Origin of the sequence: Pseudalkalibacillus decolorationis (assembly GCF_024609785.1) — a bacterium.
GTDB classification, from domain to species: domain Bacteria; phylum Bacillota; class Bacilli; order Bacillales; family Fictibacillaceae; genus Pseudalkalibacillus; species Pseudalkalibacillus decolorationis.
In genome coordinates, this window is the sequence record NZ_JANHJQ010000006.1 from 1 (window position 1) to 57,671 (window position 57,671).

The 57,671-nt window shown below is 42.3% G+C and carries 58 protein-coding genes (1 of these 58 running past the window's edge); 54 read left to right on the top strand and 4 right to left on the bottom strand.

The features are described from left to right. The first annotated feature begins 200 nt into the window (after window positions 1–200). From spoIIR to NON16_RS07005, 3 genes are all read left to right on the top strand, one after another. Window positions 201–857 (top strand): stage II sporulation protein R, encoded by a 657-nt coding sequence (gene spoIIR / locus NON16_RS06995; RefSeq protein WP_257348074.1) that lies wholly within the window; start codon window positions 201–203, stop codon window positions 855–857. Between the two features lie 393 nt (window positions 858–1,250). After that, complete coding sequence (locus tag NON16_RS07000; protein ID WP_257348075.1) at window positions 1,251–1,694, top strand: GNAT family N-acetyltransferase; 444 nt, start codon at window positions 1,251–1,253, stop codon at window positions 1,692–1,694. Window positions 1,695–1,795: 101 nt separating this feature from the next. Continuing rightward, the gene (locus NON16_RS07005) at window positions 1,796–2,845 is read left to right on the top strand and encodes an L-threonylcarbamoyladenylate synthase (protein ID WP_372508764.1); all 1,050 of its coding nucleotides are present in this window, start codon (window positions 1,796–1,798) and stop codon (window positions 2,843–2,845) included. Window positions 2,846–3,531: 686 nt separating this feature from the next. On the opposite strand, the gene NON16_RS07010 is transcribed toward NON16_RS07005, so the two are convergent. Beyond that, window positions 3,532–5,769: a PAS domain S-box protein gene (locus tag NON16_RS07010; protein WP_257348077.1), complete on the bottom strand. Its 2,238-nt coding sequence runs from the start codon at window positions 5,767–5,769 to the stop codon at window positions 3,532–3,534. A 330-nt stretch (window positions 5,770–6,099) separates the two neighbouring features. Here NON16_RS07010 and NON16_RS07015 point away from each other — a divergent pair, with 330 nt between their 5' ends. From NON16_RS07015 to NON16_RS07230, 44 genes are all read left to right on the top strand, one after another. Next, the gene (locus NON16_RS07015; protein ID WP_257348078.1) at window positions 6,100–6,651 is read left to right on the top strand and encodes a manganese efflux pump MntP; all 552 of its coding nucleotides are present in this window, start codon (window positions 6,100–6,102) and stop codon (window positions 6,649–6,651) included. Between the two features lie 203 nt (window positions 6,652–6,854). Continuing rightward, window positions 6,855–7,334, top strand: coding sequence for a low molecular weight protein arginine phosphatase (locus tag NON16_RS07020; protein WP_257348079.1), 480 nt, complete (start codon window positions 6,855–6,857; stop codon window positions 7,332–7,334). A 116-nt stretch (window positions 7,335–7,450) separates the two neighbouring features. Next, window positions 7,451–7,894 carry a ribose 5-phosphate isomerase B gene (gene rpiB / locus NON16_RS07025; protein ID WP_257348080.1) on the top strand — a complete coding sequence of 148 codons (444 nt, stop codon included), beginning with the start codon at window positions 7,451–7,453 and terminating at the stop codon, window positions 7,892–7,894. Window positions 7,895–7,969: 75 nt separating this feature from the next. Beyond that, complete coding sequence (locus NON16_RS07030; RefSeq protein WP_257348082.1) at window positions 7,970–8,542, top strand: TIGR01440 family protein; 573 nt, start codon at window positions 7,970–7,972, stop codon at window positions 8,540–8,542. Window positions 8,543–8,673: 131 nt separating this feature from the next. Further along, on the top strand, window positions 8,674–9,909 hold the full coding sequence (gene glyA, locus NON16_RS07035; protein ID WP_257348083.1) for a serine hydroxymethyltransferase: 1,236 nt from the start codon (window positions 8,674–8,676) through the stop codon (window positions 9,907–9,909). 538 nt (window positions 9,910–10,447) lie between these two features. Then, on the top strand, window positions 10,448–11,077 hold the full coding sequence (upp, locus tag NON16_RS07040; protein WP_257348084.1) for a uracil phosphoribosyltransferase: 630 nt from the start codon (window positions 10,448–10,450) through the stop codon (window positions 11,075–11,077). A 323-nt stretch (window positions 11,078–11,400) separates the two neighbouring features. Then, window positions 11,401–11,628 (top strand): AtpZ/AtpI family protein, encoded by a 228-nt coding sequence (locus NON16_RS07045; RefSeq protein WP_257348085.1) that lies wholly within the window; start codon window positions 11,401–11,403, stop codon window positions 11,626–11,628. Further along, complete coding sequence (locus NON16_RS07050; protein WP_257348087.1) at window positions 11,625–11,999, top strand: ATP synthase subunit I; 375 nt, start codon at window positions 11,625–11,627, stop codon at window positions 11,997–11,999. Before NON16_RS07045 ends, NON16_RS07050 begins: the two co-directional genes overlap by 4 nt. A gap of 25 nt (window positions 12,000–12,024) precedes the next feature. Next, window positions 12,025–12,735 carry a F0F1 ATP synthase subunit A gene (gene atpB, locus NON16_RS07055; RefSeq protein ID WP_257348296.1) on the top strand — a complete coding sequence of 237 codons (711 nt, stop codon included), beginning with the start codon at window positions 12,025–12,027 and terminating at the stop codon, window positions 12,733–12,735. 219 nt (window positions 12,736–12,954) lie between these two features. After that, a complete protein-coding gene (gene atpE / locus NON16_RS07060) occupies window positions 12,955–13,167 on the top strand; it encodes a F0F1 ATP synthase subunit C (RefSeq protein WP_308216592.1) in 213 nt (70 codons plus the stop codon). 196 nt (window positions 13,168–13,363) lie between these two features. Next, entirely contained in the window at window positions 13,364–13,828 is a 465-nt protein-coding gene (gene atpF, locus NON16_RS07065; RefSeq protein WP_257348299.1) for a F0F1 ATP synthase subunit B, read from the top strand. Then, the gene (locus NON16_RS07070; RefSeq protein WP_257348088.1) at window positions 13,825–14,373 is read left to right on the top strand and encodes a F0F1 ATP synthase subunit delta; all 549 of its coding nucleotides are present in this window, start codon (window positions 13,825–13,827) and stop codon (window positions 14,371–14,373) included. Before atpF ends, NON16_RS07070 begins: the two co-directional genes overlap by 4 nt. A 25-nt stretch (window positions 14,374–14,398) precedes the next feature. After that, complete coding sequence (atpA, locus tag NON16_RS07075) at window positions 14,399–15,907, top strand: F0F1 ATP synthase subunit alpha (protein ID WP_257348089.1); 1,509 nt, start codon at window positions 14,399–14,401, stop codon at window positions 15,905–15,907. Window positions 15,908–16,046: 139 nt separating this feature from the next. Further along, window positions 16,047–16,904, top strand: a complete 858-nt coding sequence (gene atpG / locus NON16_RS07080; protein WP_257348091.1) for an ATP synthase F1 subunit gamma — start codon at window positions 16,047–16,049, stop codon at window positions 16,902–16,904. A gap of 61 nt (window positions 16,905–16,965) precedes the next feature. Then, the gene (atpD, locus tag NON16_RS07085; protein WP_257348093.1) at window positions 16,966–18,369 is read left to right on the top strand and encodes a F0F1 ATP synthase subunit beta; all 1,404 of its coding nucleotides are present in this window, start codon (window positions 16,966–16,968) and stop codon (window positions 18,367–18,369) included. A 287-nt stretch (window positions 18,370–18,656) separates the two neighbouring features. Beyond that, the gene (locus tag NON16_RS07090; RefSeq protein ID WP_257348094.1) at window positions 18,657–19,061 is read left to right on the top strand and encodes a F0F1 ATP synthase subunit epsilon; all 405 of its coding nucleotides are present in this window, start codon (window positions 18,657–18,659) and stop codon (window positions 19,059–19,061) included. Between the two features lie 488 nt (window positions 19,062–19,549). Next, a complete protein-coding gene (locus NON16_RS07095) occupies window positions 19,550–20,479 on the top strand; it encodes a nuclease-related domain-containing protein (protein ID WP_257348095.1) in 930 nt (309 codons plus the stop codon). A 145-nt stretch (window positions 20,480–20,624) separates the two neighbouring features. Further along, complete coding sequence (locus NON16_RS07100) at window positions 20,625–21,074, top strand: Lrp/AsnC family transcriptional regulator (RefSeq protein ID WP_257348096.1); 450 nt, start codon at window positions 20,625–20,627, stop codon at window positions 21,072–21,074. A 408-nt stretch (window positions 21,075–21,482) separates the two neighbouring features. Further along, entirely contained in the window at window positions 21,483–22,424 is a 942-nt protein-coding gene (nikB, locus tag NON16_RS07105) for a nickel ABC transporter permease (protein WP_257348097.1), read from the top strand. 21 nt (window positions 22,425–22,445) lie between these two features. Beyond that, window positions 22,446–23,348 (top strand): ABC transporter permease, encoded by a 903-nt coding sequence (locus NON16_RS07110; protein ID WP_257348099.1) that lies wholly within the window; start codon window positions 22,446–22,448, stop codon window positions 23,346–23,348. Window positions 23,349–23,500: 152 nt separating this feature from the next. Continuing rightward, window positions 23,501–25,045, top strand: a complete 1,545-nt coding sequence (locus NON16_RS07115; RefSeq protein ID WP_257348100.1) for a glutathione ABC transporter substrate-binding protein — start codon at window positions 23,501–23,503, stop codon at window positions 25,043–25,045. A gap of 7 nt (window positions 25,046–25,052) precedes the next feature. After that, window positions 25,053–26,063, top strand: a complete 1,011-nt coding sequence (locus NON16_RS07120; protein WP_257348101.1) for an ABC transporter ATP-binding protein — start codon at window positions 25,053–25,055, stop codon at window positions 26,061–26,063. Then, entirely contained in the window at window positions 26,026–27,000 is a 975-nt protein-coding gene (locus NON16_RS07125) for an ABC transporter ATP-binding protein (RefSeq protein ID WP_257348103.1), read from the top strand. Before NON16_RS07120 ends, NON16_RS07125 begins: the two co-directional genes overlap by 38 nt. Before the next feature lie 30 nt (window positions 27,001–27,030). Continuing rightward, the gene (locus tag NON16_RS07130; RefSeq protein ID WP_257348104.1) at window positions 27,031–28,641 is read left to right on the top strand and encodes a gamma-glutamyltransferase family protein; all 1,611 of its coding nucleotides are present in this window, start codon (window positions 27,031–27,033) and stop codon (window positions 28,639–28,641) included. A 59-nt stretch (window positions 28,642–28,700) separates the two neighbouring features. Beyond that, entirely contained in the window at window positions 28,701–29,270 is a 570-nt protein-coding gene (locus tag NON16_RS07135; protein ID WP_257348300.1) for a chromate transporter, read from the top strand. After that, window positions 29,267–29,794 carry a chromate transporter gene (locus NON16_RS07140; protein ID WP_257348106.1) on the top strand — a complete coding sequence of 176 codons (528 nt, stop codon included), beginning with the start codon at window positions 29,267–29,269 and terminating at the stop codon, window positions 29,792–29,794. The genes NON16_RS07135 and NON16_RS07140 overlap by 4 nt, the downstream gene beginning before the upstream one ends. A gap of 528 nt (window positions 29,795–30,322) precedes the next feature. Further along, window positions 30,323–30,697 carry an NADH-quinone oxidoreductase subunit A gene (locus NON16_RS07145; RefSeq protein ID WP_257348107.1) on the top strand — a complete coding sequence of 125 codons (375 nt, stop codon included), beginning with the start codon at window positions 30,323–30,325 and terminating at the stop codon, window positions 30,695–30,697. After that, the gene (locus NON16_RS07150; protein WP_257348108.1) at window positions 30,688–31,206 is read left to right on the top strand and encodes a NuoB/complex I 20 kDa subunit family protein; all 519 of its coding nucleotides are present in this window, start codon (window positions 30,688–30,690) and stop codon (window positions 31,204–31,206) included. Before NON16_RS07145 ends, NON16_RS07150 begins: the two co-directional genes overlap by 10 nt. Further along, complete coding sequence (locus NON16_RS07155; protein ID WP_257348110.1) at window positions 31,203–32,414, top strand: NADH-quinone oxidoreductase subunit C; 1,212 nt, start codon at window positions 31,203–31,205, stop codon at window positions 32,412–32,414. Before NON16_RS07150 ends, NON16_RS07155 begins: the two co-directional genes overlap by 4 nt. 3 nt (window positions 32,415–32,417) lie before the next feature. Beyond that, the gene (locus tag NON16_RS07160) at window positions 32,418–33,518 is read left to right on the top strand and encodes an NADH-quinone oxidoreductase subunit D (RefSeq protein ID WP_257348112.1); all 1,101 of its coding nucleotides are present in this window, start codon (window positions 32,418–32,420) and stop codon (window positions 33,516–33,518) included. Then, window positions 33,518–34,519 carry an NADH-quinone oxidoreductase subunit NuoH gene (gene nuoH / locus NON16_RS07165; protein ID WP_257348113.1) on the top strand — a complete coding sequence of 334 codons (1,002 nt, stop codon included), beginning with the start codon at window positions 33,518–33,520 and terminating at the stop codon, window positions 34,517–34,519. The genes NON16_RS07160 and nuoH overlap by 1 nt, the downstream gene beginning before the upstream one ends. Before the next feature lie 16 nt (window positions 34,520–34,535). Further along, a complete protein-coding gene (nuoI, locus tag NON16_RS07170) occupies window positions 34,536–34,955 on the top strand; it encodes an NADH-quinone oxidoreductase subunit NuoI (protein ID WP_257348114.1) in 420 nt (139 codons plus the stop codon). Beyond that, complete coding sequence (locus NON16_RS07175) at window positions 34,952–35,470, top strand: NADH-quinone oxidoreductase subunit J (protein ID WP_257348115.1); 519 nt, start codon at window positions 34,952–34,954, stop codon at window positions 35,468–35,470. The genes nuoI and NON16_RS07175 overlap by 4 nt, the downstream gene beginning before the upstream one ends. Further along, window positions 35,463–35,777, top strand: a complete 315-nt coding sequence (nuoK, locus tag NON16_RS07180) for an NADH-quinone oxidoreductase subunit NuoK (protein WP_257348116.1) — start codon at window positions 35,463–35,465, stop codon at window positions 35,775–35,777. The genes NON16_RS07175 and nuoK overlap by 8 nt, the downstream gene beginning before the upstream one ends. Before the next feature lie 17 nt (window positions 35,778–35,794). Beyond that, complete coding sequence (gene nuoL, locus NON16_RS07185; protein ID WP_257348117.1) at window positions 35,795–37,651, top strand: NADH-quinone oxidoreductase subunit L; 1,857 nt, start codon at window positions 35,795–35,797, stop codon at window positions 37,649–37,651. Continuing rightward, a complete protein-coding gene (locus tag NON16_RS07190) occupies window positions 37,651–39,177 on the top strand; it encodes a complex I subunit 4 family protein (RefSeq protein ID WP_257348118.1) in 1,527 nt (508 codons plus the stop codon). Before nuoL ends, NON16_RS07190 begins: the two co-directional genes overlap by 1 nt. After that, the gene (gene nuoN, locus NON16_RS07195) at window positions 39,174–40,673 is read left to right on the top strand and encodes an NADH-quinone oxidoreductase subunit NuoN (RefSeq protein WP_257348120.1); all 1,500 of its coding nucleotides are present in this window, start codon (window positions 39,174–39,176) and stop codon (window positions 40,671–40,673) included. The genes NON16_RS07190 and nuoN overlap by 4 nt, the downstream gene beginning before the upstream one ends. 611 nt (window positions 40,674–41,284) lie before the next feature. Beyond that, a complete protein-coding gene (locus NON16_RS07200; protein ID WP_257348121.1) occupies window positions 41,285–41,515 on the top strand; it encodes a DUF1146 family protein in 231 nt (76 codons plus the stop codon). Window positions 41,516–41,623: 108 nt separating this feature from the next. Next, window positions 41,624–42,373 carry a YwmB family TATA-box binding protein gene (locus tag NON16_RS07205; RefSeq protein WP_257348122.1) on the top strand — a complete coding sequence of 250 codons (750 nt, stop codon included), beginning with the start codon at window positions 41,624–41,626 and terminating at the stop codon, window positions 42,371–42,373. A 30-nt stretch (window positions 42,374–42,403) separates the two neighbouring features. Beyond that, window positions 42,404–43,726, top strand: a complete 1,323-nt coding sequence (murA, locus tag NON16_RS07210) for a UDP-N-acetylglucosamine 1-carboxyvinyltransferase (protein WP_257348123.1) — start codon at window positions 42,404–42,406, stop codon at window positions 43,724–43,726. Between the two features lie 145 nt (window positions 43,727–43,871). Beyond that, window positions 43,872–44,891: a stage II sporulation protein D gene (spoIID, locus tag NON16_RS07215; RefSeq protein WP_257348124.1), complete on the top strand. Its 1,020-nt coding sequence runs from the start codon at window positions 43,872–43,874 to the stop codon at window positions 44,889–44,891. 281 nt (window positions 44,892–45,172) lie between these two features. After that, window positions 45,173–46,177 (top strand): stage II sporulation protein SpoIIQ, encoded by a 1,005-nt coding sequence (spoIIQ, locus tag NON16_RS07220; RefSeq protein ID WP_257348125.1) that lies wholly within the window; start codon window positions 45,173–45,175, stop codon window positions 46,175–46,177. A gap of 378 nt (window positions 46,178–46,555) precedes the next feature. Beyond that, window positions 46,556–47,437, top strand: coding sequence for a DUF1028 domain-containing protein (locus tag NON16_RS07225; RefSeq protein WP_257348126.1), 882 nt, complete (start codon window positions 46,556–46,558; stop codon window positions 47,435–47,437). A gap of 97 nt (window positions 47,438–47,534) precedes the next feature. After that, on the top strand, window positions 47,535–48,149 hold the full coding sequence (locus tag NON16_RS07230) for a PH domain-containing protein (protein WP_257348127.1): 615 nt from the start codon (window positions 47,535–47,537) through the stop codon (window positions 48,147–48,149). A gap of 143 nt (window positions 48,150–48,292) precedes the next feature. Here the strand turns inward: NON16_RS07230 and NON16_RS07235 are convergent, their stop codons facing one another. Genes NON16_RS07235 through NON16_RS07245 form a run of 3 tightly spaced genes read right to left on the bottom strand, consistent with a single transcriptional unit; the run spans window position 48,293 to window position 51,552 of the window. Then, entirely contained in the window at window positions 48,293–49,165 is an 873-nt protein-coding gene (locus NON16_RS07235; protein WP_257348128.1) for a transglutaminase family protein, read from the bottom strand. Beyond that, complete coding sequence (locus tag NON16_RS07240) at window positions 49,162–50,103, bottom strand: alpha-E domain-containing protein (RefSeq protein ID WP_257348129.1); 942 nt, start codon at window positions 50,101–50,103, stop codon at window positions 49,162–49,164. The genes NON16_RS07235 and NON16_RS07240 overlap by 4 nt, the downstream gene beginning before the upstream one ends. 18 nt (window positions 50,104–50,121) lie before the next feature. Beyond that, window positions 50,122–51,552, bottom strand: coding sequence for a circularly permuted type 2 ATP-grasp protein (locus NON16_RS07245; protein ID WP_257348130.1), 1,431 nt, complete (start codon window positions 51,550–51,552; stop codon window positions 50,122–50,124). A gap of 1,272 nt (window positions 51,553–52,824) precedes the next feature. Here NON16_RS07245 and spoIIID point away from each other — a divergent pair. The 7 genes from spoIIID to kynB form a co-directional block, all read left to right on the top strand. Beyond that, window positions 52,825–53,088, top strand: coding sequence for a sporulation transcriptional regulator SpoIIID (gene spoIIID / locus NON16_RS07250; RefSeq protein WP_257348131.1), 264 nt, complete (start codon window positions 52,825–52,827; stop codon window positions 53,086–53,088). Between the two features lie 150 nt (window positions 53,089–53,238). After that, the gene (mreB, locus tag NON16_RS07255; RefSeq protein WP_257348132.1) at window positions 53,239–54,240 is read left to right on the top strand and encodes a rod shape-determining protein; all 1,002 of its coding nucleotides are present in this window, start codon (window positions 53,239–53,241) and stop codon (window positions 54,238–54,240) included. Between the two features lie 72 nt (window positions 54,241–54,312). Next, a complete protein-coding gene (locus NON16_RS07260; protein ID WP_257348133.1) occupies window positions 54,313–55,134 on the top strand; it encodes a flagellar hook-basal body protein in 822 nt (273 codons plus the stop codon). A 509-nt stretch (window positions 55,135–55,643) separates the two neighbouring features. Further along, entirely contained in the window at window positions 55,644–56,471 is an 828-nt protein-coding gene (locus NON16_RS07265) for a flagellar hook-basal body protein (RefSeq protein WP_257348134.1), read from the top strand. A 20-nt stretch (window positions 56,472–56,491) separates the two neighbouring features. Further along, window positions 56,492–56,842 (top strand): DNA-directed RNA polymerase subunit beta, encoded by a 351-nt coding sequence (locus tag NON16_RS07270; protein WP_257348135.1) that lies wholly within the window; start codon window positions 56,492–56,494, stop codon window positions 56,840–56,842. Window positions 56,843–56,982: 140 nt separating this feature from the next. Beyond that, window positions 56,983–57,417 (top strand): 3-hydroxyacyl-ACP dehydratase FabZ, encoded by a 435-nt coding sequence (gene fabZ / locus NON16_RS07275; protein WP_257348136.1) that lies wholly within the window; start codon window positions 56,983–56,985, stop codon window positions 57,415–57,417. Between the two features lie 21 nt (window positions 57,418–57,438). Next, window positions 57,439–57,671, top strand: the start of a protein-coding gene (kynB, locus tag NON16_RS07280) for an arylformamidase (protein WP_257348137.1). Its footprint extends 391 nt past the window's final position; only the first 233 of its 624 coding nucleotides appear in the window; its start codon is at window positions 57,439–57,441; the stop codon falls past the right edge of the window.

The window sequence follows — 57,671 nt, forward strand, 5'->3', positions numbered from 1 at the left end:
TAGAAGTGATGTCTAGCTCCAGCGCCCAGCCACTTGGATCACTTCAGTCCTCCTGCGGCGGCAACAGCCTCCTCGTCGGTCTTCCAGTGACCTTCGTGGCTAAGCAGGGCGCTTGCGCTTTTCTTATAAAAAGATAGATTGATAGTATAGATTATTCGTTTCCCGTCCACACTGTTTACCAGGAAGGGTGTGGAGGAAAAATGAAACGAAATGGACTTATCTTATTTTTATTAACATTGATTGTAATGGTTGTATTCTATGAAACTCAAATTAAAGTAGCGAATGCTTCTTTCAATAATATCCCAGCTACAGAGCAGAAAATTCCTGAAGACTCGATTCGCTTACGAATTCTTGCCAACAGTGATTCTAACGAGGATCAAAAAGTGAAAAGGTTGATCCGTGATAAGGTAAATAAACAGATTACCGAATGGGTATATGGTATTGAATCGCTTGAGGAAGCAAGGGCAATCATTAAACGTGAGCTACCACAGATCAAAACGATTGTTGATTCTTCTTTAATAGAGCTTGGCTTACATGAAACGTTTGAGGTTGACTTTGGACCAGTTGCATTTCCAACAAAGATGTACGGAGAATATGTGTACCCTGCTGGGGAGTATGAAGCCGTACTTATTACGCTAGGAGAGGGAACTGGGGAAAATTGGTGGTGTGTACTATTTCCACCGCTCTGCTTCTTAGACTTTGAAAATGGCGATGCGGTCCAAACCGACGATGAAAAAGTTCCTCAAGATGGAACGCAACAAAATAAAGTAACAGATAAAGAAGAACCTGAAGTGAAATTCTTTGTCTTCGAATTCTTTCAATCACTTCTGGATAACGTAGGGAATCTATTTACATAATACTAGATTCCCTTTTTAACACGTTAAGAAAGTATATAAATTGGGCTGCATCGATGCAATGTCTAGCTGCAGCGCCTAGGTGCTCGAGGTCCGAAGAAAAAGATGTAATTGTTTTTTCGAGGAACTTAGGCAATCGCCTTCGCAAAGCTTGGCACTGACCTAGTTTTCTTTATCGCACCTAAGCAGGGCGCTTCCGCTTTTCTTACACGTTAAGAAAGTATAAAAATACTTTCTATAGTATAAGTGCAACTACGGCGATCACCTGCGCTAAGGCTTGGCGCTAGCCAAGTTTTCTTTATGGCTAGGTTATAACTATAGAATTCTAGAAAAATGGGATATTCTCTTCTTTCCGCTCATAGAATAGAGTAGAATTGCTAGAAAGGAGAGGATGAGATGCTGTCGTTTCGTGTAGCCGAACCGACCGATGCGCCGTCCATTAAACAGTTCGTAACACAAGCGGGATTATCTAGTGAAGGTATTGATGAATGCATTCGTTCCTTTGTCATTCTCGAAACTGACAAAAAGAAGATGGCAGGGACAGTAGGGTTAGAGCGCTATGGGAAAAATGGCTTAATTCGCTCACTCGTATTGGATAAAGATTATTCATCGGAAGAATTATTGCTACGTTTATTGACCTCTGTGCTTCGGCATGCGGAACAGCAAGGAATCGAGAAGGCTTACTTACTGACAAGAGTTACTACGATTTTTCATACATTAGGATTTACCGAAACCGCACATGAACATGTTCCGCAAATCCTATTAGCGAGCCCGCATATCCAACAATACGATAAGGATCAGATTGCAATAATGAAACGAAGCTTAGTACCTGCTCCTTAGCTATCCACAAAGTTATCCACATTTTTCTTTGAATTGTGGGTAAATAGTGGAAATAGTGCAATAATACGCAATAAAAAGGAGTCTTTACCCACATGGAACAGTTGATAACTCGAAAATGGAATGTACACAATGTGGATAACTTAACAGGGCATCAGGATATAGTAGAAGCTGCTATGTGGATAAAAGACGGTGAAGTCGTCGCATTTCCGACAGAAACGGTGTATGGCCTTGGGGCTAATGCGTGTTCGAACGAGGCGATTGAGAAAATTTTTGAGGCGAAAGGCCGACCGAGTGATAATCCGTTGATTGTTCACATTTCCAGTCGTGAACAATTACCGTTAGCTGCTTCCGATTGGAACGAGATCGCTGAGAAATTGATGGATGCTTTCTGGCCTGGTCCGTTAACGATTGTATTACCGAAAAGTAAGTATATTGCTGAAAAAACGACAGCGGGACTAGATACGGTTGGGGTACGGATGCCTGATCACCCAGTTGCCCTCGCATTAATTGAGTTAGCCGGGACACCGTTGGCTGCTCCAAGTGCAAATCGATCAGGAAAGCCAAGCCCGACAAATGCTGAGCACGTTTTTTACGATTTGAACGGCCGAATAAAAGGCATCATTGACGGAGGGGCAACAGGTGTCGGTTTGGAATCGACCGTTGTTGAAGCATCTGGTGGGAAGGTGACGATCTTAAGACCTGGGGGAATAACAAAGTCACAGCTGGAAACCGTTGTGGAGAATGTGGAGTTGGACCGGGCTTTGCTTGAAGAGAATCTTGTACCGAAATCGCCAGGGATGAAGTACACTCACTATGCACCAAATGCACCGCTTTATTTAATCAATGGTGACCGGACCTTTTTTCAGGATAAAATTAATCAGTATCAAAACGATGGGCAAACCGTCGGGATTCTTGTAAGTGATGAACTAGCTGGTCAACTAACGGCTGATGAAGTGCGCATGGTCGGTCCAAGTGACCAGATCGAGAAGGTCGCGCAACAGCTTTATAACCAATTACGATCGTTTGATGATTCATCAGTCGGAGTCATATTGGCAGAAATGTACCCTGTTGAAGGAATTGGGGAGGCATTGATGAACCGTTTGCTTAAAGCAGCCGGAAATAAGGTGCTCTCAAAGAATCGGCAAGAATAATTAAGGATATGGAGCATGACGATTTTCAGGAGCGGGACAGCAATAAGTGTCTCGCTTTTTTTACAAGTAAAGAAAGTATAAACATACTTTCTTTAGTATAAGCGCAACTAAGGCGATCGCCAGCGCCAAGGCTTGGTGCTAGCCAAGTTTTCTTTATTGGTTTGGAAACTATAAAATTTTTAAGCTGTGGATAACTTTTGATTCAAAATGGCCTTTAGCTTAGCGATGGTACATGTCAGAGATCTATCTGAAGCTAATTTCGCGTTAAAAATAGCAATAATTCTTCTTCAAAAGTACAAGAAGATCATATTTAATGAAAAAATGCAGAAATAAGAGCTGTATTCAGAATAATTCATCCGGAAAATCAGGAATTCATCCGAACTGAGAATTATTCATCCAGAAAAGCTGGAATTGGTCCGAACTGGGGATAATTCATCCGGAAAATCTGGAATTCATCCGAACTGGGGGATTATTCATCCAGAGAATCCAGAATTCATCCGAACTGGGAATAATTCAACTAAATGGATCCGGGACACCAGGATAATAGGCAAAATGTAGTTTTTTTATTATTAATGGGAAGATAGAAGGAACTACAGTATTTTGTTCTTTGGGATTGCCGCGTAAAAACCATTTTTTTCGCGGCAAAACACTAAGCATTTTTGAGTCATAATGGTTAATACCCGGTTTTAACTTACATACCCCTTTTGCACTGGCAGCAGGATGGTTACAGTTGTACCCTCATTGAGCGTACTTTTGACTTCAATTTTGCCTCTATGGTTTTCAACAATCTTATAACAGATCATCATACCGAGTCCTGTTCCTTTTTCTTTAGTCGTATAAAAGGGTTCTCCAATCTGGGTGAGCATTTCTTCAGAAATCCCACATCCTTCATCACGAAAATGAATAGATATCCATTCGTCAGTTCGTTTGGTTTCGACTGAAAGTGTTCCTCCTGCTTCTTCCATTGACTCGATTGCATTTTTCATCACATTAATGAACACTTGCTTCAGCTGATCAGATTCACATTGCAGAGTTGGCAATGGGACGGAATCGAACGCAATCTGCACACTATGAAGATTTGCCTGAGCCATAAGCAATGCAACAACCTCAGCGAGTAGCTGATTGACATCGTTTAATTTCACATCTCTAGGCTGCGGTTTTGCTAGCATCATAAATTCACCGACGATCGTATTAATTCGATCCAGCTCTGACAGCATAATTTCATAGTATTCAATGTCTTCCTCCTCTGCCTTTGCCCTTAGGATATGGGTGAATCCTTTTAGGGAGGTGAGTGGATTTCGGATCTCATGAGCGATCCCTGCTGCAAGCTGACCAAGAACCGTTAGCTTTTCAGATTTTCGTAAAAAGTCCTCCGTCTGTCTTCGGTCGGTAATATCACGTGAAATCGTTACGAAGGACTCGACCTCCCCTTCACTGTTTAATACAGGCATTCCATGACACTCTAAATAAACCCAATGACCATCAGCGTGTCGAAACATGTAATCTTTCTTGAAGGAATCTTTTGATTCGAGCATTTTTTGAAACATTTCAAACATAGAATTACTATCATCTGGGTGAATGATTTTTTTAATATCTGACTTTGTGTAAGGCTGAACCTCATATCCAAGAATCGTTTTCAGTGACGGTGAGGCATAGAGCAGGGCTCCATCACAGTCGAATACATTAATCAAATCAAGTGTATTTTCAGTTATAATGCGATAATGTTCATTGCTTTCATGGAGAGCTTCTTGGGCACGTTTTTGGGCAGTAATGTCACGTATAACCGTTGAATAGCCGCAAATTGTTCCGTTTTCGTCTTTGAGAGGAGACATCGTAACATTTACATAAAAGCGTGAACCATCCTTTTTGATTCGAACAGTTTCGATTCCCGAATATTTCATCCCTTTTTTAACATTTTCGACCATGCTGTAATAGGATTCTTTCAGTTCGGCTGGAATGTGGCGAACGAAAAATCCGATCAACTCTCTTCTTTTCCATCCATAAATGTTTTCGTAAGTCGGATTGGCATCTATTAAACGATCATTCATGTCAAAGATGGCAATCGCATCCGCTGAATGTTGAATCATGCCAGATAGCCGATCCTTTACAAAATTTAATTCCTTTTCGTATTCTTTGCTTTGGGTCAAATCCTTTACAATGCCGTAGATACTATGTACTTTCCCATCGATTGTAATCGGGATATTGGTTACTTCAACTGGAACCTTCATTCCATTTTTATGGTATATTTTGATCTCGTACTTTAAGACATGGCCTTCGCGTGCTCTATGAAAATAGATTTTTGCATTTTCCCTCTCTTCAGGAACAATTAGTGGAAAAGACTGTTTGCCCACAAGTTCGTGGCTTTCATATCCAGCTATTAATGCCCCGGCTGGATTTACATATAAAAACTGCCCGTCTGTATCAAGCGTATAAACCCCATCTGGATGATATTTAACCAATGTTCGGAAATATTGTTCTCTTTCCTTAAGCCTTTGTTCAGATTGCTTCCATGAACTGATATCGACACAAAATCCCTGTAGCTGCTGAACATGACCTTCACTATTATAAACTGGAGAGACTGCACCGAGGTAAGGGATCCCATTTATTTCATCCTCATATGCTACAGAATTTCCTTCCCATGCTTGCATGAAGGACCCAGCTCTGCGTTTGGCAAATTCAAACGTATAGCATTCTTCTAAGGTTTTTCCTTCTAATTCATCTCTAGTAAAACCAAACTTCTCCAATAAACTGCCCTGACAGCTAACATATTTAAAGAACGATTCGCACTTTTCGATTAAAAACATAAGGCTATCTTGAACATGATCCGCCTGTACGTGTGAGTCATTCTTAACGGTTTTTGATAATTCATTATTATCAGCTGTTAGGACGGAAAATAACGAAGAAGTATTTTCGTTAACATTCATATTAACCCTCCGACTCATAAAGGAAACTTGGCAAATGCCACCGGTCGCCTTGGTTGAACTTATACTTTAGAAAAGTATTTTATATTACGTGAAAAAATTTCCTATCTGAATTAAATTCACTACAATCTCGGGATTTCCTTTTATGTGTAACTACTTTCTTTTTAAAATGCTACGAAATGTCCAATTTAGGTTCATAAAGTAGACCAATTTCACTGCCTTTGTCAAAAAGACGAACTTCCTGTTAACACGGCTGTTTGTGCACAACTTCTAAAGTCTAAACCGGAGGAGACATGCATAGGTTGTATTATCGGTTAAAAAGGGAGGCGCGCGATGGACACAGCTATGCTTGGGGAATTTGTCACGCTTATGATTATGGCAATCGCGTTAGGTATGGATGCATTTTCGATGGGTCTAGGAATGGGGATGATCTCACTCCGTTTGCGGCAGATTTTAAAAGTCGGTATTTTAATTGGGTTGTTCCATATGATTATGCCTCTACTTGGTATGGCAATAGGACAACAACTTTCTATACATTTCGGAAATATAGCGACATGGATTGGCGGAGGATTACTCATTGTACTAGGAATTCAAATGATTATTTCTTCGTTTCGATCCGGCGAGGAACCGTTTATTACGCCTAAGGGGATAGGCGTATGGCTTTTTTCGATTAGTGTTAGCCTAGACAGCTTTTCTGTTGGGCTTAGCCTTGGAATATTTGGTGCAAAAGTGATTGTGACAGTTCTTTTGTTTGGCGTATTCAGTGCGGTATTAACATGGGCTGGTTTAATAATTGGACGAAAAGCACAAAACTGGTTCGGTTCCTATAGCGAAGCATTTGGAGGATGTATACTTTTATCCTTTGGTTTAAAACTATTAGCGTAATGGAGTGGAGTATCGTTAGCAAACGATCACGCTCCTTTTTTCGCACGTTAAGAAAGTATAAAAATACTTTCTATAGTATAAGTTCAACTACGGCTCTGACTTCGCCTAAAGGCTCGGCAATCGCCGAGTTTTCTTTATTTGTAAAATAATTTAGGCCCATATATGGTAAAATTATAAGATGTAGACGTATAGGAGGAGTACCCATGTCTCGAATCTTATTTGTTTGTACTGGAAATACTTGCCGGAGTCCGATGGCAGAGGCGATATTGAATCATCGTTCAAAAGGAACATTTGAAGCAAAGTCAGCTGGTTTATTTGCTGCACCAGGTAATCCTGCAAGCGAACAAACCGTTGAAGTTTTGTATCAAGAAGGGATTCCTATTGATCATACTTCTAAACCGCTAACAAAGGATTTAATTGATTGGTCCGATTTTATTTTAACGATGACAGAACAGCATAAGCAGTCAATTGTCATGCAAGCACCAGGTCTTGGCAAACGCGTTTATACTGTAAAAGAATTCGTAGAACGAGAAACAACCAATGAAACGGTCTCTGAAAATAACGGATTGTCACTTGATGTTTCCGATCCATATGGAGGTCACGCAGACATCTACCGCCAAACATTCAAAGAATTAGACGCACTCATTTCTAAACTAGTGAAGGAAACAAAAAAACATAGTTGAAAAAACGAACAAATATAAAATAAAGAAATAGAGCAGTTGATTAGACCGTTTAAAACGATTTACAATAAAGATAAATACTCGATACTTATTTTTAACTCAAATTGGAGGAATTATAGATGAAAGTCGCAATTGGCAGTGACCATGCTGGTTACAAAATTAAAGATGATATTAAAGAGGTTATGGATGAGCTAAATATTCAATATGAAGATGTGGGTTGTAATTGCTCTGATTCAGTCGATTATCCGGACTACGCGTTGCCTGTTGCGGAAAAGGTGGCCAATGGCGAAGTAGACCGGGGGATATTGATTTGTGGTACAGGCATTGGAATGTCTATTACAGCAAACAAGGTCCAAGGCGTACGGTGCGCACTTGTTCATGATTTATTTACTGCAAAAGTAACGAGACTTCATAATGATTCCAACGTTCTAGCGATGGGTGAGCGCATCATTGGACCAGGACTCGCAAAAGAAATCGCAAAGGTTTGGCTCGAAACGGAATTTGAAGGCGGGCGTCATGAACGTCGAGTCGGCAAAATCAAGGAGTATGAAAGTAAAGCTTAACTGAGTAACAGAACACCACACGTTACAGGTGAACTTCCTAATCTAAAAAGGCGAAAATGAAAGGAAGAAATGGATATGGACGACTCACTACAACAAATCCAGAACCAGGTTTTACAAGTACTCGAGGACCTGGATAGTGCAATGCCTTTATCCTCCAATCATTTACTTGTTGTAGGAGCTAGTACAAGTGAAGTATTGGGTGAGGCAATTGGAACATCTGGGACAATGGATGTCGCACATCAGATTTTTGAAGGAATCCAACAATTTCAAGTAAAGACAGAAGTATGTGTTGCCTTTCAATGTTGTGAGCATCTGAACCGCGCTCTAGTAATGGAGCGTGATGTCGCCCTTGAGCGTGGATTCGAAATTGTTTCTGTAGTGCCTGTTCGGTCAGCAGGTGGAGCGATGTCGACCTATGTTTACCATCACATGAAGAATCCTGTCGTGGTTGAGTTTATAAAAGCAGATGCCGGAATCGATATCGGGGATACATTTATTGGGATGCATCTAAAGCATGTTGCGGTTCCGGTTCGAAGTGAAGTGAAGTCAATTGGAGACGCGCATGTGACGCTCGCTAGGACACGCCCGAAACTAATCGGTGGAGAGCGGGCGGTATATCCGACCAAAGAAGAATATACGTGCACCTAAAGGGGACCACCCGAATGCTACTTTTTAAATTATATACCGGTTTAGCATTACGTTAGCTTAACAATAATGATAAAATATAAACATTGTTGAGAGACTACGATAATAGATAGATACGGAAGAGGAGTGGAACCATGCATAACGTTCAGAATCAAGATCCAGAATTGTACGAGTCGATTCAAAATGAACTACAGCGTCAACGAGAAAAGATTGAATTAATCGCTTCTGAAAATTTTGTCAGTGAAGCGGTAATGGAGGCACAAGGATCCGTTTTAACGAACAAATACGCAGAAGGCTACCCAGGACGACGATATTACGGGGGCTGCGAGCATGTCGATGTAGTTGAAAACCTTGCTCGTGACCGTGCCAAAAAACTATTTGGTGCTGAACACGTAAACGTTCAAGCCCATTCCGGCGCACAGGCTAACATGGGTGTTTATTTTACAGTGTTAGAGCATGGTGATACGGTCCTCGGGATGAACCTGTCGCATGGTGGACACCTAACACACGGAAGTCCTGTAAACTTTAGTGGCGTCCAATATAACTTCGTAGAGTACGGGGTCGACAAAGAGGATCACACCATTCAATATGACGATGTACTTGAAAAGGCAAAGGAACATAAGCCAAAGATGATCGTTGCAGGTGCAAGTGCATATCCACGTACAATTGACTTCAAGAGGTTCCGTGAAATTGCCGATGAGGTCGGTGCTTATTTGATGGTAGATATGGCTCACATCGCAGGTCTGGTTGCAGCTGGACTACACCCAAATCCAGTGCCGTATGCAGATTTCGTTACTTCAACTACTCATAAAACGTTAAGAGGACCACGCGGAGGTTTGATTATATGTAAAGAAGAGTTTGCGAAGAAAATCGACAAATCGATTTTCCCTGGGATTCAGGGTGGACCATTAATGCATGTAATCGCTGCAAAGGCCGTTGCATTTGGTGAAGCATTAGATGAAGGCTTTAAGGAATACTCAGAGAACGTGATCAGTAATGCAAAAGCACTTGGTGAAGCATTGATATCAGAAGGCTTGTCCCTCGTTTCAGGCGGTACCGACAATCATCTATTGCTAGTGGATGTTCGAAACATGAACATTACAGGGAAAGTGGCTGAACATGCCCTTGATGAAATTGGAATTACTGTAAATAAAAACACAATTCCATTCGATCCAGAAAGTCCGTTTGTAACGAGTGGTGTCCGTATTGGAACAGCCGCTGTTACAACAAGGGGATTCGGTCATGAGGAAATGAAAGAAATTGCTTCGATCATGGCTCTAGTACTTGGAAACCCAGAAGATGAGAAGACAAAGGAAGAAGCAGGCAAGCGAGTAACCGCATTGACCGCGCGATTTCCTCTATATAAGTAGTTCCAATTGTTAAAAAGGTAAGTACAGATGTTGAACATTAGCTGAACAGTTCACCTAATGAGAAAAAGTGATTTAAACGGGGGCAAACTCCTCAGTTTAACAACATTTTAGAACGAAATGTTGTTGTAGAGGCTGTTTGCCCTTTAAATTTGCCATAAAAACGATTCATTGTAGGAATGATGGAGGTGGATTTGGGCTAATCTGTCCAGAATCGAAATAATCTGTCCACAATGACCAACAATTGATCCGAAATCAAGGTAATCTGTCCAGAATGACCACCAATTCATCCAAAATGGTGATAATCTGTCCACTCGAAACAATAATCAGGCCAGAATGCAAATTTCGACACTTGAACCCGGTTATGAACCTATTTTATGTGATTAGAACTTTCCAGTTTTATCGTGTTGAACTTACCTCTGTTTTTCTGTACAATTTTCGAGAGGTTAACACAATTAATCAGATCATAAACAGATTTGTTAAAACCCGTATTTAGACAACCAACTATCTTCATAAAAATAATAAAGAGGAGAGATGATGAATGAGTAAGGTACACGTACTGGACCACCCATTAATCCAACACAAAATCACATACATTCGTGATGTGTCTACAGGAACAAAGGAGTTTCGCGAGCTTGTCGATGAGGTTGCTGCTCTAATGGCCTTCGAGATCACTCGTGAATTACCCTTGCAGGAGGTAACTGTGAAAACGCCTGTTGCGGAAGCAAAAGCATACACCATTGCTGGGAAAAAACTCGGGCTCGTTCCTATACTTCGTGCAGGGCTTGGAATGGTTGATGGAATCTTGAAGCTTATTCCTACAGCAAAGGTTGGTCATGTCGGCTTGTACCGCGATCCTGAAACATTGAAGCCGATCGAATATTACGTGAAGCTTCCGACGGATGTTGAGGAACGGGAACTCATCGTTATCGATCCGATGCTTGCTACGGGTGGTTCTGCGATTGCGGCAATTACTTCACTTAAAAACCGCGGTGCCAAAAACATTAAGCTAATGTGCCTGATTGCAGCTCCTGAAGGAGTAGCAACTGTGCAAGAAGAACATCCTGATGTCGATATTTACCTAGGAGCACTTGACGAAATGCTTAATGAAAAGGGATACATCGTCCCAGGATTAGGCGATGCAGGTGACAGACTTTACGGTACAAAATGAACATATTCTCCACTTCATTTTAATGTTCAAAAAGTTTTCAAAACTTACCAAAGATTTTGCCTTGAACGCAATTGACATGGGTAGGTCGCTATAGTATTCTTACAAAGGATGTATGAGAAGGTTTTCATGCCCATTAAATAAACAATCTAGCAAATTTGAAGACCCCGTTTTTTACTACCGTATTTACGTCGGAAAATAACCCTTTATAATAAGGAAGGTTTTCCGTTTTGTATGAAAAGACCGATGGTTACTAATAGTGAATGAAAGACAAAGATATGTCTCAGGCAACTTTGTCAAGATTCACCCAAAAGGAGTGCGATAGCATGCGCACTGGAAAACGTTCTCCCTTCCATTCGATGGCCTTAATGTCTGGCATTCTCTCACAGCTTGTCGGTTCAATATTAGTAGGCATTTTCGGCGGAATGTGGTTGGATCGTACAATTGGAACAGCTCCACTTTTTCTCATTATCGGACTGTTTATCGGACTTGCTGCGGGTGTATACGGGATGATCAAGTTAATCCAGCGCTATTTTGGAGAAGAGGAACAATGACCGAACACCTCTCAGACTATAAAAATGCGTTTCGACGGTACATAAAATACGGACTTTACCTTTTAGCGATCAGTGTTGCCGGCTGGGGATTCACAGAGTATCAAGCGGTATTTCTAGGATTGTGTCTAGGAATTGCTGTCAGCCTACTGAACGTTTGGTCAATGCACCGTAAAGTGGGCCGTTTAGGACAAGCTGTTGTCGAAGGGAGAAAGGTCAAAACCTTAGGTTCTCTGACAAGGTTAATGACCGCAGGACTCGCTGTCCTTGTAGCGGTGCGTTACCCAGAAATGCTGAACTTGATTGCAGTCGTTGTTGGTTTACTCATGATGTACTTTATCATGTTGATAGATTTTTATTTTGCTTCTAAATGAACTACGGGGAAGAGAGGTGAAAGATTTGGAACATGGAGCAGTAACCGCGGAGTTTTTGGGGTTGTCTTTCAACCTATCTAATATCTTAATGATAACAATTGCTTCTTTGATTGTGTTCTTACTTGCAATAGCAGGGTCACGTAGTTTGCAAATGCGTCCCGGTGGAGTACAGAATTTCATGGAGTGGGTCATCGATTTTGTTAAAGGCATTATTAACAGCACGATGGACTGGAAGACTGGAGGGCGTTTTCTGACGCTTGGGCTAACGCTGATTATGTACATTTTTGTAGCGAACATGCTCGGCATTCCGCTTGCAGTCGTCATTGATCACAATCTTTGGTGGAAATCACCGACTGCTGATCCGGCTATCACAATGACTTTGGCCATGATGGTTCTGGTATTAACACATTTTTATGCAATTAAGCTAAAAGGTGCCAAGGAATACGGTGGAGACTTTTTAAAACCAATGAAGTTTTTGTTTCCGCTGAAGATTATCGAGGAGTTTGCAAACACCTTGACACTCGGTCTCCGACTTTACGGAAACATTTATGCGGGTGAAGTACTCTTGACATTACTTGCAGGAGCTGGAACCGCAGGTATCTTTGCAGGGGTTCTATCCTTTATCCCAATGCTGGTATGGCAAGGCTTCAGTATTTTCGTAGGCGCTATTCAAGCGTTCATCTTTACGATGTTGACGATGGTGTACATGGCTCATAAAGTGGGCGACGAACATTGATATGATGTTCAAAAAGGTCCAAGGGTCTCATTCATGTACCTGCGTCTACTAGTTTATCGTTGGAGTAAGCTTTCTCGGTACAACTCGTAGTAATCATGCAAGTACCGCTCGTTGATAAACGTCGAATTTCGTCGACTTTTGAACTAAGATTCAATTAACTTTAGGAACAAACCCCACTGGGGAGTAATTATATAATACATTCTCAAGGAGGAAATTAAAATGAATTTAATCGCAGCTGCACTTGCAGTAGGTCTAGCGGCAATTGGTGCCGGTATAGGTAATGGTCTAATCGTAGGACGTACAGTTGAAGGAATTGCTCGTCAACCAGAATTGCGTGGCACTCTTCAAACAACAATGTTTATTGGTATCGCACTAGTAGAAGCACTTCCAATTATCGGTGTCGTTATCGCGTTTATCGTACTTGGAAGCTAATTTACGACAATTTGTGACAGTTACAAAACACACAATTGGTTGGTCATAACCTTTGAATGAAGTGTTTCATAGTGGCGAAGATCTAAGTGAGACCTTCGCCATTCCTTATGTATGACCTATGAAGGGAGGAACCGCTGTGCATATCTTTAATCCAGATAGTTTGATTTTGGGTGCGGCTGGTTTTAATGCCGGCGATATGTTGTATCAGTTATTAGCGTTCTTAGTTTTGTTGTTCTTACTTCGTAAATATGCGTTCGGTCCATTAATGGGCATCATGAAAGAACGGGAACAACACATCGGAAATGAAATAACTGAAGCAGAAACCAGACGTAAAGAAGCAGAAACATATTTAACACAACAAACAGAAGCGTTAAGAGAAGCACGTAAAGAAGCACAAGCTTTAATAGAAGCTGCTAAAAAGCAAGGTGAACAACAGGGTGAGGCCATTCTTCAAGCAGCTCGTGAAGAATCGAACCGCATGAAAGAAGCTGCCCTTTCTGAAATTGGACGTGAAAAAGAACAAGCCGTTCAAACATTACGCAATGAAGTTGCAGCATTGTCTGTACAAATTGCGTCTAAGGTAATTGCCAAGGAACTGGACGAAAAGAGCCAGGAAAAGCTTGTCGACGATTATCTTAAAGAGGTAGGCGAAGCTCGATGAGTAAGGACAGAGAAGTTATAGCAAAACGCTATGCCGCTGCTCTATTCGAGGTTGTTCGTGAGAAGGGTTCTCTTGACCAGGTGGAAAAGGAACTTCTCTTGGTAGCAACAGTTATTCAAGATAATGAGCGCTTATTAACAGTTTTGAACCATCCGAAAATTTCAGGTGATGATAAAAAAGCATTGCTATCTAAGCTTTTTAGCAAGGAGATATCAAAGCCCGTTCACAATACGCTTTTATTGATGGTTGATCGTAAGCGTGAGGCGATGATTCCAAGCATGGTCGATCAGTATATCGAGCTTGCAAACGAAGAACGCAGCATTGCAAATGCGACTGTATATTCTGTACGAATCTTAACAGAAGAAGAACAAAACGCTATTTCTGAAACGTTTGCGAAGCAGTTAAACGTTAAGCATCTTCGCGTCAAAAATGTAATCGATCAAGACTTGGTCGGCGGCATTAAAGTAAAGGTCGGAAATCGAATCTTTGACGGAAGTGTAAGTGGTAAATTAAACCGAATTCAACGTCAACTAGTCTCCAAGTGAGACAAGTAAGATAGGGGTGAAATTCATGAGCATTAAGGCGGAAGAAATTAGTTCGCTTATCAAACAACAAATCGAAAATTACTCTTCTGAAATAGAAGTTAGTGATGTAGGTACTGTAATCCAAGTCGGTGACGGTATCGCACGTGTCCATGGATTAGACAATGTCATGGCTGGGGAGCTCGTTGAATTTTCCAACGGTGTAATGGGTATGGCCCAAAACCTTGAGGAAAACAACGTCGGTATCATCATCCTCGGACCATATGTCGATATTCGTGAAGGTGACGAAGTAAAGCGTACAGGCCGTATTATGGAGGTTCCTGTAGGTGAAGAACTACTAGGGCGTGTAGTAAACTCTTTGGGCCAACCGGTAGATGGTAAAGGTGCAATTGAAACAAGCAAGACTCGTCCAATCGAAAGCCCAGCTCCTGGTGTAATGGATCGTAAATCTGTACACGAACCGCTTCAAACGGGTATGAAAGCAATCGACTCTTTGATCCCGATCGGACGCGGCCAGCGTGAATTGGTAATCGGAGACCGTCAGACTGGTAAGACAGCTATTGCAATCGATGCGATCATTAACCAAAAAGATGAAGACATGATTTGTATTTATGTAGCAATTGGCCAAAAAGAATCTACCGTTGCAGGCGTTGTTGAAACACTTCGCGAACACGGTGCACTAGATTATACGATTGTAGTTACAGCAAGTGCATCTCAACCGGCTCCACTTCTTTACCTTGCAGCTTATGCAGGAGTAACAATGGGTGAGGAATTCATGTATAACGGGAAGCACGTACTCGTTATTTATGATGACCTTTCTAAGCAAGCAGCTGCATACCGTGAACTTTCGCTATTGCTTCGTCGTCCTCCAGGTCGGGAAGCATTCCCAGGGGATGTCTTCTACTTGCACTCACGCCTATTAGAGCGTGCAGCTAAGTTAAGTGATGCGAAAGGCGGAGGATCTCTTACAGCCCTTCCGTTTATCGAAACACAAGCAGGTGACGTATCTGCATATATTCCAACAAACGTTATCTCGATCACTGACGGACAGATCTTCTTACAATCAGATCTCTTCTTCTCAGGTGTACGTCCAGCGGTTAACGCAGGTCTATCCGTATCTCGTGTTGGTGGATCTGCACAGGTTAAGGCAATGAGAAAGGTATCAGGTACACTTCGTCTAGACCTTGCCTCTTACCGTGAGCTAGAAGCGTTTGCTCAGTTTGGTTCAGATCTCGATAAAGCAACTAAAGCGAAGCTGAACCGTGGTGAACGTACGGTTGAAGTCTTAAAGCAAGGGTTGCACAAGCCACTTGCCGTTGAAAAGCAAGTTGCCATCCTTTATGCACTAACTCGTGGATTCCTTGATGATATTCCAGTGGAAGATATTCAGCGTTTTGAAGAAGATTACTATACTTGGTTGGATCACAACCGTAAGGAACTTCTGGCTGGTATCCGTGAAACAGGAAACCTTCCTGCCGACGAAGATATGCAAGGCGCGATCAATGAATTTAAGAAAACATTTGTTGTATCTGAATAAGAACACATATACGGATTCTTAAACTCGGGAAAAAATGAGATGGACTAAAACACAAGCCGGGAATGATCTTTGACTATTCGTCACGTCCTGTGACAACGTCGAAGCCAGCACGTCCTGTGCAAGTAAGGTGGTGAAATGAGTGGCATCTTTACGTGATATAAAGTCACGAATTACGTCGACTAAAAAGATGAAGCAAATTACGAAAGCGATGGAGATGGTTTCAGCTGCGAAATTAAATCGGGCTGAAAACAATGCCAAGTCTTTCGTTCCATATATGGACAAAATCCAAGAGGTTGTCGCAAGCATTGCGAGCGGCAGTACAAATGCTCGTCATCCTATGCTCCAAAGTCGGCCGGTCAAAAAAACAGCGTACCTTGTGATCACAGCTGATAAAGGACTAGCAGGTCCTTATAACAGCAGCATCCTACGCCATGTCTACCGAACGATTCAGGAGCGACACAAATCAACGGATGAATATACGGTCATCGTAGTCGGCAAGGTCGGGCTTCAATTTTTCAAAAACCGAAAAATGCCGATTGAAGACAGTATTGTTGGTTTAAACGATCAACCAGAATTCGCTGATATCAAAGCAATCGCTAGTGATGCTGTTCAAAAGTATGCGGATGGTGTATACGACGAACTTTATATGTATTACAACCACTTTGTCAGTGTGATCCAGCAGAATCTCACTGAAAAGAAGCTGTTACCACTCACTGACATCGGTGGAACTTCAGCAAAGAGCTCATACGAGTATGAGCCCTCTGAAGAAGAGATTCTTGAAGAATTGTTACCTCAGTACGCTGAGAGCTTGATTTATGGCGCTTTGCTCGATGCAAAAGCAAGTGAACATGCTTCTCGTATGACTGCTATGAAGAGTGCAACAGATAATGCGGACGAGATTATCGGTAGCCTATCTCTATCATATAACCGTGCTCGACAGGCAGCAATTACTCAAGAAATTACCGAAATTGTCGGTGGAGCAGCTGCACTCGAATAGACGAAACAGCCAACAGGCTAAAGCATAAAGCATCCTCAAAAGGACGTTAGGAGGGAATAACATGAACAAAGGACGCATCACTCAAATCATGGGTCCGGTTGTCGACGTACAATTCGACAGCGGGAGCCTACCTGAGATCTATAATGCACTTAAAGTCCAAAGCAATAAAGGTGAAAAGTCGATTGACTTAACCCTTGAAGTATCACTTCACCTTGGTGATGACACTGTTCGTACGGTTGCAATGGCTTCCACCGACGGACTAGTACGAGGAACAGAAGTAGATGATACAGGAGCACCAATCTCCGTTCCAGTTGGTGACGTAACATTAGGTCGTGTTTTCAACGTATTAGGTGAAAAGATTGACCTTGATGAGGAACTTGCTACTAATATTCAGCGAGATCCGATTCACCGTGAAGCACCAAAGTTTGACGAACTAACAACAAAGACGGAAATCCTTGAAACAGGAATTAAAGTCGTAGACCTTCTTGCACCGTACGTAAAGGGTGGTAAGATCGGTTTGTTCGGTGGAGCAGGAGTAGGTAAGACAGTATTGATCCAGGAACTAATCAACAACATCGCACAAGAACACGGTGGTATTTCCGTATTCGCAGGTGTTGGAGAACGTACTCGTGAAGGTAACGACCTTTACTACGAAATGAAAGATTCTGGAGTTATTAACAAAACAGCGATGGTATTCGGTCAGATGAATGAACCACCAGGAGCACGTCAACGTGTTGCCCTAACTGGTCTTACAATGGCAGAATACTTCCGTGATGAGCAAGGACAAGACGTATTGTTCTTCATCGACAATATTTTCCGTTTCACACAAGCAGGTTCAGAGGTATCCGCACTACTTGGCCGTATGCCATCTGCAGTAGGTTACCAGCCAACGCTTGCTACAGAAATGGGTCAACTTCAAGAACGTATCACATCTACGAAAAAGGGATCTGTTACATCGATTCAGGCGATTTATGTTCCTGCCGATGACTACACTGACCCGGCACCAGCAACAACATTCGCCCACTTAGATGCGACTACAAACCTTGAGCGTAAGCTTTCTGAAATGGGTATCTACCCGGCGGTAGACCCACTTGCTTCAACATCTCGTGCATTAGCACCTGAAATTGTTGGAGAAGAGCACTACAATGTCGCTCGTCAAGTTCAGCAAACACTGCAACGTTATAAAGAACTTCAAGATATCATTGCAATCCTAGGTATGGATGAGCTTAGTGAAGAAGATAAGATGACCGTTTCACGTGCACGTCGTATTCAGTTCTTCCTATCTCAAAACTTCCACGTTGCTGAACAGTTTACTGGACAAAAAGGTTCTTATGTACCGGTAAAAGAAACAATCAGCGGATTCAGAGAAATTCTTGATGGTAAGCACGATGATCTTCCAGAAGACGCATTCCGTCTTGTAGGTAGAATCGAAGAAGTGATCGAAAAAGCTAAGCAAATGGCATAAAAATAGACGTACAAAAAGGAGGATGAAAAGAGCCGAGAAGTTCGAGGCGCGAAAGTCTCGAGGAAGGCCACTCACTTGAAGGCATCTTAGCTGCCGTGCACCGAGGAAACTTTCATCGATAGCATTGACTAGTTAGACGCAGGTGCACAATGAATGTACATCGATGAACTCAACGCTTTCTTGTAATACGTGGGGACCGAAGAGACCAAGTAACGAAGAAATTCGACAGCTATTTTTACCGGACTTTTTGTACAACTTTACATGATTAAGGCCCGAGGAGGGGTTTCATGAAGACATTCACAGTAAGTGTCGTCACCCCTGATGGCCCTGTGTACGAAGCAGCAGACGCAGAAATGGTCAGCACGAAAGCCACAAGCGGTGAGCTTGGAATCCTACCTGGCCACGTTCCGCTTGTTGCTCCGCTAACGATTAATGCAGTTCGCGTTAAAAAAGGCGGCAATACACAGATCCTGGCTGTTAGTGGTGGGTTTCTCGAAGTACGACCAGATAAAGTAACGATCCTTGCACAAGCAGCAGAGCTTCCGGTTGATATTAACGTTGATCGAGCTCGAGCAGCAAAGGAACGTGCAGAGCGTCGTCTTCAAGGTTCAAAACAAGATGACATCGATTTTAAACGTGCAGATCTTGCGCTAAACCGCGCCATCAACCGTATTGATGTCAGTGGAAAATAGTAGGAAAAAAGGCACCTGAGATAGTTTTCTCAGGTGCCTTTTTACATTTATGTGACAAAATGGAACTACAACTAGGAATTCGCCACCCATATCAGTTCCATCACAACTTGGAAGTTCAGGTTTTACGGATAGGGGGAATGAAACACACTTAATCGTTCCCTATAGCTGCAGTTATTGTACAGAAAAAGCACGAATGGCCCTTATTCGTGCCCACCAGCTGCAGTTATTGCTCGGAAAGGGAACAAATCACGCCTATTCATGCCCTATAGCTGCAGTTATTGCACGGAAAGAGCACGAATGGCCCTCTGGCTACAGTTAGGGACCAAATACGAAAAGGGAACGAATCTACTTCAAATTACCCCCAAATGCACATCTTTAGAATTTGGTGACTTTTTGCTGATAATCAACTTTAGGCTAGTAAAATTAGGTGAAAGTTCCTAAAATGAATATAATACAGTATTAAAAATTATACGTTAAGGATGTGGGATATGAATTTTCATAAAGCTCGTTATGAAATGAAGGAATTAATAATTCTCAGATCGCTGAATACACGAATAGCCCTGACGGAAAAGGAATCGAGTTATTATTGGAACCTTGAAAAAGGATTTCAAGGCGAACAGAAATTTGACGGATTGCTAGAGACCCTCTCCGGTAATTACCTGATTCTAAATGATCTCTTGCTGGAAATAAACAACAGTACCTTTCAGATTGATTCGACACTGATTTTTAAAGACACAATTTACCTTGTAGAGGTCAAAAACTATGAGGGTGATAGTTATTTAGAGGGTGATCGGTGGATTAACAAAAACACGAAAAAAGAAAGGAAAAATCCAATTCTCCAACTGAAACGAAGTGAATCGTTATTTCGTCAATTAATGAAAGAGCTTAACTATAACTCTCCAATTGAATCGTACCTCGTCTTCATTAACCCGAATTTTTACTTATATCACGCACCCATGGATCCATCTATTATTCTTCCACCACACATCAATCGTTTTATAGACAAAATCTCCTTGAAACCTCCGAATTTAACAGACAAACATTTAAAATTCGCACAAAAATTACGATCCCTTCATTTAAACAACTCTTCCTTCATGCAATTACCAACTTATAACTATGATCACCTTGAAAAAGGGATTACTTGTCCGGGGTGTCACACATTAATTTCTGAAGTGAAAAACTCCAAGCTGATCTGCGAATCATGTGGCTGTAGTGAAGATGTCACCTCGGCTGTTTTACGAAGTGCAAAGGAATTAAGTATTCTTTTTCCAGAAAAAAGTATAACCGTAAACACATTGCACGAATGGTGTAAAATCATCAAATCCAAAAAAACAATCCGTAGAATCCTAGTAAAAAACTACAAACTCATTAAGCTAGGGAAGTCCTCTCATTATGTTTGTCCTCAAAAGGAAAGCTGATTAGTTGCAATAAATAGCCCTCATCCTCAACGCTAAAGTAGTTATACACTAAAACTTCCTATGTTACTAAATAATCAAAAATTGCCAATACAACTAGTTTACATATATAATTAGCTTAAAACTTTACATTTGTGTGGTGATGGGCGTGAAAATTGATCAGATTGATAAGAAGATATTAGAATTACTAACACTTGATGGCAGGATGTCATATGTGGATATTGGAAAAGAGCTTAATTTATCGAGGGTATCCGTAAGAGAAAGAATTAACCAACTGATAAAATACGGTGTTATAGAAAAGTTCAGTGTAATGATCAATTCTGAAAAAGTCGGAAAAACGGTATCTGCATTTTTTGAAGTAGATTGCGAACCAAGTTTTCTAGTAGAAGTAGCAGAGGCATTAGCAAGTAACCCAAGTGTTGCAAGTTGTTATCAAATGACCGGTCCAAGTACGTTACATATGCATGTATTAGTTAGCGACTTTGCTGCATTGGAATCCTTTACGAACAATGAATTATATGCACTTGAAGGGATTACCCGTGTAGAAAGTCATATCCTTTTGAGAAGGTTTAAGAGCAGAGCAGGATTAAAGTTGTAAGACAACAAAGAGAGCGATGAACACGTGAGTATAAAATAAAAAGTCAGGAATAAATACGCGTCTGGACTTACATTACAAAATGATTGAAAAATAGGATTATTTAAACAAGCCGGAAGGGAAAACCCTTAACCGGCTTGTTTATTTTACCGAAATGAAGGAGTTCTCTGAAATAATAAATTTTTTTGTTCGATTTGTGGATTTTTCAGAAAAATTACTTTATAATCAAAAACAATTCACTTAATATACAATAGTAAATTAAAAAATCATATACAGTTAACAAACGGATGTTAAAATACATATTTATTTCGAAAAGGAGGTAATGGTTCTTACTATTATATTTCAAAATAGTCGCAATAGTTATCAAATAATTAACATTTGTTTATTACAACTAGGAGGTGAAAAGGATAAATGGTCGGACTTATTATTAGACGTATGCTCCAATTAGTCGTGTTGCTTATTGGTATCTCTTTTATTGTATTTATGAGCATGCATTTGTCCCCGGGAGACCCAGCGAGTATTATCGGAGGCCCGACTGCCACGGAATCAGATATTGAAGCGATTAGAAACAACCTGGGACTTAATGATCCTGTTCTAGTCCAATACGCAAATTATATGACAGGTGTTGTACAGGGGGATTTAGGATTTTCCTATCAGACCAAACAATCTGTAAGTGAAGCAATTATTACACGTTTTCCGAATACGTTAAACCTTGCGATTGCAAGTATGATTGTTGCGGTGGTCATAGGTGTAACGGCAGGTATTATTTCCGCCTTAAAGCAAAACTCTTGGATTGATGTTTCTAGTACGGTGGTTTCACTTGCCGGAATTTCCATCCCGAATTTCTGGCTCGGGACAGTGTTAATTCTAGTGTTTTCCGTAGGTCTACAGTGGCTTCCGGTTGGAGGGTTGAGTGAACCATTTTGGACAATTGAGGGTATGAAACAGCTCATTTTACCTGCGATTACACTTGGAACAGGATCAGCGGCAATGATTGCCCGTATGAGTCGTTCAACCATGTTAGAAGTGATTCGAGCTGACTTTGTTCGAACAGCTCGAGCAAAGGGTGTAAAGGAAAAGACAGTGATATGGGTGCACGCCTTGAGAAATGCTATGATCCCTGTCATAACCGTTATCGGATTGAATTTTGGTTTTCTTCTCGGTGGAACCATTATTACGGAGCAAGTCTTTGCCATTAACGGTGTTGGTCGCTTAATGATCGAAGCCATAGCGGCAAGGGACTTCCCAATGGTACAAGGTTCAGTTCTTCTCGTTGCTGCGTTATTCGTCTTAGTGAATCTAATAGTAGATCTCATTTATTCCGTAATTGATCCAAGGATAAGTTACGACTAATGATGGGAAGGGGAAAATGAAATGCCTGCTAGTGAAGCAGTTGCTACACAGTCAAAGCTAGGGAAGCAAACCGAAGGAAAGCAAAAGGTTATTGTTGTGACCCTTAAAAAATTACTGAAAAATCGCTTAGCTGTTTTTGGTTTATTTATTATTTTTATTCAAATTCTAATGGCTGTATTTGCTCCATGGATTACACACTATAGTCCGGTCACTCAATCTCTAGTAAATAGTGAATTACCTGTAGGCTCAGAAAATCACTGGCTAGGGACTGACAACTATGGGCGAGACATGTGGAGCCGAATTGTATTTGGAGCCAGAATATCGTTAGTAGTAGGATTAGTTTCTGTCATTTTAGGGCTTACCGGGGGAATTGCTTTAGGACTTATATCTGGATATTTTCGAAAGTTAGATGGATGGATTATGAGATTTGTAGATTTATTGTTCGCTTTCCCTGGAATTTTGTTAGCGATGTTAATCATTGCAATGCTCGGAACAAGTCTAGTTAATGTCATGATTGCGATTAGTATATGGTCAATACCGACTTGTGCTCGTATTGTAAGGGGCAGTGTATTGTCTGTCAAAAAGCAAGAATATATTGTCGCCATGAAATCACTAGGTGCCGGGAATAGTCGAATTCTTATAAAGCATATTTTGCCAAACTGTATGGCACCAATTATCGTTTTTGCAACCATGAGAATGGCAACTGCAATTCTTTCAACATCTGCACTTAGCTTCTTAGGGTTGGGAGCACAACCGCCAACGCCTGAATGGGGAGCAATGATCGCTGCGGGCCAGGATTATATGTGGACATCGCCTCACATGACCATCGTACCTGGAATTGCGATCATGCTTGTTGTATTTGCCTTTAATGTCCTAGGTGATGGTCTGCGGGATGCATTGGATCCTAATATGGATTTGGGCTAACCGGGCTCCTATAGGATGTACTGACTTAGGCTCAGGTTCAACGTAGTAAACAGGACGTCATGCCTAATTGAAAGGGGCTTAATCCAGCGAATTTCTGTGAATTTTACTCAATCGAAATTTCAAAACGATACGAAATCGAGGGGGAAGAGGTTATGAAACGAAAACGGTATTTAACGAGTTTAGTAGCAGCATTTTTAATTATATCTTTAGCTTTAGCAGGTTGCAGCAGTAACGCAGGGAATAGTTCATCTGGTGGTGATGATGTTCCTCAGGAGTTGACGTACGCTTCTACAACAAAAGCGGTCGGGTTGTCTCCGATTGAAACGAATGACTCTGTTTCATCTCGTGTTATTGAACAAATCTATGAAACCTTATTCGTTCGAGACCCAAAGACAATGGAGATTGTTCCAAAGCTTGCTAAATCATATGAAACGCCCGATTCGAAAACCTGGGTGATCAAGTTAAAAGAAGGAATCAAGTTCCATGACGGCACAGATTTTAATGCAGAAGCCGTAAAGTACACTTTTGATAAATTTAGAGATCCGGAAACAGCCGCTCCTCGTGCCTCTTTATTAGAACCGATTGAATCAGTCGAAGTAAAAGACCAGTATACGGTTGTCATTAAAACAAAAGAGCCTTATGGACCGATGCTTGCGGCACTTTCTCATACGAATGCCTCTATTGTCAGTCCAACTGCAGACAAGAAAGGTAGTTTAAATAAAGAACCAGTTGGAACAGGTCCATTTAAATTTGTCGAATGGGCAACAGGTGACCACATTACGTTAGAAGCAAACCAGGAGTACTGGAAAGACGCACCTAAGCTTCAAAAGGTAACCTTTAAGGTCGTTCCAGAAGTGAATACGGCAGTTTCAATGCTTCAAACGGGTGAAGTTCAATTTATCGACGGTCTTACTCCACAACAGTTGCCTCGTCTTGAAAAGTTGAAAAACGTAGAAATCATGAAGGAGGAAGGGACACCTGTCTCTTATCTTGGATTCAACATGAAAAAGGAACCGACGAGTGACCTTAAATTTAGGCAGGCAGTAGCACACGCGATTAATCGCGAAGCTTATGTTAAGAAATTAAAGGGTCTAGGCGTACAATCAAATAGCATAATTGGCCCTAAAGTTTTTGGTTATGATAAAGCTGCGGAAAAGCTAGGATATAACTACGATCCTGAAAAATCCAAACAGCTTCTTAAAGAAAATGGATACGAGGGAACAACGCTAAAAATACTAGCTGCAAATACGGGTAACTACATGATGATGGCTGAAATTGTTCAAGCACAGCTTAAAAAAGTAGGGATAAACGCTCAAATTGAGTCGATGGAATGGGGAACATTCCTTGATGTAAGCAAAAAGGGTGATTTCGATATTACCTTCCTCGGTTGGACCAACAGCACAGCGGATGGTAGTGAGCTTCTCTATCCGAACTTACACAGTGATAATGCGGGTTCTTCAAACCGTACACAGTATTCAAGTCCAGAGTTCGACAAATTAGTTGATGAGTCACGCACCATTGTTGACCAAGAAAAGCGTAAACAGAAACTAATGGAAGCAAATGAACTAGCTGTGAAGGATGCAGCATGGGTGGTTATGAATCATGGTGTTGTAACGGCAGCTTATGATAAGTCAGTTAAAGGTTTAGAGATGGATCCTACTGGTCAATGGTCACTATATAATGTACACAGAGAGTAGGGCTAACATGGCAGAGTTATTACTTGATGTTAATAACCTCGTTACCAAATTTAAAACGGCTGATGGGAAACTGTCAGCTGTCCGTGGGGTATCATTTTCAGTTAATAAAGGTGAAACAGTATGCATTGTTGGGGAATCTGGCTGTGGAAAAAGTATTACCTCATTATCGATTATGAATCTACTTCCGAATAATGGAGAAATTAGTGAAGGGTCGGTTCGGTTTCTTGGTCAAGAATTAACTAAGATGCGACAAGATGAGCTACGCAAACTTCGAGGCAACAAGATGGCGATGATTTTTCAGGAACCAATGACAGCACTAAACCCTGTATTCACCGTCGGATTTCAAATTAGAGAACCATTAAAGATTCACAAGAGGTTATCACAACGTGAAGCACACCGTAAAGGGATCGAATTATTGAAACAAGTCGGTATCCCTTATCCAGAGAAAAGAATGTCGCAGTATTCGCATGAGCTAAGCGGTGGAATGAGACAGCGTGTTATGATTGCGATTGCCTTAGCATGCCGCCCTTCTTTATTGATTGCCGATGAACCCACGACAGCACTTGATGTGACGATACAGGCACAAATATTAGATTTGATCGATGATTTAAAGGAAGAATTAGGGATGGGCGTCATTATGGTCACGCACGATATGGGCGTTGTCGCTGAGGTTGCAGACCGGGTGATGGTCATGTACGCAGGAGAAAAGATAGAGGAAGCTGATGTTGAAAGCTTATTCTCTAATCCGCAGCATCCATATACGAAAGGTTTGTTGAAATCTGTACCGAATGTCGATGACCGGAATCATCAATTGGAAGCTATTCCCGGTACATTACCCAATCTAAATGAGGTAATTACTGGTTGCCGCTTCCACAATCGTTGTGAATTTGCAACGGAAAAATGCAGGACGCAATCACCAAAAACATTTACTGTTAATGATGAGCACACCGTTCGATGCTGGTTACAGGAGGTGGAGCAACATGATGAATCTGCAGCAACCGCTTCTTCAAATCAATAACGTAAAGAAATATTATCCGATAAAAGGCGGTATCCTTCAGCGTGTCCAGGGACATGTAAAGGCGGTTGAGGATGTGACGATTGACGTTTATGAAGGAGAAACACTTGGTATTGTCGGTGAGTCCGGCTGTGGCAAGTCAACATTTGGGCGAGCCGTTCTTCGCCTTGAACCGTTGACGGAGGGTTCGATCGTTTTTAAGGGGCAAGAAATTGGAACGCTTTCTGATCGAAAGCTTAAAGCATTTAAACGAGAAATGCAGATGATTTTCCAAGATCCTTATGCTTCATTAAATCCAAGACAGCGAGTTGGAGATGCCCTTGAAGAAGCCTTCATCATTCACACCTCCCTATCGAAAAAAGAGCGAAAGGAAAAGGTTTTGAATTTGCTTGACGAGGTCGGTTTAAAGGCTGAGCATTATGATCGTTATCCTCATGAGTTCAGCGGTGGACAACGGCAACGGATTGGGATTGCTCGTGCAATTTCTTTGAATCCTTCCTTCATTGTCTGCGATGAGGCAGTTTCTGCACTGGATGTTTCCGTTCAGGCGCAAGTTATTAAACTATTGAAAGATCTTCAGGAAAAGCATCAATTAACTTATATGTTTATTTCTCATGACCTGGGTGTTGTTCGTCATATTAGTGACCGTGTCCTTGTCATGTACCTTGGTAATACGGCAGAATTGGCACCAGCTGACCGAATTTACGATAATCCATTACATCCTTATACAAAGGCATTGTTGTCAGCAATCCCGCGTCCGGTACCAGGAAGAAAAAGAAATCGAGTTAAATTAGAGGGAGATCTTCCAAATCCGGCGAATCCACCTAAAGGGTGTTCCTTTCATACGCGTTGTCCATTGGCAACAGTACGTTGTAAAGAAGAGAGACCGATATGGCGTGAAGTTGAAGAGAATCACTTTGTTGCCTGTCACGAAGTATAGCAGCCAAAGAGAGAAAGAGGGGATTATCATATGAAATTTGACTCACTGTATTACCCATATTCATCCCAACGAATGACCGCCTATGCCAGGAAGGGGATGGTTGCAACGTCCCAACCGTTGGCATCACAGGCAGGGCTAGATATTTTAAAAAGGGGTGGCAATGCAATTGATGCTGCGATTGCAACCGCAGCATGCTTAACGGTTGTGGAACCGACATCAAACGGAATTGGCGGAGATGCCTTTGCCCTTGTTTGGACAAAAGGGAAGCTCCACGGCCTTAATGCAAGCGGCCCGGCACCAAAACAGATCTCAATTGATGCAGTGAAAAATAGAGGACATGACGAGATCCCAACGTATGGTTGGATTCCAGTTACCGTCCCTGGGGCACCTGGCGCATGGGCAGAATTGTCGAAGCGTTTTGGGAAGCTTCCATTAACAGAGGTTCTCAAGTCTGCGGTTGACTATGCCGAAAACGGCTATCCGATTTCGCCGATCCTCGGGAAGTTCTGGCAAAGTGCAGCTAACAAATTTAAAGAAACTCTGACTGGTGAGGAATTTACCCATTGGTTTGATACATTCGCCCCTGATGGTCGTGCACCAGAAATCGGGGAAATTTGGCGGTCGGAAGGTCATGCGAATACGTTACGGGAAATCGCAGAAACGAATGGAGAATCATTTTATCGTGGAAGTCTCGCTGAACAAATCGATGCTTTTTCTAGACAGTATGATGGGTTTCTACGAAAAGAGGATTTGAAAGCTTTTAAACCGGAATGGGTTGATCCGATAGGTGTCGAATATCGAGGCTACAAGGTTTGGGAAATTCCACCGAACGGTCAAGGGATCGTCGCCTTAATGGCGTTAAACATGATGAAAGGTTACGAGTTTTCTGGCAGAGAAGAAGTTGAGACCTACCATAAACAGATTGAAGCATTAAAACTGGCTTTTACAGATGCTCATAAATATGTAACTGAGGATCGTTCGATGTCTACTACAGCAGAAGCCCTATTATCGGAAGAGTATGCTGAAGAACGGCGACGGTTAATCGGAGATCAAGCGATAATACCTGAACCAGGGACTCCGCCAAAAGGTGGGACTGTATACTTAGCTACCGCAGATGAAGAAGGGAACATGGTCTCCTTTATTCAAAGTAACTATATGGGCTTCGGTTCAGGTCTCGTTGTTCCAGGAACAGGGATCGCTCTACAGAACCGTGGACATAACTTCTCGATGGATCCAGATCATGACAATGCTCTTGCAGGGGGGAAAAGGACGTTCCACACAATCATTCCTGGATTTTTAACAAAGGATAATGAAGCGGTCGGCCCTTTCGGAGTCATGGGCGGATTCATGCAACCGCAGGGGCATATGCAGGTAGTGATGAATACAATCGACTTTCATTTAAACCCCCAGGCAGCCCTTGATGCCCCAAGGTGGCAATGGATGGAGAACAAAAAGGTCATGGTAGAGCCGGATTTTCCCAATCACATCGCTCAAGCCCTTACTAGAAAAGGACACCAGATCCAGGTCGCGTTGGACGGAGGACCGTTTGGGCGCGGACAAATTATTTGGCGTAATCCGAAGACGGGCGTGCTGATGGGCGGAACTGAGTCAAGAACCGATGGAAGTGTTGCCGCGTGGTAGCACCTGAAGAGGCGAAAACACTCCCAGCACCAAAGGGGGAAACGTACAAGAAGAAAAAGGTGAGGGGCAAGCATCATTTATCTTTATTTGCGGCATTTTTCCGTGTTGGAATTTTCGGATATGGCGGAGGACCGTCTTCGATTCCCCTCGTTCATAAAGAGGTTGTCGATCATTACGGTTGGTTCACAGAAGATGAATTCGGTGATCTGTTAGCGCTCGGGAATACGCTCCCAGGGCCAATTGCTACAAAGCTCGCAGGTTATATTGGCTATAAGGTTGCTGGGTTATTTGGGCTGTTAAATGCGGTGGTTGCGACGATTTTCCCATCTGTGGTAGCGATGATTGCCCTTTTGACGACACTAAGTGCCTATAAAGATGAGCCATGGGTGCAAGGCATGACAAATGCAGTTATCCCTGTTGTCGGATTTATGCTAGCGCAATTAACATGGCAATTTGTGAAAAAGAGCAGTGAAGGACTCGGATGGATGAGAGCGTTATTGTTAATCGGTTTATCAGTCGTATTGATGGAAGTGTTACACGTACACCCAGGACTATTGATCGGTTTACTTCTTCTTTATGCTGTGTTTGGTCGATGGGGTCTACAACAGAAAAAAGGTGATACGGAATGATCTACTGGCATATATTTTTAGCCTTTTTCATCCCTGGAATCCTCGGTTATGGAGGCGGACCTGCTTCGATTCCACTTGTTGAAAATGAGGTAGTCGACCGCTATAGCTGGATGTCCACAGAGGAATTTAGTGAAGTACTTGCGCTAGGGAATGCTCTACCGGGACCAATCGCAACGAAAATGGCAGGCTATATTGGCTTTGACCAAGGCGGATGGCTAGGAGCTGCAGTCGGCATATTCGCTACAGCGGCTCCATCACTCCTGCTGATGGTTCTTATGTTAAAGCTTCTATTGAAGTACAGGGAATCTGAAAATGTAAAATGGATGACAATTTTGGTGAGGCCAACCATCGCCGTTCTCTTAGGCATTATGGCTTATCAATTTTTCTTTAGTTCGTATGAAAATACCGGGGCGGTGCAAACAATCCTGTTACTCGGAGCAAGTTATTTATTCTTGGAACGATGGCGGATCCATCCAGCATTTGTCATAGTCGGCGCTTTGACATACGGAGGGCTATTTTTATAAATGGAAGCGAAGAATTTATGAATTTTCCAATTTTCAAGATAATAGGAAGGTCATATGTGAGTAAGACGAGAATAGTATAGTGTAGTGTAGTAAAAGATTTATATAAGAAGGGTGACTCAAAAGGGCAGACACTTTAGGTACGGTGCGGGACGGATCCCCGGCTGGTTACCTTTGAAAAAGTGTCTGACATCCCTGATTTGAGTTGCCCTCTCTTTGTTGCTCTGAAAAAGGGGCTGGGTAAGCGTTGTTTCGCTGCTTGGAATGTGATTGAGGAGAGTGGGAAAGTTGCTGGGGGCATTTTAAATTTAAATAGGACGATTTACGGCCGCAAATCCAACCTTTTAAACTAAGTTATTTTTGATAGAAAGATTTACGATTCGTAAATCATAGTTCAAACTAACGATTTAAATTGATTTCCAAAGCTGGGAAGTCATGTCGACACAAAAATTGGTATTTGGTATAATTGATAGCGATTACAATTTTGTCAACTTTCTAATAATATAGATGGATAGATGGGGAGGGTAGCATATGGAGCTCTATGACTTGTATCAGAACAACTACCTGGTCGTTTTAATGTTCTTACTGTTGGGCATTCTGTTACCGATGGTCGCCTTGACTGCCGGTAAAATTTTACGACCAAATCAACCGTCAAAAGAAAAACAAACAACCTATGAAAGTGGTATAGAGCCCTTTCATCAAAGTTGGGTCCAGTACAATGTACGGTACTACATCTTTGCGTTATTGTTTGTCATTTTTGATGTAGAGACCGTTTTCTTATATCCGTGGGCCGTAGCCTATGAAAAGCTCGGTATTTTCGCACTGATTGAAATGGGAATCTTTATTGTTATGTTGTTGATCGGACTCATCTATGCGTGGAAGAAGAAGGTGTTAAAATGGATGTAAGACTAGACGAAATTTCACCAGAAGAACAACAAGAGCTTCAAAAGAACGTATTTTTTGTGACGCTTGAACAAGTGAAGGCTTGGGCGCGCAGTAATTCGATCTGGCCGCTTACATTCGGTCTAGCTTGTTGCGCTATAGAAATGATGGGGACTGGTGCGTCTCACTATGACCTTGATCGATTCGGGTCCTTTTTCCGAACATCACCGCGTCAATCGGATTGCATGATCGTATCCGGTACTGTAACGAAAAAGATGGCACCAGTATTAAAGCGTTTATATGATCAAATGCCAGAGCCAAAATGGGTTATCGCGATGGGTTCCTGTGCAACAGCAGGTGGACCATACATAAAATCCTACGCCGTTGTAAAAGGAGTCGACCAGATCGTTCCAGTCGATGTTTATATTCCTGGATGCCCTCCGAACCCGGCCGCATTAATCTATGGAATTAATAAACTACAAGAAAAAATCCGCTATGAAGCTAAGACTGGGAAGCGGGTGACTGATAAATGAGTAACGATCAGGAAAAACCATTCAGTGAGATGACTGAGGCGGAAAAAGCGGAAGCGAAGCGAAAAGCGATTGAAGAAGCGAAACGTAAGGCTGCTGAGAAGAAGGCTGCGAAGGAAGCAGGAGATTCAGGTGAAGTCGAAGCAACTGGAGGACAACCGCAAAACGAAATGACGGAAGAGGAAAAATCGGAAGCAAAGCGAAAAGCTGTGGAAGAGGCAAAGCGTAAAGCAGCTGAAAGAAAATCCGCAAAGGAAGCGGAAGACTCCAACGCTGCAAGTGAAGCATCCGGAGAAGATGAGAAGGCAAAAGCGAAGGCTGCCGCAGTAGCCAAGGCGAAAGCCGCTGCAGCTGCGAAGAAAAAGGCAGCAGGCGGGGAAACCAGTGAAGCATCCGGAGAAGATGAGAAGGCAAAAGCGAAGGCCGCCGCAGTAGCCAAGGCAAAAGCCGCTACAGCAGCGAAGAAAAAGGCAGCAAGCGGGGAAACCAGTGAAGCATCTGGAGAAGATGAAAAGGCAAAGGCGAAGGCCGCCGCAGTAGCCAAGGCGAAAGCCGCAGCAGCTGCGAAGAAAAAGGCAGCAGGCGGAGGAGCCACTGGTTCCGGAGACGATGAAAAATCTAAAGCAATCGCAGCAGCAAAAGCAAAGGCAAAAGCTGCAGCCGCAGCAAAATCGAAAACAGCAACCGGTGGACCCGCTGCAAACGACTCTGAGGCCTTTGAGGAAAAGCCATCACCAAATCAACCTATACTCGATAAATACGTAAAGGTCATCAAGGACAATCTCGGGGAAGAAATTTTAGAAGATTCGTATATTAATCGACTAGGGAAGGATGTTCCAACGCTTGTTGCAAAACGCGAAAGCTATTATAAACTTGCTGAATTTTTACGGTACAATGAGCAGCTATATTTTGAATATTTAAGCGAGCTGCATGGTACAGACTTTGAAACACATATGGAAATTTATAGCCATCTTTATTCTTATAAAAATCAACAATCTGTAGCGTTAAAGGTTAAAGTGGATCGAGACCAGCCAGAAGTTGCATCGTTAACCCCACTGTGGGCAGGAGCAAACTGGCCGGAGCGAGAGGCTTATGATTTACTCGGCATTCGTTTTACAGGCCATCCAAATTTAACACGAATCTTAATGTCGGATGATTGGGTTGGGCACCCGATGCGCAAAGACTATGAACCATACGACGTGGAGGTGTAACCGATGATTCGTACTGAAGAAATGCTCTTAAACGTCGGCCCGCAGCACCCAAGTACACATGGGGTGTTCCGGATTGTCTTGAAGATCGACGGAGAAATTATTACTGACGCAACGCCTGTAATTGGTTACCTTCATCGGGGGACCGAAAAGCTCGCAGAAGACCTGCAATATACACAGATCATTCCCTACACAGACCGAATGGATTACCTGTCCGCGATGACGAACAATTACGTGATCTGTCACGCTGTTGAGACGATGATGGACATGGAGATTCCAGATCGAGCGGAGTACTTACGAGTTTTGGTTATGGAGCTTGGTAGAGTTGCCAGCCACCTCGTATGGTTTGGTACATATTTGCTTGATATCGGAGCACTTAGCCCGTTTTTATACGCATTTCGAGAGCGGGAAATGATCATTAATTTACTGAACGAAATTTCTGGAGCCCGACTAACGTTTAACTACATGCGCGTTGGTGGGGTGAAATGGGATGCCCCAGATGGTTGGATTGAAAAGGTTCGTGAATTTGTTCCGCATATGCGAAAAGAACTTGCAGGTTACCATGACCTTGTATCTGGGAATGAAATCTTTTTAAATCGTGTCCATGATGTCGGCACCTATTCGAAGGAAGATGCATTAGCTTATTCACTAAGTGGTGCGAACCTCCGGTGTACTGGAGTGGATTGGGATCTGCGTAAACAAGAACCGTATTCGATATATGATCGTTTTAATTTCAATGTACCTGTTACAGAAAAAGGTGACGCTTGGTCGCGCTATCAATGTCGTATGGCTGAAATCGAGGAATCGTTAAAAATCGTTGAGCAAGCAGTGGAGCAATTTCCTTCTGAAGGGGCAATCATGGCGAAAGTTCCACGGATCATCAAGCCTCCAGCTGGAGAGACATACGTAAGAATCGAGTCGCCACGTGGGGAAATCGGTTGCTACATTGCGTCTAAAGGTAAAAAGGAGCCATACCGCCTGAAGTTCCGACGTCCATCTTTTTATAACCTGCAAATTTTATCAAAGCTATTAAAAGGAGAAAATATCGCAAACCTAATTACGATACTCGGCGGAATAGACATTGTACTCGGGGAGGTGGACGGTTAATGATGAATGATCTCCTTCATTCCGCACCTTCGCTATCGAATACGCTGATCTTCTTCGCACTCGGAGCAAGCTTACTCATGATCGTTCTCGGATTTGTAACGTATGCAATTCTTGCTGAACGTAAAGTAATGGGATTCATGCAGCTACGTTCGGGTCCGAATAAAGTCGGGGGACGCTTCGGATTGTTACAGACCGTTGCCGATGTCCTGAAGCTTTTACTGAAAGAGGACACGATTCCAAAGGCCGCAGACCGGCCACTGTTTATAATTGCCCCAGTATTGGCGTTTGCTCCAGCATTCATGGTATTGGCTGTTATTCCATTTTCGGATTCACTTAGGTTTTCAGACATCGGAATTGGCTTGCTTTATTATATTGCGATCTCAGGCATTTCCACGATTGGGATTTTAATGGGGGGCTGGGCCTCGAACAATAAGTATGCATTACTTGGTGGTATGCGTTCTGCTGCCCAAATGATCTCTTATGAAGTCCCGCTCGTCATGTCCGTAATCGGGATCATTTTAATCACAGGAAGCTTGAATCTAATTGAGATTGTTGATGCGCAAAAGAATCTTGCGTTTATCTTTGTTCAACCGCTTGCGTTCATCATATTTTTAATTGCATCAACCGCGGAATTGAATCGTACACCATTTGATTTACCTGAGGCGGAGTCAGAGCTTGTAGCGGGGTACCATGTCGAATATTCCGGCTTTCGCTGGGCGTTTTTTATGCTTACGGAATATGTGTACTTGTTCGCGATGGCCTCTCTAACAACAGTATTGTTTCTCGGTGGATGGCACCCGGTTCCATTTCTCGGATTTATCCCTGGGGTCGTCTGGTTTGCAATCAAATTCAGTCTTGTTGTGTTTATCATGATCTGGTTCCGTGCCACACTTCCAAGGCTGCGTGCCGATCAGCTCATGTCGTTTGGCTGGAAAGTATTGTTGCCGTTAGCCCTGCTTAATATTTTCATCAGTGCCGTGATCAAGGAAATCTGGTTCTAACGGAGGGAATGTAATCATGAAGGGACTTATGAAAGGGTTAAAATACACCCTCAAAAATTTATCAAAAGAAAGAGTCACGTACGCATATCCGGATGAGCCACTCGAAATGCCTGATCGCTTTCGAGGCATTCAGAAATTTTACCCGGAAAAATGTATCGTATGTAATCAGTGTGCCAATGTCTGTCCGACAGATTGTATCGATTTAACAGGTAAAAAGCATCCGGACCCGAACAAGAAGGGGAAAATCATCGATACGTACGACATCAACTTTGAAATTTGTATTTTGTGCGATCTTTGTACAGAGGTTTGTCCAACAGAAGCCATCGTAATGACCAACAACTTCGAACTCGCTGAGTACAGCCGTGATGAACTATTCAAAAATCTTGAATGGTTGGATGAAAATGATACGAACGTGCGAAAGGAGAATAAGGCATGAATGGAGAACTGATCGTCTTCTTCATCCTCGCACTCGTGGCGATCGGGAGCGGCATTTTAATGCTGAACCTGACCAAAGTCGTCCACATGGTCATTGCGCTAGTCTTCACATTTTTATCGATTGCAGGGCTTTATGTAATGCTGTCGGCTGAATTCCTCGCATTCGTACAAATCTTGATTTACTCGGGTGCGATTACGATCATCATGCTGTTTGGGATTATGCTTACCCGACATAGTGACCGTACTGAATCAAAAATTGGTGTACCACGGACCGTGCTTGTTCTCGGTGGCATTGTCGCCTTTTTTCTCGTTATGTTCTTCCAAATCAATGACTTAAGCTTTGGAGAACAGGCAACCGTGCTTCATGTCGATAACACGGAGAAAATTGGTGTCGAGCTTTATTCGAAATTTGTGATTCCATTTGAACTGACATCTGTTCTGTTACTAGTTGCTCTTGTCGGGGCGATTGTGTTAGCCAAACGGGATGATGAGGAGGAGGCGAAGGACAATGAGTAGTGTACCTTTATCCGTCTATCTTGTCCTTGCGTTAATTTTATTTTGTATAGGCCTGTTCGGTGCATTAACGAAACGGAATGCCGTAATCGTGTTGATTTCAATCGAATTGATGTTGAACGCGGTGAACATTAACCTTGTTGCCTTTGCGAAATATGGCATCAATCCAGGGATTACCGGGCAAATCTTTTCATTATTTACTATAACCGTTGCGGCTGCTGAAGCTGCGGTAGGCCTTGCGATTTTGATCGCCCTTTACCGTAACCGAAAGACCGTTAACGTTGATGAAATGGACATTATGAAACATTAAGAAGGAGGTCGAACAATATGAACCCACTTATCTGGATTATTCCAGTGCTACCACTCTTATCCTTCGTCCTTCTCTTACTGTTTGGTCGTAGGTTAAAGGAAGCCTCCGCACATGTTGGGGCACTCTTAACACTCGGGTCTCTCGTATTATCCATTGTTGTGTTACTGAATCAATGGGGCGGGGAACCGGTGAAGGAAACGCTGAGCTGGTTAACATTCGGTGAAACGACTTTGTCAGCTGGATATTTAGTGAATCCATTGAATGCATTAATGCTTGTGATCGTTTCTCTTGTCAGCTTTTTAGTTCAGGTCTACTCAGGCGGTTACATGCATGACGATGATCGCTTTCCTATCTTTTTTGCTTATCTTGGTCTTTTTACATTCGCGATGCTCGGACTTGTCCTATCGCCGAACTTGCTTCAGCTTTACGTGTTCTGGGAGCTTGTCGGAGTCGGATCGTTTCTACTGATTGGCTATTATTTTTATAAAAGGGAAGCCCGATCTGCTGCGAAAAAGGCCTTTATAATGACACGTATCGGAGACGTCGGCTTGTTTATCGGAATGATTTTGTTGTTCTGGCAGGTTGGTAGTTTTGAGTTTGATGAAATCTTTGCCGCGGTTGAAGCGGGTGAAATTTCAGAAGGCTGGATCACATTAACGGCGATTCTCATTTTCGTTGGTGCAATCGGAAAATCGGGTCAATTTCCGCTACATACATGGTTGCCGGACGCGATGGAAGGTCCAACGCCAGTATCTGCATTGATTCACGCAGCAACCATGGTCGCAGCAGGGGTTTACCTCGTCGCAGCAATGTTCCCATTATTTCAGGCATCAGAAGCCGCATTAACGACCGTAGCTGTTGTCGGTGGTTTTACAGCGATTTTTGCAGCAACAATCGGATTGGCACAAGCTGACATCAAACGTGTTCTTGCCTATTCGACTGTAAGTCAGCTCGGCTATATGATGCTCGCACTTGGCTCTTCGGGTTACGTCGCAGGTGTTTTCCACTTAACGACACACGCCTTTTTTAAAGCGTTATTATTCCTTGCCGCAGGATCAGTCATTCATGCTGTACATACACAAAACATTCATGAAATGGGCGGTCTTTGGAAGAAGATGAAGTGGACGGCACCTCTGTTTTTAATCGGAGCAATGGCGATATCCGGTGTTCCGGGACTTTCAGGTTTTTTTAGTAAAGATGAAATTTTGGCAGCAACCTATGCGGATGGTCGATTCGGACTGTTTTGGATAGCCGTTATTGCCGCCTTTTTAACAGCATTTTATATGTTCCGCTTATTCTTTCTTGTGTTTACAGGTGAGTCAAGAGGCATACAGGAAAAGGTTAAGGAATCACCTGTTTCCATGACGTTCCCGATGATTGTTCTCGGGATTTTAGCGTTAATCGGAGGATTAATCAATACACCATTTGCTACGTATTTGAGTGACTTTCTTGCACAAAATGAAGCACTTGAGATTCATCACCATGAAACACGTTGGTGGATACCAGTTGTTGCAACAGGTGTATCGTTGCTCGGAATCTTAATGGCATGGCTCGTTTATGTGAAGAAAAAGGTAACGAGATTTTCAGAGTCCGCACCAGATCTTCATTATATATTGTTGAACAAATATTTTATCGATGAAACATATGACTATAGCTTTGTAAAAGGAACAAGAGCGTTAAGCTATTTCTGGTATTATATTGACCGATTCGTCGTCGAAGGGCTTGTTGGACTTGTAACAGGCATTGTGGGCTGGTTCAGTAAAATTGGATCACGCTTCCAAAACGGCCAGGTACAGCTGTATAGTTCGGTTGCATTTGCTGGAATGGCGATCCTGCTTCTTGTTGTGGCATGGATAGGGGGGTACTTAACATAATGGAATCAATACTGTTATCTGCACTTGTATTCTCCCCATTAGTCGGAATTTTAGTGTTAGCTTTTATGCCGAATACGGAAGAAAGACTATTGAAGACAGTTGGCCTTCTAGCAACGTTACTGCCACTCGCTTTTGCGATCATTACTTATGTTGGTTTTACTCCGGGGAATGTGAATATCCAGTTTGTTGAGCAATACCGTTGGATTGACTTTCAGATTAAAGGGTTGCCCAATGGGGGAGATTTTACAATTAACTATGACCTTGGGGTGAACGGGTTAACCGTCGTGTTGTTGCTTTTGACAGCTATCGTATCGACACTTGCAGCAGCAGCTTCCGTATGGATTAAGGAGCATTGGAAAGGCTATTTCATGCTGTTCCTATTGTTGGAGATTGGTATGCTTGGGGTATTTGCTTCCCAAAACCTTCTATTGTTCTTCATCTTTTTTGAAATAACCTTGATCCCTACCTTTTTCTTAATTGGAAAGTGGGGCTATATTGACAAGGAAAAAGCAGCATACAGCTTCTTAGTATACAACGGACTTGGTTCAGCAATCTTGCTAATTGTGTTTATCATCCTTTATATGAAAACTGGAACGATGAACTATACTGGTTTGTCTTCATTCTTACACCAGCCTCCGGAAGTCTTGGAGCAGATGTACATCGGCGATGAATTCCGCTTCGGACTGCTAATTGCACTGCTAGTGGCGCTTGGAGTTAAGCTTCCGATTGTCCCGCTTCATACATGGATGCTTAAAGTACACGTGCAAGCACCACCTTCAATCGTAATGATTCACTCAGGAATCCTTTTAAAAATTGGCGCCTACGGGGTGTATCAGTTCGGGATCGGATTTTTTCCTGAAGAATTTAGGCAGATTGCATTTTGGATCGCGTTACTCGGGGTTATCAACCTATTGTATGGGGCCTTTATTGCTTTTGTACAAGTCGACTTTAAGCGAGTTTTAGCCTATTCCAGTGTCTCACATATGGGAATCGTCTTAATTGGTCTAGCAAGCTTGAACGGAGCTGGAATGCAGGGTGCGATGTTCCAGGTTGTCTCTCATGGGTTAATTTCAGCACTCCTGTTCTTCTTAGTCGGATTGATTTATGAGCGAACAGGAACGTCGTTGATTACCCACTTAGGCGGGATGGCTAAGGTGATGCCGATTACAGCAGGATTTTTATTAGTTGGAGGGTTAGCGTCCCTCGGCTTGCCAGGGATGTCAGGCTTCGTCAGTGAATTCATGGCATTCTTAGGATTATTCAAGGAAATGCCAGTTCTTGCTGCAGTTGGTACATTGGGAATTATTTTAACGGCTGTCTATATCCTTCGTGCTGTGTTGGGAATGACGTTCGGGGAAACAAAGGAGTCCTTATTACAACTCAAGGAACCACGTTTTGTGGAATGGCTCCCAGCATTGATATTAACAGCATTGATCGTATTAATTGGAGTTTATCCTGCAGTGCTTTCCGATATACTTCAGCTAACGATTAATGCCATGATGGCAGGCAAGGGGGCTGTTGTATGACACTAGATAAACTATTGAGCTTCGACTGGGGAATGATGGCACCTGAATTTTCAATCGTAATTACAGCGATTCTCTTGTCACTGATCGACCTGTTTATGCCAAACAAAGTAAGCCGAAAGCCACTAGCTTTATTGGGGCTTGCTGGAATCATCGTCGCGATTGTCTTTGCTGTATTACAGGTTGGCGACCCAGTAGGAAGTATTCTATTTGATACGTATCGCTTTGATTCTTTTGCCCTTGCATTTAAGTTGCTTTTCTTAGTGGCAACCGCAATGATATTCTTACTTGCCCTTGATTTTGAAGGGGAAAGTAAGTGGGCCTACCGCGGAGAATTTTATTACTTATTGATGACTGCACTCTTAGGCGCGATGATGATGGCATCGAGTGCGGATCTCATTACATTATTTGTAGGGTTAGAGCTGTTATCGATTTCTTCTTATATTTTAGCAGGAATTCGAAAACGGAATTTCCACTCGAACGAGGCAGCATTCAAGTATGTCGTAAACGGTGGAATTGCAACTGCGATCACGTTGTTTGGAATGAGCTATATATATGGCTTAACCGGGCAAACCAACCTGTACGCAATAAGTGAAATGCTTGTCGATCCGCGTGTTCAGGAAAATAGCTTCTTAGTCATAATGGCCTTTGTGATGATGTTTGTTGGTCTATCCTTTAAAATTTCTGCTGCTCCGTTTCACATGTGGGCACCGGATGTGTATCAAGGCTCACCAACGCCCGTTACCACATTTTTGAGTGTTGTATCGAAAATGGCTGGTTTCACGTTGATTTTACGATTATTCTTTGTGATTTTCCTTGGTACACAAGGCTGGCACAACCAGATCTTATTGGATGCACAACCATTTATCGCATTTGTTGCAGGGGCAACGATGGTTATCGGAAATGTCGTTGCACTAAGACAACGGAACATTAAGCGTATGTTTGCCTATTCCAGCATTGCTCATGCTGGTTATGTGTTGGTTCCGTTTGTATCCTTATCACTTATTGTCTTTAAAACGACGTGGTTCTATTTGCTAGCGTATTTGTTAATGAACATTGGTGCATTTGCCGTTATCCAATTTGTGACGAGTCGCGAGAAATCTGAAGACTTTACCGCATTTTCAGGCTTAAATAAACGTGCGCCTTTAACTGCATTTATGATGGCGATCTTTATCATTTCGCTTGCGGGTCTTCCATTCACAGCAGGATTTATCGGGAAATTCGGAATTTTTATGAGTTCACTTGGAACGGGTCATTACATTCTCGCTTCAGTGATGATTGCAACGACAGTCGTCTCTTACGTGTACTACTTTAATGTAATGGTTCAGATATATTTCCGAAAAGGGGCAGGGAATCGCATTCGACCAACCGCTGGACTTGCGGTTGTCATGGTGATTTGTACAATCGGTACCTTATTGTTCGGAATTTATCCATCGCTTGCTCTCGACTTCTTCCAATCAGGGTTTGACATAAACGACTTATTCACCCCATCTGAATAAACAATTAACGCTTTAAAAGGAAAATGAAAGACACTCGAGCCGCTCTTAAACGGCTCCGGGTGTCTTTTTTTTACACGTAAGAAAGTGGGGGCGGAAATATGGGCCCAAGCAAAACTCTTACTTCAAGCTGTTTTCGAACATAAAATCATCTGAAAATAGGTGAAATAATCTGATCAAAGCGGAAAACATTCCGCTTTGTACATTTTTAAGCTCTAAACCAAAAAAATATAACAAAATTCGGGAATATATTGTCCGGATTTCCATTTTATCATCCGGAACCACAATATATCGTCCGGATTTATTTTTGTATCAGCGAGTTCATAAATATTTCAACCGGATTTATAATTTTTCAGTCGTTATCAGTATTTATCAAGTTTTTACCCTCAATTGTCGAAGAAAGAGTGTCGAATATTTCTCGGGAAATGATGAAAAAATAGAACTTTAGAAATGTTTTGTTGAAATCCAGTATTCTGTTACAATAATTGGAGGGTAAAGAAAGTATTTGTCGAATAATCTCTAAATATTGAATTTTCAAAGATCTGTTCATATCGTCACCTTGTAAGTAACCTCTAAGGTATACATATGAGTGTTATTAAACTGGAGGTCTTTAAATGGTTCCATTTGGACAACAGGCTTTATTAAATATCATCGTGAACATTGTTTTTGTTGCGATTACTTGGTGGGCTATCCAAGGCGTTCAATTTGAAAAGATGATCAAGAAGGGAAGAGTGCAACAAGCACGTCTCCTCATGATCCTGCTAACCATTGCTATTTCATCTTTGGTAAGTACGTTCTTTTTAAATTACCTATCATGGTCTTTGCAACTCAAGCATTTACTATAGCGAACGAATTCAATTATTGAAAATACTGTCGTAACTTGACTACATCTTCCATGTATGAACAAACCTCTCCTGGCAAAAATGGTAATGAGGAGAGGAGTTGACAGAATAATGGGGAAAAGAATTATTGTTACCGGTATAACATTGACGATTTTGCTTGCATGTTTTACAGGTGCCGAGGCAAAACAAAAGGATTGGGATGATCAGGCTTTAATACAAATCACCAGCGTAATGGAGAAGCCAGATCTCGAAATTACGAATTGGTCTTTGTACGGAAAATCCACAACTGGTTTTGTTTCTGATTTTACTGGGTATGTAAAAGTAGTAGAAAGCCTGCAGGCAAAATCGTCAAACTTCCAGTGGGAGGAGATTGTCGAGTCAGACAAACATTGGAGTGTTACTGGTTCTAACATCCATTCATCAGGGATCAAGGAACGGGTTTCCGTGTTTGCTTACCCCCACAAAAGTCATTATAAAACGTACATTATTTATGAAGTTGAAGGTCAGGACTGGTTAAATCATAAATGGAACTCATTCAAATCAATATTTAGGGACAAAGTCCAGTTATTTTTAGGCGAATCCCCTTCGATTTATACTTGTGTACAAGGTGAACAATCTGATACAATGGGTATTGTTTTGCAAAAAAGGGCGGAGCAACTCGTTCAGTCATTTAACGCAACTACGATCGAAGCATTACATGAAGAGACATTTCTGTCCCTATCAGCATATACTGACCAGTGGAAGCATTCAATTTTAACTGATCAACAAGAGATGAACTTACAAATTGGTATACGAACTCATGGAATAGGCGGAAAAACAACCATTACAATTGGAACACCGATTATTACGACTGAATATTAATATAGAAATTGGACGCGGAGGGGAAATACGTTGGAAAAAATCATCGTCCGTGGTGGTAGGCGGTTAGAAGGCTCTGTTAAAGTTGAAGGAGCAAAGAATGCCGTACTGCCTGTCATCGCAGCATCAATCTTAGCACGTCAAGGCACTAGTATCATTTCGGAGGTGCCAGCCCTTGCTGATGTATACACGATTAAAGAAGTATTAAGTCATTTAAATGTAAATAATGAGTATTCGAATAATCAGATAAAGGTCGACGCAAGTCAACCATTGAAAACTGAAGCACCATTTGAATACGTTCGTAAAATGAGAGCATCATTCCTAGTGATGGGGCCATTATTAGCCCGCGTTGGGATTGCTCGGATTGCACTGCCTGGTGGGTGTGCAATTGGATCACGACCAATTGACCAACATTTAAAAGGCTTTGAAGCAATGGGTGCAGAAGTGAAAATCGGAAACGGTTTTATCGAAGCACGCGTTGATGGTCGTCTTCAAGGAGCAAAGATTTATCTGGACTTCCCAAGTGTTGGGGCTACAGAAAACATCATGATGGCGGCTACTCTTGCTAAGGGTACAACCATACTTGAAAATGTAGCAAAAGAGCCCGAAATTGTTTGTCTTGCAAACTATTTGAATGCGATGGGAGCTAAGGTTCGCGGCGCTGGAACAGGTACAATCCGAATCCAAGGCGTTGAGGAATTGCACGGGGCAAACCATTCAGTGATTGCTGACCGTATTGAAGCAGGTACTTTTATGGTAGCAGCAGCAATTACGGGTGGCGACATTACAATTACAAATGCGATCCAAGAACATTTAACACCATTGGTTGCTAAGCTTGAGGAAACCGGTGTGAAAATTCAAGAAACGGATGAAGGCCTACGTATCATTGGTCCTGAATCATTAAAGCCTGTTGATATTAAAACAATGCCTCATCCAGGGTTCCCTACGGATCTTCAATCACAGATGATGGCACTGCTATTAGCTGCAAACGGTACAAGTGTTATTACAGAGACCGTATTTGAAAACCGGTTCATGCATGTAGAGGAATTCCGTCGTATGAATGGTGATATTAAGATTGAAGGTCGCTCTGCTGTCATTAACGGCCCTGCGAAAATGCAAGGAGCAGAAGTTGCTGCAACAGACCTTCGTGCAGGGGCTTCGCTTATTTTAGCTGGTCTGATTGCAGAAGGATATACACGTGTCACAGAACTTCATCATTTGGATCGAGGGTACGTTGATTTTACTGGAAAGTTATCGGCCCTAGGTGCAGATGTCGAACGTGTTAAAGAAGAAACAGAAGCAGCTGCAAAAGAAGCTGCCAAAGCTCAACTTAATGCGAAGCCGAATATGGCATAATAGAATAGTTGGAACATGAGTCGTTCTCTTTGTGGAGAGCGGCTTTTTTGCACGTTAAGAAAGTATAAAAATACTTTCTAATGTTCTAAAAGGTTGTCCAAACCCATAAGATATACTATAAAACACAGATAATTGGGGGAATTTAATGAAGCCTAGTCGTAACCGGAAACCTTTTTATTTTGTCGTATTTGGATTAATGACGTTAATATTGTTAATTCCGAGCTTTCTTGTCTTGCCTTTTAATGGAAAGTCAGACTCAACCACAGTGCCTGCAGTAAAGAAGACTACGGATAATCAACCAATTGTCTTCCAATCCTCCGTTGATGTATCTGTTTATAAAACCGCAGCAAATCAGGTTAAGTCGGTACCGCTCGAGCAATATGTAAAAGGGGTTGTAGCAGCTGAGATGCCTGCTGATTTCAAAATGGAAGCTCTGAAAGCTCAAGCGCTGACAGCTCGTACGTACATTATTAAAATGCTTTTGAATGAAACGGACCTGAACTTGCCGGAAGGTGCCGATATAACCGACTCGAAAATGCATCAAGTATATAGAAGCGATGATGAACTAAAGCGGGATTGGGGAAAAGATTATGATTGGAAAATGAAAAAGATTAAGAAGGCCGTCAAGGAAACAGAGGGACAAATCATCACCTATGACAATAAGCCGATTGACGCACTCTTCTTTTCAACAAGTAACGGCCACACTCAGAATTCCGAGGATTACTGGCCGAGTGCATTCCCATATTTAAAAAGTGTAGAAAGTCCTTGGGATAAGCAATCGCCAAAATTCACTTATAAACAGGCCCTACCAGTTTCGTTCGTTGAAAAGAAGCTTGGCGTTGAATTAAAAGAGGATGGAGAGGTCGGGAAGGTGTTGTCACGCACCTCTGGTAATTACGTAGATACTATTCAAATCAATGGAAAGAAGTTAAACGGAAAAGATGTCCGTGATAGCCTCGATTTAAGATCATCCGACTTTACCATGGTCAAACAGGACGACAAGGTAATCGTGCAAACACAGGGATTCGGTCATGGAGTTGGTATGAGTCAGTATGGAGCAAACGGTATGGCCAAAGAAGGTAAATCGTACAAAGATATTCTGAAGCATTATTATAACGGCATTACGATCACGAACAACAAAGCCTATACCGCAAAACTGAAATAAATGAAAATGAAAGACACCGCGGAAGCGCTCAACCATAGCGCTATCCGCGGTGTCTTTTTTTGATACGTCTGGTTTTAGCCGTCTAACTCAGACTTTCCCTCCAAATTTAATAATCGCGATGTATAGTTAGACCTTAACAGTAGCTCCGAGCTCTATTCTGCCTTGTTCGGAGCCTTATTTTGCCTCATATCCCCCATTTGTCGAAAAAATATTCAGGAAAATGTTTCTAGAATGTATATAAACTGAAAAATCTGCCCACAATGTTGCTGAGGTGATGACAAATGAAAGAAGAAAATCAAAAATCAGTTCGTCCTCTAAAATCAAAGTGGTACAAAAGGAAGCGTTGGGTCTATCCGGCAGTATATCTTGGGTTTGCAGCAGTAATCTTAGCATCAGTACTCTGGTATCAAAACAGTATTGGAGATGAGCTTGATGAAGAAGCCAGTCCAACAGGTTTTGAAAATCAGGATGCCGTACCAGTAAATTCTAACTCTGAAGTGTTCAAAGCACCAGTAGACAAATCAGCTGTCGAAGTAACAAAGAAATTTTATGACAGTGATGCAAATGCTGAAGAACAAGAAGCAGCTCTCGTATTCTATAATAATACCTACTTCCAGAACAAGGGAATCAACTATGCGACTGAGAGCGGGGAACCTTTCGATGTGAAAGCTAGCTTAAGCGGTAAAGTTGTTAAAGCTGATCAGGATCCACTTCTTGGCTACGTCGTCCATATCGAACATGAAGACGGTGTGGTGACACATTATTCTAGTCTTGCAGATGTACAGGTAGAAGAAGGTGACACTGTCAAGCAAGGTGAAGTACTTGGTACTGCAGGTATGAACTTACTTGATAAGGAAGCGAAAATTCACGCTCATTTTGAAGTACGTAAAGATGGAGTCGCAGTGAATCCATTAGATTACTTCAATAAGATGGTTTCCGATATTCCTGATCAAAAGCAAGCAACTGAAGAAAAAGCAGGCGCAGATGCGGATGCTAAATCTGAAGAAAATGCCAATACAGACCCAGCTCAAGGTGATCAAGGTGCATCAACCGACCCAGCAGATGCTGCTGAAGAAGATGCAACAACAGAACCCGATCAAGGGGCTGCAACTGATCCCGCTAAAGCTGATGATGCAAGCAAAACGGATGAAACCCAAACTGAAGGTACCGATGAGGAATCTTCAACAGACTCAGCTGGTGAAACGGATGACGCTCAACCACAGGAAAACTCAACCGAGGATGAAGATCAACAAACAGACGCTTCCCGACAATCGGAAAGTGCCTAACCAACGCTAAATCAATAGACAAGCCCTGGAGAATCTAAACTCCAGGGCTTTTTCTCACGTTAAGAAAGTATAAAAATACTTTTCTAAGTTCAGCAGGCCCCCTCTATCTGTCAGCTCTTACAAAAAAGGAATTTGTGGTTTGGTGCAAGAATTAATTAGGGTAGAGTATTCATAAAGTGCGTGTTCAAAAAGTAGACGAATCAGAAACAAGAAGTTCAAGGCACGACAGTTTTGAGGAAGGCTACTACTCGAGAGACATCCTCGCTGCCTTGTACCGAGGAAGCTTACATCCTAGAGAACACTTGAAGACGCAGGTACAGGAGCCCTTGGATACTTTTTGAACAACCTCATAAAGGTAGTTTTGAAGGGAGAGAGTTAATGTATACAGGGAAGATTCCTAAGGATGTTGTTGCAACGTTCTCGATTGTTGGTTATGATTCGGAAACAGAAGAGCTTGGGATCGCAGTTCAATCGAAATTTATCGGTGTTGGATCAGTTGTGCCGTGGGCGAAGGCTGGAGTAGGGGCAGTTGCAACACAATCCTATGCGAACACGTCATATGGTCCAGCCGGGCTTGGCTACATGGAATCAGGAAAAACAGCTGAGGAAACAATTAAACTTTTAACAGAGGCCGACAGTGAGCGAGAGCTTCGACAGGTTGGGATTGTCGATGCGACTGGGAAAGCTGCAACGTTCACGGGTAAAGCCTGTTATGACTGGGCGGGTGGATGTACTGGGCGTCATTATGCCGCACAAGGAAACATTCTAGTCGGCGAGGAAACTGTAAATGCAATGGGCAAAACGTTTGAAGAAACTCATGGGACCCTTTCCGAACGTCTTTTACAAGCATTGGATGCTGGCCAACAAGCTGGCGGTGACAGCAGAGGAAAGCAATCGGCTGCACTTCTAATCGTAAAAGAAGAAGGTGGTTACGGTGGGTTTAACGACCGTGCAATCGATCTTCGTGTAGATGACCATCCTGAACCGATTAAAGAATTGATACGGATTTATGACTTGCATCAGCTGTATTTCGCACCTTCCAAACAAGAAAACATTGTGGAGATTAAAGGGAATGTGTACGAGGAGCTTGTTAAGGAGCTCGAGCGGTTAAACCTCCTGGAGAGGACTCCAATTCATACAGAAGAGGCTGTAACAGATGCTCTTAGAGTCTTTGTTCACCGAGAAAACTTTGAGGAACGTGAGCAAAAACGAGGCTGGATTGACCTCGATATTCTTACTTATATGAAAAATTTCAACTAACTATTTAAAAGAGCAAAATGAGTCAATATTCCAGGAATGTCTTTGTTATAATAGTATTGAATAAAGTTTTTCATAAATAGGGAAAGGGTTTGATTGAATGTTTGGAAAAGTAGCATCTGATGTGCTTGGAATTAGTGATGTCGGTAAGGTTATCCAACCCCAGGATTACGATAAGGTCGATGCAGATGATTATGTCATGCATGAAGATAATGAGAAAATCTTCTTCTTGATCAAGTCGAAGTCAGATGAATATTGCTTCACAAACAAAGCGCTAATCCATGTCGACGGAACAAGTGCAGCAAGCAAAAAACGTACACTTCGTCGTTTTGATTACCGTAACAACAAATTTTCACTTGTTGAGCTTGAAACAGCGGGTACCATGGATAGAGATGTTGAAATCAAGTTCAAAATGGGTGAGAATATCCATAGCATCGATGTACATAAACAGCATCTAGAAGAATTGAAAGATTTATATAAAGCGTTACTAAAGATTGCGGAAATCACGCGAGATAATGATACGTACATCGGCTATGCACGCCAGAGCCTCGAAACTGCTTGCTCAACACTTAATAACAGCCGAAGCAATGAACGCAAGCTATCCGATGAGTTTAAAGAAATTAACGAAGCTGCTTATACATGGCTCGTCGAAACGAAGGATAAATACAGCGTCAAAGATTTCGGTTATGTTTTTGAACGTTATATCAACAATTAATATCAAAAAACCCGCCAACTTCGGCGGGTTTTCTCTAATACGTTAAGAAAGTATAAAAATACTTTCTATAGTATAAGTGTAACTAAGGCGATCGCCAGCGCTAAGGCTTGGCGCTAGCCAAGTTTTCTTTATCTAAAGCCCACTTACTTCATGCTTTTGACGTTTTCCTCAATCGCGTGAACGCTCACTTTTACATCAAGGTGTTGGATTCCGCCGTGATAGATTCCTTTTAGTGGGACGATGTCGGCATAATCGCGACCAACCGCAACACGGATGTGCTGATCTTGTGCAAGTACATTATTCGTCGGATCAAACCCGATCCATCCCGCTGTCGGCATTTTCACCTCAACCCAAGCATGTGTTGCTGAATCACCACGCATAGCTGAGTTTTCACCTACATATAAATAGCCGCTCACATAACGGGCTGGAATCCCTCGGTAACGACATAACGCCAGCATTAAGTTCGTATAGTCCTGACAAACACCTTCCTTTTTGGCGAGCGCTTCAGCAGCTGTTGTTTGAACGGTAGTACTTCCAGGCTGATAGGTAAACGTGTCGTATATGTACTTGTTTACCAGTTTTACATACTCAAAAGGATTAGGCGACTGATTCCAAAAATCCACTGTCAGCTGTTCACAAATCTCATCATCAAGTGTTGTATAATAGGTTTTCATCAAAAATTCCGCATACTGCTGCTGAAAAGAGGTTGAGCGGAACGCATCATGCATTTGCGGGCTAAACGATAGAGTATTGATAAATGCATACGGGTCAATGATTACCTCTGACGTAGTAACAAGAAGCAATTCATTATGATCTTCCCAGGCATAGAACGTCTCAACATGGTTTCCCCAGTAATCATAATACGTGTAAGAAGGGACATCTGGAGAAAACTCCTTTTTAAACGAGAGACATTCTTGTTTAACATCATCAATCGGCTTTAATCGGATTTGATTGATGCTCTGGCTTACTGAATGTTCGTACCTGTAGTGTGTGTTCTGGGTGACCTTATATTTCATACGTAAACCTCTCCTAGATAGTACGTTTTATTAATGAGACGGCCTAGCTTGAAGCAGTCCTGTTGAAAACGTTGTAAAAATTGATGCAAATCCTCAGTTAACGCATCAACCACGGTCATTTCGTGGAATCGATTTCTCATCAAGGCAATCAACTGATGTAAGTCCTCTGAGTAATGTTCAATTTTCCCATTTTCAAGCTCCTGAAATACACTATAAACTTGATCAATACAGTATTGTATCGAGCGAGGAAAGGCATCGTCAAATAGTAAAAATTCAATCACTCGTTCCCCGCTGATAAAAGGCCGGTGCCTTTTCAAGTAGGCTTCGTGACCACTTACAGACTGCAGAACAGCAAACCAGTGCCGGTACAAGGAAGGGTCATTGTGATCAGGGTCCTCCGAACGATAATAATAAATATTTAGAATCCGAGATGTTTTTTCCGCGCGCTCAATGAACTTGGCCATCTTAATAAATAAGTACGCTTCATCGAAAGATAGAGTCGCCTCAACCATCCCTTGGAACAAAGCCGATTGCCGAATGATCATCTGGTAAAAATGGTCAATCGTATCGATGCTCCAATTTTCCTGCTTAAACTGTCTAACATCCCAGTAAAAGCTATTTATCATTTCCCAAAGCTCTTGCGGGATGATTTCGCGGATGGCTCGTGCGTCTTCCCTGGCCAATTTTATACAATGAAGAATTGAATTCGGATTACTGCTCGAAAATGACATGAAATCCATTACGGACTTTGCATCATACCGGTCAAATTTTTTCTCGAAGGCTTCGTTACCTCCAATAATTGAAATAAGTTCATCCCAGTGATTTTCCTCGTGTTCAATGCTGCCGATCAGGCGAACCGAGATCAGCCGGGCTGTATTTTCAGCTCTCTCAATATTCCGTGACATCCAGTAAAGTGAATTCGAAACACGACTTAACATGTAGAACCCTCCTCCTAATTAATCCTGTGTAACCCACGTGTCCTTAGCACCGCCGCCTTGCGATGAATTGACGATGAGTGAGCCCTCCTTAAGTGCAACTCTTGTAAGCCCTCCTGGGAACACATGAGGGTGCTCACCATTAAACACGAATGCACGTAAATCAATATGACATCCGGAAAAATTCTCGCCGCGAAAAACGGGAAGGCGCGATAGTTTAATAACAGGCTGAGCAATAAAGTTAGCTGGATTTTGTTGAATCTTTTTTCGGAAAATTTCCCGTATCTCTGAGGTTGATTGTGGACCAATCAGCATATTGTAACCGCCTGAAGCATTCGTTTGTTTAACGACAAGCTTGTCCAAATTTGCAAGAACATATTGCCTTTGCTCAGGGTCACGTAAGAAGTAGGTTTCCACATTTTTGATGAGTGGTTCTTCACCAAGATAATAACGAATCATACTTGGGACATAATGATAGATGGCCTTGTCGTCAGCGACCCCATTCCCGACGCCGTTGGAAATCGTGACGTTCCCTGCTCTGTACGCATCCATTAAACCGGCAACACCAAGCATTGAATCAGGAAGAAATTCAAGTGGGTCAAGATAGTCGTCATCAATTCTTCTATAAATGACATCGACACGCCTTAATCCTCTTGTTGTCTTCATATAAACGGTACGATCGCGGACGAGGAGATCTCGCCCCTCAACGAGTTCGATCCCGAGCTGCTGAGCGATGAAACTATGGTCGAAATAAGCAGAATTATAGACACCAGGAGTCAGCAGGACAATGTTTGGATTTGATACCCCGTTTGGTGCAATAGAGGAAAGGGCTTCATGAATATGAGAAAACTGGTTTTCAAGAGAATTAATATCATAGTCTTGGAAAAAGTCCGGGAAAATCTGCCTCATTACATAGCGGTTTTGAAAAACGTAAGAGAGTCCGGATGGGTTACGTAAATTATCTTCGAGCACGCGAAATTCACCCTGGTCGTCTTTGATTAGATCCACACCAGCCATAAAGATGTGATTTCTGCGTGGAACCTTTATTTTAGTGACCTGTGGGTAGAAATGGCTACATGTTACAACAAGGTCACGGGGAATTAAACCATCCTTTAAAATTTGTTGGCTATTATAAATGTCATCAAGAAATAGGTTCAATGCTTTTACCCTCTGAATTAAACCTTTTTCGAGGTTCTGCCATTCGTCTTTCGGAATAATATTGGGAATAAAATCAAACGGAATGGTTCGCTCAGAGTCCTGATTTTCATGGTAGACAGTAAACGTAATTCCTTGCCTTAGAAAGTTTTGCTGTGCAGCTTCGTGCCGATTTTGGAGCTCATCGTGAGGTAGTGAGGCTAACCGATTATAAAGCACCTGATAGTGTGATCTCGGTTGACCTTGCTGCTGAAGCATTTCATCAAAAAACGATTCAGTTTTATACGTCTTAAACATTTCATCTCCCCTTCTCTCTGTAATGTGGTATGCAACTTGGCTTGTTGATCTGGAATGCATGAGCTGATAGAACGGTAGGATGACGGGTTGTATTCTGTATTGGACTGGGTGGGAATCATGTGATGTGATTTGATAGAATGATCGGAATGGTAGATAGTAGTGATAACAACTAGACGACTGATGCGATGCATTACAAGAATATAAGGGATTACAAGGCTGAGGGTCCGTTGAGTGGTTGGGAATCCGATGGCAACAGACCGATTTCAGAAAATTCCAATTTTACATGAATATACTATATAGATTCCCCGTAATCAAGTCTTCTCAAACCACTAATCCTGTCGAATTTCCGAGGGGGAGTTATAATCTGAAGAACTGATAGGTAGATAGGTCACTGAAATACCAATGAAAATCGTGACACGAACCAAGGTGTATTATGCTTTGCTAGTATTTACAAAGACAAACTCACAACAAATAATTCGGGCTCACCCGATGTGAGTCAGTTGGGTTCACAGGATGTAACGTTTGTAATTGATCTTCCTTAATTGTCACAGGACGTGATGATTTTAGTTGAACTTCATTAATTTCGGATCTTTTTGTCCTCCTTTTTGATCAAACACTATATGAGAAGCATTTTTGAATGAAATAGTCGTCTTTTAGCCCTCTTTTAATCGTAAAAATTTTAAAATACAGGCATGATTCAAGTTATTTCAGCCGAAATACTGGGATACCAGCTGAACTCAGGTTATTTCATCTGGAATTTTGATATACCAGCCGAACTCAGGTTATTTCATCCGGAATTGTGGGATATCAGCCGAGTTCAAGTTATTTCAGCCGAAATTCTGATATATCAGCTAAATTTAGATTATTTCAGCCGCAATTCTGAAAATACAGTCCGAACTCAGAATTTCCGTCTTAACATTAGATTTACCTTTCTTAACTCAGCCTTAGCGGTCCAAAACCCCGACACAACACCAGCTATAGTACTTACGATCACTTCGAAAATAACTGCTTTGTTCGCACCTTTAACGGATTTATTGAGAAAGAAGAAACAATTTCCCTTGTCCCACTTGACTTTTAGGTATATAACCTCTTCCTGTCTAATAAAATGTTACAAAACGATCATTAGGGGACCGCGATGAGAAGTCTAAGTAAAGCTGCGTGCGCGCTTAGCAGTCATTTTATTTGTAGGGGGATGACAATTTAACATTTCGCAGCCTAGATATTGAAGTCTCATATCGCACCTCTTACATCCAATTTGGGGAGGCGAGTGGTGTGCACGATTACATCAAAGAACGAACCATCAAGATAGGCAGGTATATCGTGGAGACTAAGAAAACCGTTCGAGTGATTGCAAAAGAATTCGGTGTTTCTAAAAGTACCGTCCACAAAGATTTAACGGAACGATTGCCTGAAATCAACCCGGAGCTGGCCAATACTGTAAAGGAGATCCTGGAGTACCATAAGTCGGTACGACACCTGCGTGGCGGTGAAGCTACCCGGGAGAAATACAAGAAATCTGAAACTGTCGTCAATTAATTTTTTTGGGTAGTGAAATAGTCGGATTTTTTGACAAATTTAGCCCCTATTCAACAAAAAACTATGGTAAACTTATAAAATGGATGAACTACATAAATTTGACAAAATATATACTAATATAACTAGCAAGGAATAGGGAGGATTCACCGCATGTTTTCGAGGGATGTCGGAATTGATCTGGGTACTGCGAACGTACTCATTTATGTAAAAGGACGGGGAATTGTGCTTGACGAACCATCTGTTGTAGCGATTGATAAGCATAGCAATCGAGTTTTAGAAGTCGGTGAGGCTGCCCGTCAAATGGTAGGACGAACGCCTGGAAATATTATTGCGACTCGACCATTGAAGGATGGCGTCATCGCCGATTTTGAAGTCACCGAGGCAATGCTGAAGTACTTTTTAAATAAGATCGATGTGAGGGGGCTTATCGGAAAACCACGAATCCTGATCTGTACACCAACTAATATTACAACCGTAGAACAGAAGGCAATCCGTGAGGCAGCGCAAAAGAGTGGTGCAAAGCAAGTTTTCCTTGAAGAAGAGCCGAAAGTGGCAGCGATCGGAGCGGGTATGGATATCTTTCAGCCCAGTGGTAACATGGTCGTAGACATAGGCGGTGGAACAACTGATGTTGCCGTATTGTCAATGGGCGATATCGTCACCGCCTCTTCGATTAAGATGGCGGGGGACAAGTTCGATCAAGAAATTCTCCACTACATAAAAAGAGAGTACAAACTCTTGATTGGCGAACGTACATCCGAAAACATAAAAACAAATGTCGCAACCGTCTTCCCGGGCTCGCGGGACGAAGAAATGGACATCCGTGGCCGTGACATGGTAAGTGGACTCCCTCGCAATATAAAGATCCGTACTACGGAAATTGAAGAGGCGTTAAGAGAACCGATTCAAACTGTTGTACAAACAGCGAAAAGCGTGCTCGAAAAAACACCGCCAGAACTTTCTGCAGATATTATCGACCGTGGCATTATCCTTACAGGTGGCGGAGCTTTACTGCATGGTATAGATCGGTTGCTTTCAGATGAATTGAAAGTCCCAGTTCATGTTGCAGAAGAACCAATGAGCTGTGTTGCGCGTGGGACAGGCATCATGCTTGAACATATGGACAGATTACCTAAACGGAAGCTTTCTTAATATTAAGGACAAGCCTTGTAACCACGAACGATCGGCTGCACACTTTACTGTAACAATAGAGGGGGAGAGTTAATGTTTCGAGGATTTTATACTGCCGCTTCAGGAATGATTAGTCAGCAAAGACGACAGGACTTACTGACTAATAATCTTGCGAACGCCAATACGCCAGGATACAAAGCAGACCGTGCATCACTTCGAGCTTTTCCAAATATGCTGCTCAGCCGTATGGGCGAGACGAATGTAGGCACTCAAGGCATCCCGATGAATGATCGTGTTGGACCTATCGCAACAGGGGTCTATATGCAAGAGGCATTGCCAAACTATCGTCAAGGAGACCTTCGTGAAACTGGCAATAATCTAGACATTGCTCTTCTCCAAGGAACCGTTCCGATCAACGAAGATACAGGTACAGCAGGCGCCTTATTTTTTACAGTTGAAAATGAAGCGGGTGAACTCCGGCTTACACGTAATGGGAACTTTACCGTTGATGCGAACAGCAATCTTGTAACATCAACAGGGGACTATGTTCTTGATACTGCCGGAAACCGAATTATGGTGGAAGGTACTAATTTTAAACTTGGTGAAAATGGGGTTATCAATGAAACCGAGGCCCAAATTGGAATCTCACTTATCGAAAATCCGAATGATCTTGAAAAAGAAGGAAACGGCCTATTTAGCTTGGAAAATGAAGCAGACATCATTGCCGTAAACGGAAATACAGACGTTACATATCAACTAAAGCAAGGATTTGTTGAGAGGTCCAATGTGGATGTCGAACAAACGATGGTCCAAATGATGAGTGCATATCGAACGTTTGAGGCGAACCAAAAAGTCATTCAAGCGTATGACCGAACGATGGAAAAAGCATCCAATGAAATCGGAAGACTCGGCTAGGAAAAGCGGAAGCGACCTGTTTAGGTGTGATAAAGAAAACTTGGCCAGCGCCGAGCAGTGCGAAAGTGGTTGCCTTAGTTGCCCTTATACTCGAGAGTGCAAGCGCTGGAGATTCTGGAGCACAACACATGCTTTTTGTGTTTGTGGAAGAATCGAAGCGACCTCGAGCACCTGGTCGCTGGAGCTAGACATTGATGGAAAAGTGGAAGCGACCTGTTTAGGTGCGACAAGCGCTGGAGATTCTGGAGCACAACACATGCTTTTTGTGTTTGTGGAAGAATCGAAGCGACCTCGAGCACCTGGTCGCTGGAGCTAGACATTGATGGAAAAGCGGAAGCGCACTGTTTAGGTGCGACAAGCGCTGGAGATTTCTGGACGAGAACGCGTTTTCCAGCGTGATGCCAGAAATCGAAGCGACCTCGAGTACCTGTGCGCTGGAGCTAGACATTACATCCATGCAGCAAAATTTTTATACTTCCTTGTAACAAAAAGGGTAAAGGGGTAGGATGATGAACCGTTCAATGATTACAGCTTCTGTGACAATGGGGCAACTTCAAAGACAACTGGACACGATTTCAAACAACCTTTCGAATACTAATACATACGGGTACAAGCGTCGTGATGTACAATTTTCAAGTCTTTTAGCACAAAAAATGAACAACCAGCCAAACCAGAATGTCGAAATTGGTCGTCAATCACCAGAAGGAATTCGGCTTGGTAATGGCGCAAGGGTATCTGGGACAGTCCTAAGACTTGAACAAGGTGGTATAATGGAGACTGGGCGATCGTTAGATTTTGCGCTTCTGGATCCAAATGTCATGTTCCAAATGGGGAAAACACTTGAAAATGGTGGCGAAATCGTTGAATATACAAGGGAAGGGTCCTTTTATTTGACACCAATCAACGGGAATCCCCAAATTTTGCAACTAACTGCTTCAAATGGGGATGCTGTTCTAGGAGTGAACGGTCCAATTGAAATACCTGCCAATTTTGAATCGATTTCTGTTACAGGTGAAGGCTTGATAAAGGTTACCTTAACAGATCAAACGACTGTCAACGCTGGACGGCTTTCGCTTGTTGAAGTGAATCGACCGCAACTGTTACAATCGGTAGGCGAAAATCGATATCAAGTCAGTGCGACAGCTGATTTGAATGATGTGATTGAGCAGATTGAAATGAATGGTAACTATATTCAGCAAGGCTCCCTGGAACAATCGAACGTGGATGTCGCTCAGGAAATGGCCCAACTTATGGCGACACAGCGCTCTTATCAAATGAATGCCAGATCGATTACGATGGCCGATCAAATGATGGGGCTCGTAAATTCAATTCGTTAAGTAAGTAATGAGGAGTTATTATGGTCCATAATGATATAGAAGCTAATAAGAAACATTCGGCGGTGACGTCTGATTCGTCGCAAAAGAATGGAAATACAACAAAAGAAAACGTGCCAATCGAAGAGCAAGCTCAGGTTAATAAGGAAGCTTCCACCAGGGAAGACAGTAAGCAGGAGAAGCTGACAAAGCCACGAGTTCGCTTAATCCCAATTTGGCTGCGGCTTATTCTCGTGCTCTTTTTGTTTGTTGCATGTCTCGCAATGGGACTAGCTGTTGGGTACGGAGTAATCGGCGACGGTAACATGATGGATGTCTTCGATAAGGAAACGTGGACGCACATTATCGACCTCGTAAAAAAAGATATAAAGTAGAAAAAAAAGCACGTAAATATCAAATTGTATTCCCAAAGTAACCAAGCAAAAGATGGGTGTCCTCTGTCTAAACCGATTTCTTTTTCCGTGAAAAATTATGCTATGATATAGGGAGACTGGTTAAAAACAGGAGGATTATCATGCTAAATATCGAAGAAATCAAAGAAATTATTGCACACCGCTACCCAATTCTAATGATTGATAAAATACTTGAAGTAGAAGAAGGAAAGCATGCAATAGGTATTAAAAACGTTTCTGCTAATGAAGAGTTTTTCAATGGGCATTTCCCGGAATATCCAGTCATGCCAGGTGTTTTAATCGTTGAAGCACTTGCTCAGGTTGGAGCGGTTGCATTACTTAAAAAAGAAGAAAATCGTGGACGTCTTGCCTTTTTTGCCGGGATCGACAACTGTCGATTTAAACGTCAGGTTCGCCCAGGGGATCAGCTTCGGTTAGAAGTCGAGCTTACTCGTGTTCGCGGATCGATGGGTAAAGGCGTGGCAACGGCAACTGTCGATGGAGAAATAGCCTGCAAAACGGAAATTATGTTTGCTTTAGGTGAGAAAAAAGAATAACATCACGGAGGGGGCGTAACTATGAAAATTTGGGACATCTCTCAACCTCTGAAGAAAGGTGTACCAACCTGGCCTGGCGACACACCATTTACGTTCAAGTTGAATTGGACGAAAGAGGAGACAGGCTCTGTGAACGTCGGAAGTGTTACCTTTAGCACTCATACTGGAACCCATGTGGATGCACCCTTCCACTTTGATGAAAATGGGGACAAAATGCTGGATTTGAAGCCTGATCTGTATGTCGGTGATGCCTT

Coding starts and splice junctions, on each gene's coding strand:
- spoIIR (WP_257348074.1), top strand. CDS start 201: ATGAAACGAAATGGACTTATCTTATTTTTATTAACATTGATTGTAATG.
- NON16_RS07000 (WP_257348075.1), top strand. CDS start 1,251: ATGCTGTCGTTTCGTGTAGCCGAACCGACCGATGCGCCGTCCATTAAA.
- NON16_RS07010 (WP_257348077.1), bottom strand. CDS start 5,769: ATGAATGTTAACGAAAATACTTCTTCGTTATTTTCCGTCCTAACAGCT.
- NON16_RS07015 (WP_257348078.1), top strand. CDS start 6,100: ATGGACACAGCTATGCTTGGGGAATTTGTCACGCTTATGATTATGGCA.
- NON16_RS07020 (WP_257348079.1), top strand. CDS start 6,855: ATGTCTCGAATCTTATTTGTTTGTACTGGAAATACTTGCCGGAGTCCG.
- rpiB (WP_257348080.1), top strand. CDS start 7,451: ATGAAAGTCGCAATTGGCAGTGACCATGCTGGTTACAAAATTAAAGAT.
- NON16_RS07030 (WP_257348082.1), top strand. CDS start 7,970: ATGGACGACTCACTACAACAAATCCAGAACCAGGTTTTACAAGTACTC.
- glyA (WP_257348083.1), top strand. CDS start 8,674: ATGCATAACGTTCAGAATCAAGATCCAGAATTGTACGAGTCGATTCAA.
- upp (WP_257348084.1), top strand. CDS start 10,448: ATGAGTAAGGTACACGTACTGGACCACCCATTAATCCAACACAAAATC.
- NON16_RS07045 (WP_257348085.1), top strand. CDS start 11,401: ATGCGCACTGGAAAACGTTCTCCCTTCCATTCGATGGCCTTAATGTCT.
- NON16_RS07050 (WP_257348087.1), top strand. CDS start 11,625: ATGACCGAACACCTCTCAGACTATAAAAATGCGTTTCGACGGTACATA.
- atpE (WP_308216592.1), top strand. CDS start 12,955: ATGAATTTAATCGCAGCTGCACTTGCAGTAGGTCTAGCGGCAATTGGT.
- atpF (WP_257348299.1), top strand. CDS start 13,364: ATGTTGTATCAGTTATTAGCGTTCTTAGTTTTGTTGTTCTTACTTCGT.
- NON16_RS07070 (WP_257348088.1), top strand. CDS start 13,825: ATGAGTAAGGACAGAGAAGTTATAGCAAAACGCTATGCCGCTGCTCTA.
- atpA (WP_257348089.1), top strand. CDS start 14,399: ATGAGCATTAAGGCGGAAGAAATTAGTTCGCTTATCAAACAACAAATC.
- atpD (WP_257348093.1), top strand. CDS start 16,966: ATGAACAAAGGACGCATCACTCAAATCATGGGTCCGGTTGTCGACGTA.
- NON16_RS07090 (WP_257348094.1), top strand. CDS start 18,657: ATGAAGACATTCACAGTAAGTGTCGTCACCCCTGATGGCCCTGTGTAC.
- NON16_RS07095 (WP_257348095.1), top strand. CDS start 19,550: ATGAATTTTCATAAAGCTCGTTATGAAATGAAGGAATTAATAATTCTC.
- nikB (WP_257348097.1), top strand. CDS start 21,483: ATGGTCGGACTTATTATTAGACGTATGCTCCAATTAGTCGTGTTGCTT.
- NON16_RS07110 (WP_257348099.1), top strand. CDS start 22,446: ATGCCTGCTAGTGAAGCAGTTGCTACACAGTCAAAGCTAGGGAAGCAA.
- NON16_RS07115 (WP_257348100.1), top strand. CDS start 23,501: ATGAAACGAAAACGGTATTTAACGAGTTTAGTAGCAGCATTTTTAATT.
- NON16_RS07120 (WP_257348101.1), top strand. CDS start 25,053: ATGGCAGAGTTATTACTTGATGTTAATAACCTCGTTACCAAATTTAAA.
- NON16_RS07125 (WP_257348103.1), top strand. CDS start 26,026: ATGATGAATCTGCAGCAACCGCTTCTTCAAATCAATAACGTAAAGAAA.
- NON16_RS07130 (WP_257348104.1), top strand. CDS start 27,031: ATGAAATTTGACTCACTGTATTACCCATATTCATCCCAACGAATGACC.
- NON16_RS07140 (WP_257348106.1), top strand. CDS start 29,267: ATGATCTACTGGCATATATTTTTAGCCTTTTTCATCCCTGGAATCCTC.
- NON16_RS07145 (WP_257348107.1), top strand. CDS start 30,323: ATGGAGCTCTATGACTTGTATCAGAACAACTACCTGGTCGTTTTAATG.
- NON16_RS07150 (WP_257348108.1), top strand. CDS start 30,688: ATGGATGTAAGACTAGACGAAATTTCACCAGAAGAACAACAAGAGCTT.
- NON16_RS07155 (WP_257348110.1), top strand. CDS start 31,203: ATGAGTAACGATCAGGAAAAACCATTCAGTGAGATGACTGAGGCGGAA.
- NON16_RS07160 (WP_257348112.1), top strand. CDS start 32,418: ATGATTCGTACTGAAGAAATGCTCTTAAACGTCGGCCCGCAGCACCCA.
- nuoH (WP_257348113.1), top strand. CDS start 33,518: ATGATGAATGATCTCCTTCATTCCGCACCTTCGCTATCGAATACGCTG.
- nuoI (WP_257348114.1), top strand. CDS start 34,536: ATGAAGGGACTTATGAAAGGGTTAAAATACACCCTCAAAAATTTATCA.
- NON16_RS07175 (WP_257348115.1), top strand. CDS start 34,952: ATGAATGGAGAACTGATCGTCTTCTTCATCCTCGCACTCGTGGCGATC.
- nuoK (WP_257348116.1), top strand. CDS start 35,463: ATGAGTAGTGTACCTTTATCCGTCTATCTTGTCCTTGCGTTAATTTTA.
- nuoL (WP_257348117.1), top strand. CDS start 35,795: ATGAACCCACTTATCTGGATTATTCCAGTGCTACCACTCTTATCCTTC.
- NON16_RS07190 (WP_257348118.1), top strand. CDS start 37,651: ATGGAATCAATACTGTTATCTGCACTTGTATTCTCCCCATTAGTCGGA.
- nuoN (WP_257348120.1), top strand. CDS start 39,174: ATGACACTAGATAAACTATTGAGCTTCGACTGGGGAATGATGGCACCT.
- NON16_RS07200 (WP_257348121.1), top strand. CDS start 41,285: ATGGTTCCATTTGGACAACAGGCTTTATTAAATATCATCGTGAACATT.
- NON16_RS07205 (WP_257348122.1), top strand. CDS start 41,624: ATGGGGAAAAGAATTATTGTTACCGGTATAACATTGACGATTTTGCTT.
- spoIID (WP_257348124.1), top strand. CDS start 43,872: ATGAAGCCTAGTCGTAACCGGAAACCTTTTTATTTTGTCGTATTTGGA.
- spoIIQ (WP_257348125.1), top strand. CDS start 45,173: ATGAAAGAAGAAAATCAAAAATCAGTTCGTCCTCTAAAATCAAAGTGG.
- NON16_RS07225 (WP_257348126.1), top strand. CDS start 46,556: ATGTATACAGGGAAGATTCCTAAGGATGTTGTTGCAACGTTCTCGATT.
- NON16_RS07230 (WP_257348127.1), top strand. CDS start 47,535: ATGTTTGGAAAAGTAGCATCTGATGTGCTTGGAATTAGTGATGTCGGT.
- NON16_RS07235 (WP_257348128.1), bottom strand. CDS start 49,165: ATGAAATATAAGGTCACCCAGAACACACACTACAGGTACGAACATTCA.
- NON16_RS07240 (WP_257348129.1), bottom strand. CDS start 50,103: ATGTTAAGTCGTGTTTCGAATTCACTTTACTGGATGTCACGGAATATT.
- NON16_RS07245 (WP_257348130.1), bottom strand. CDS start 51,552: ATGTTTAAGACGTATAAAACTGAATCGTTTTTTGATGAAATGCTTCAG.
- mreB (WP_257348132.1), top strand. CDS start 53,239: ATGTTTTCGAGGGATGTCGGAATTGATCTGGGTACTGCGAACGTACTC.
- NON16_RS07260 (WP_257348133.1), top strand. CDS start 54,313: ATGTTTCGAGGATTTTATACTGCCGCTTCAGGAATGATTAGTCAGCAA.
- NON16_RS07265 (WP_257348134.1), top strand. CDS start 55,644: ATGAACCGTTCAATGATTACAGCTTCTGTGACAATGGGGCAACTTCAA.
- NON16_RS07270 (WP_257348135.1), top strand. CDS start 56,492: ATGGTCCATAATGATATAGAAGCTAATAAGAAACATTCGGCGGTGACG.
- fabZ (WP_257348136.1), top strand. CDS start 56,983: ATGCTAAATATCGAAGAAATCAAAGAAATTATTGCACACCGCTACCCA.